Source organism: Algibacter sp. (assembly GCF_039977455.1).
In the GTDB taxonomy this organism is placed as follows: Bacteria; Bacteroidota; Bacteroidia; order Flavobacteriales; family Flavobacteriaceae; genus Algibacter_B.
In genome coordinates this window covers 57,672-115,342 of the sequence record NZ_JBDWDG010000028.1, presented here as the reverse complement: position 1 = coordinate 115,342, position 57,671 = coordinate 57,672, and the positions used below count along the sequence as shown (strand labels likewise).

Below are 57,671 nucleotides of genomic sequence, written 5' to 3'. Positions count from 1 at the left end.
TACCTGTAGATGCTCCAAAAAAGTAGTACCAATTATAGCGCTCAATAAAATCAGCACTTTCTAGGACTTCTGTTAACCCCTTTATATTGTTATACCCCTGTTCTACTGTAATATTTGGAGATCCCATATTTGGGTTCCCATAATTATATTCTGTAACCCATATTGGTAGGTCATAACGATCATGCAACCCCTTAAAACGCTCTAAAAAGGCTGATTTTGACCGACGTACGTAATCGTGAGCAGGAATAAAATCAACACGATAACCACGTTCAACACACCCGTCCATAAAATCCTTTATCCATGAACTTTCATTAAACGAATCGTTTGTAGAACTATATTGAATGTTTTCAACACCAGGAGCCCCAAGCCTAAGTCCCGATGCCAATAGTTTAGGATAGGCTTCTAGAGCTTGTTCTACAGTTAGGTTTGATTGACCTGAGTTATCCGGTTCATTGAAAGCCATAAGGTGATTTAAAGCCATATTCTGACCAATAGCCTCCATTTTTTCGATTGAAGTCCAGTTGTCTCCTTTACTCCAAGCCATTGGAACAAATTGCTCTGTTGGAGTACTATATTCTGAACCCTGACTATTGGATCCTAACCCCCAATCGTAATGCCAGGTAGCATTATAGTTATCTGACGTGGTCCATTTTACGTTTCCTAAACTTCCTTTTTTACCTACAGGATACCAAGGACTTACACGCATGAAAGAAATAGACGCTTGCAATTCATTCGGTAAATTAATTTCCAGAGCATGATCTTGAGCAATATATATTTTACTAAAACCTAGACCGTTTACATCTTCTGCAAAAGTAACCATGTATCCTTGCTCTAAGGTGAATGATACGGCCCAATCTTCATATTCACCTAAATCACCATTGTAATAACCACAATAAACTTCGTGTTCTGTACCTGTAAAGTTATAGTCGTTATATAATTTTAATACAGGGTCGTTTATTTTTGTTGCTACAAAATTTTCTTCAGCAGATTGAATAGCAGCGATAGCGTTATTAATTTCATTAGAAGTAGCCTCACAATTTTCTATGATTACATCAGCATCATTGATTTCTTGTTGAAAAGTATCTATAGAAGTTTGAGGGTATTGTCCATACTTATCTCCTACAACAGCAGAATTTATTACTTTTTTTGACGATTCTATAGCATTTGCTAATGAAACCCTAAGTTCACTAGATTCTGTAATCATTACATTATCAAGATGAACAGTTCCGTTATTACTATACATATAAAGTAGTTTCGTATCAATTTTCCCAAAGTCACTACTAGTTTCTAAAAAAGGAATGTTTTCTAAAGTTAATACTCCAGAATTGTAGAAGTCTACTGTTTGGTCTTCAAAGTCTATGTACATAGATAAAGCATAAGTAGTGTTCTTTACAAATTTAGCTGTACCAATAACCCCTGCTATATAACCAGAAGGGGATTCCCCTTCCATAGAGTTTGCATATTTAATATCGGAAGTACCTTTACCTAAAGCAATACTAGCAATAAACTTTCCTTCTGACGATACTAAATCTATTTGATAATTCATCGTATTACGACTTCCTTCAACCTCAAAAGATAGAGAAAGATCATTAGACACTGGTGTAAAAGATCTAAAAGCAGAAGGAGTATCATTTTGAAGGTTGAATTTTAATCTACCATCAACAACAGTAACTTTTCCAGAAGTATTATATTCAGTCCATTCACTAGGTATAGCACCATCGTTATCGAAAGTATCATTAACAATTGTTCCACAAGAATTGGTTTGAGCAAAAGTATAAAGCACAAAAAAAAGCGCTATTATGTTTAGCAGTTTAGTTTTCATAAATTTTAAATTAAGGTTGATTATTGAACAACAAACTTTATTGTCTCTGAAGTTTCACTTATTTTTATATTAAGGAAATAAGTTCCTTTTTGTAGCTTACTAGCATCAACATCTAAAGTCTTAAAATTAGTAACTGAGTCGGCTGAAAAATCCAATACTACTTGCCCTAAAAAGTTAATTACCTGTGCCTTTACTTTTTTTTTGTTACTACTATCTCCCAGTTCTATGTGCAAAAGCCCGCTTTTTTTTACCGGGTTAGGATACGCCTTTATTATGTGCTCGTTATCAATAGTTTTTGTACTTAAACTAGCTTCTTCCAATATTCCAGTTATAAAGGCTACCATTTCAATTAAAACATCTTCGTAAGCCGGTTTTCCTAAATTAAAAAAAGCATGTACTTCCCCAGGATAAATTACGGCCTCAGCACTACCTCCTTTATTATTTATAGCATCGGCAAACCTTATACTTTGATTATGAGATATGGTTGTATCTGCATCGCCATGCATCATAATTGTTGCAGGAGGATTTTCACTTAACTGAAAAATAGGCGAATTTTCTTCTTCACTTGGAATGTTTTGCTTGTACCAATTTCCTGCACCAAAATCTCCTGAATCGTTAACAAAGTCATAAATACCATTAAAGCCTATAAATCCTAATACATTAGGGAGTTGTTGAGAAGCTAATGCAGCCAAAGGTGTTCCTGCAGAGCCTCCACTAAAAAAGACCTTGGTCATATCAAAATTATATTCTTCTGCATGATCTAAAGCCCATTGATAGGCAGTAATAACATCTTCCATCGCTAATGAAAAGGTTCCACTAGACCCCGAACATCTATATGAAATACCTAAAGTGGCAATACCTAAATTTTCAGCTAAGTAATCGCCATGTGGAGAGTATGATGCGCTAGATGATTCCTGAGTACCTCCAGACCAACCACCTCCATGAACCCAAATGTGTACAGGAAACTTTTCTGTAGTGTTTTCATTTATAACAGGAGTGGTTAATTTTAAAGGTAATTTATGTCCTGTTATAGGGTAATCTACGGTGGCAATAGGCTCGTCTAATTCATAGTTTACATACTCATATATCTTATCTGATTCTACAATAAAATTATAAGTATCTCCTTTTGCCAAACCAACAAAAACACCATCAGTAGATTTAAGTCCGTCTTGTATTTTAACTGTAACTAATGCATTTGTTGGCCAATTTTCATCGGGTGAAAAAGTTAAAGTATTAGCAGGTGATAAATTCCATGTTCCACTAGCCTCAATGTCACTTTTATTAATAAATATTTTTGGGTAATCTGAACTATCATCAACATTTTGACTGAATGTAATTGTGATATCTCCATCTTGAGGAAGGCTTGTTCTTGTTAAAGGTAGCACTTCTGTAATTGAAAATGCTGACTTAACTAGGTCTGCATATTCCAAAGCCAATCTATCATATTGTTCTTGAAATTTTATTTCGTTAAGAGCTAAATCATACATCTCCAACTCTACAACTTCAGTATGGTTGTAGGTTTTGGCACCTGCTACTTCTTCGAAAATATTAAATTTTAGATTTTCACTAGAGTTAACATGCATGCTATTTGTAATTTGTCCTGTGGATATAACCGGAGAGCTACTATCAAAATATTTATAGTTACCAGAGGCATCCATAGTAAAGCCAAAAAAGAAATAGTCATCTGCAGGAATATCATTGGTACCTAGATTTACTCTAGTGTAATTAGGACGAGCGTAATCAAAACCAATTTTACCATCTTGTAATTTTACAAATCTAATTCCTTTAGAGTTAGAAAAACCACCACTCATATCGTAATTCCCCAATAAAGATGCTGGTTTGTCTGCTGTAGCGTTCTCCGCTTTTCCTACATAAAAAACACTGTAATTATTGTCAGAAATATGATTGCTACTCCCTTCCAGTTCTAAATAAGAACCTTCTTTATTAAAAAGAACCGTTGTTTTACCAGGATAGGTTTCTTGAGACTCTTCTGCTCCTAAATTTGTGTCGTTTTGTACAGCATCACCGTATCCATCAACTTGATTTTCCCATCGAATTACAGACCCTAAATTATCTGTCACAATTCCTTTTGCATTTTCTAATGATAAAACAAGACCACTATTTCTGGCTGCAATAAATATTTCTTGAGCATTTTCAAGATCTATCAAAGCTGTGTCTATGTCATCAGAAGGAGCATCACAATTATCTACTACAATATTTGCTTTGTCAATTTCTGCCTGAAAAGCATCAACACTAGATTGTGGATATTGATCATAGTCGTTACCTATAGATGCTGAATTGATTAAAGTTTCTGCATCAATGGTATTACTTGTTAGTTCTAAACGATTAGCATCACCACTTAACACGGAAATGTTATCAAAATAAAACTGCCCGTTGTTACTATACATATAAATTAGCTGAATGTCAATCTTGGCAATATCTTCTGCATCTTCTAAAAAAGGAATATCTGCAGCCATTAAAACATTATCATTATAAAATGATACTGTTTTAGATTCAAAATCAATTTCAGATCTAACATTGTATGTTGTGTTGGTAAAAAGACCTCCTGGTGGATCTCCAGCTAAGAAATCATTAGGAATGTTGTTTCTAAAAGTACTTGCATATTTTATAGAAGCAGTTTTTACTCCAACAGCAATACTAGACAAGTGTTTACCTGTAGAAGATAATAAGTGTATTTGACAATTAACTGAATTACGAGAAGCAGCTACATCAAAAGAAAAAGATGTGTTTTTAGTAATAGGTGTAAAAGTTCTATAAGCAGAAGGTTTTGTTGTGTTATGATTAAATTTTAGTCTACCGTTTTCTACAGTAACTCTTCCTTCTGTATTGTATTCTGTCCAACCGTTTGTAGTAATAGTTCCGCTATCAAACGTGTCGTTAATAATGTTCCCGCATGTTTCAGATTGGGCAAATGTGTTAAAAATAAAAAAGAATGTAATAAGGAATAGTAGTTTAGTTTTCATTGGTTATTTAGTTTAATTGTGCTTACGTTTTTTTAGTGCTAATGCCCTTGTGGTTAAAGGAAATTCTGAATGGTGAGTTCTAGCAGATTTTAAAAGGTTTAACATTTCCTTTAATTTTTCTGTTTCTTGCATAGCAAGATTATTAGTTTCCCGGATATCTACTGATAAATTATAGAGTTCTGGTTTTCCTTCGAGTTTCCATACTAACTTCCATTGGTCTTTTCGAATGGCTTGAATAGGTCCTTGTCTTTCATTAAATTCCCAATACAAAAAATCATGATTTTGTTGGTTTTCTTGATTTCCAAAAAGCTCTGGAACCAATGAAATACCGTTAATATTTTTGTTGGAAGGTAATATACCTGCCAATTCGCAAGCAGTTGGCAAAAAGTCCCAAAATGCAGAAATATGATTACTTATTGAATTAGGAGCAATTTTACCGGGATATTTAACTATAAATGGTACGCGAATACCACCTTCATATAAATCTCGCTTCCCTCCTTTTAAAGGCCCATTACTATTAAAAAACCGATCTCTACTTTCGTATTCTGGACCATTATCACTAGTAAAGAAAACAATAGTATTATCTTCTATCCCTAATGCTTTTAGCTTCTTAAAAAGACGTCCCATATCTCTATCCATCCTAGAAACCATACCTGCATAAGTTACATTACCTTCAAGGTCATTTTTATAGTGGCCATTTGTATTCATTTTACGTTTTGGCCATCCTAAATTTTCATATGGTTTTTTAGATGCTTCCGGTACTGTTAACTCTAAATGAGGTATAGTTAAGGCTAAATACATAAAAAACGGATTGTCCTTCTCTCGCTCTACATAGCTTAATGCTTCATTAATAAAAACATCATGGGTATACTCCCCTTGTTTTAGCGCATAGTTATTGCCTTTTAAAACAAAAGATTCATTATTACGATATAAAGTATCCCAATAGTAGTGATGAGCGTGTCTATGTTTTTTATAACCTAAGAAATAATCAAAACCATGTTCTGATGGCAAGTTTTGATTCGTTTCACCTTCAGAGAGCCCCCATTTACCAATAACAGCGGTTTTGTATCCTACTCTTTTTAATTCGGAAGCAACGGTTATTTCATTTCTATTAAGATTTACAGGATTACCACTTTGAGTCCAAACAGGATTTCCTCTAACACTAGCATGACCTTGATCGTACCCTGTTAATAAACTAGCGCGGGAAGGCATACAAACAGTAGAACCTGAATAATGATTTGTGAAAACCATGCCTTCTGCAGCCATTTTATCAATATTTGGAGTTCTTATTTTGGTTTGACCATAGCTGCCCAAATCGCCATAACCCAAATCATCTGCCATAATAAAAATGATATTTGGCTTTTTTACATGTTTATCAATAATGGTAGTCTTGCAACTAAAGAACGTTAATACAACAATTGCTACAAGGTTACAATATTTTTTAGGCATACTTAACTTTTGATTTATTGTTTTAGCTTTTCAAAAATTTGAATCAATTCCTTTAATTTTTCTGGATTTTCTTTAGTCAAATTATTTCTTTGCCCAACATCTTTTGTGATATTGAATAATTTATATTCTGATGAGACACCTAATTCTGTACCCACCTTTTTGTTTATTGACGGGCCTTTATAAGGCGGAATCAAAATCCAATCGCCACTTCGTAAAGCAGTACGAGAATTTGCTTCAATAATTAAATGATCACGCCCTACGTTAGATTTCCCTAACAAAGCATTTAACACCTCTTGGCTATCCGTTTTTTCGTTATCGACTCCAACAAGTTGGCCTATCGATTCTAGTAAGTCCATTTGACATACAATAGCATCAGAAACACCTGGCTTAATGTGATCTTTCCAAAACGTAATAAAAGGTACTCGTGTACCAGCTTCATACAAACTGTATTTGCCACCACGTAAACCGCCTTTAGGATCGTGATTTCCTAATTTTTCTACAGCATCGTCATAATAGCCATCATTTAAAACAGGACCGTTATCACTAGAAAAAACAATTAGCGTATTCTCCAAAACACCCTCTTCCTCTAAAGTCTTAATAAATTCACCTATACACCAATCTGCTTCTAAAATAACATCTCCTCTTGGGCCCATTCCAGATTTACCTACAAATCTAGGATGAGGGGTTCTTGGTACGTGAGGTTGTTGCATGGCATAATACAAGAAAAATGGATTATTCTTATGCTCTTTTATATAGTTTTGAGCCTTTTTTAAGAAGTGATCAGCCATATCTACATCAGACCATTTTGCTGCTTCACCACCTTTCATATAGCCAATTCTAGGAATTCCATTTACAATACTATTGTTGTGTCCGTGGTGCCATTTCATACTCACCATTTCGGGGTTAGATTTTGCAGTTGGCTCACCTTTAAAATTCTTTTTGTAATTAACTTCAATAGGATCACTCTTATCTAAGTTAACCACATCTCCATTTTCAATATATACTGTTGGAACTCGGTCTTGTGTAGCGGCTAAAATATATGCCTCATCAAAGCCGACTTCATTAGGTCCCGGTTTAATGGTTTCATTCCAATCCACAAATCCATTTCCCAAACCAAGATGCCATTTCCCTATAATAGCTGTTTGGTAATCTGCTTTTTTAAGCAGTTTTGGTAATGTTAGCTGATTAGGGTTTATTAATAATGGTGCATCTCCCTGTAGTATTCTAGCGTTTTTATTCTTCCAAGGATACATCCCTGTTAGCATCGCATAACGGCTAGGTGTGCAAGTGGCTGAAGATGCATAGCCATTGGTAAACTTTATTCCTCCGTTTGCTAAAGCGTCTATATTAGGGGTTTGCAATGCGGTAGCACCATAACAACTAAGGTCTCCATAACCTAGGTCGTCAAGATAAATAACAACAATGTTTGGATTCTGTTTGTTGACTATTCCGTAGTTTGTTTCCCTATTACCTTTGCAGTTAAAATTAAATAGTATGGCGGTTGTTATTGTGAATACAGTAAGTTTTATTTTTCTCATTTTTAATTAATAAGCTGTTTTCTTTTTTCTATTAGTTATTCTTATTTGTTCATAATATCCTTTAAGACAAGTGAATTTTATCTTTCTCCTTTAAAGTGTTTGTTTTGATCAAGCATTTAATAATCAAACCAATAAAGTGGCTGTTACAAATTTATATCTTAAACCGTATTTAAACTTCTCAATTGAGGGGGGTAAATGTTGCCTAATTACATGTAATCCATAAATTATGAGGTTTCATCAATGGAAATATCTTAAAAGAAAACATCTAGTATTTATACCAAATAAGTTTTTTGTTTAACCTTCATTTCCATACCATATAGTGCAAATACTTATAGTATAGTCCACTATTTGTATTAATAATCTAAGTATCAAAAAAGTTAAACATAGTAGCACTTTATTAGTTTACACTTTTTAAACATGGTAGAATGTAATTTAATTTTAGAAACTGCATTAACATGTCAATATTCCATTGCCATTAATTAATTTTTATTTTTTTTTGCAACATTTGTGGGGCATATTTGATAAACAAACTATCTAACAACTTAATATATTTGAATATCATTTATACCGCTTAATTAATAACATTTATTTTTAAATAATTACAAAACAAGCAACGACTAAACATTAAACTAACATGATAAACCGCCACTTTAATTTTAAAACCATACGTTCTACAAGTTTTATTCTCTTATTTACTTTAGGATGGGCATACACTTTGTTTGCTAATACAGAACCAAGTACTAAGAGGTTTAGTTTTAATGCTAATTGGAAGTTTATACAAGAAGATGTGCCAGGAGCAGAAAAGATTAGTTATAAGGATGCTTCTTGGAGAACATTAAACTTACCGCATGATTGGAGCATTGAAGGCGAGTATGACAAAGATAACCCAATGGCAGGGCAATGTGGTTATTTACCGGCAGGTTTTGGTTGGTACAGAAAAACCATTTCGGTACCTAAAGATTGGAAAGGTAAACACATTGAAATTGCCTTTGATGGTGTTTTTATGAACAGTACAGTTTGGGCTAATGGAAAAGAATTAGGCACTAGGCCTTATGGTTGGGTTTCATTTGCTTATGACATTAGTGAGGCCGTAGCAACCTCTGAAACCATCACGTTTGCTGTACGTGTAGATAATAACAAACAACCATCGGCACGCTGGTATACCGGTAGTGGGATTTACGCAAATACTTGGATTGATATTAAAAATAATACCCATGTAAAAAGAGATGGAATTTTTGTAAAAACAGAAGGAAACACAGTTTTTGTAGAAACAGAATTGTTTAATAAGGCAGAAGATTGCGAAAATGTAAAATTAATTACCACTATTGTTGATAGAAATGGAAACGAGGTTGCTACTTCAAAAGAAAAAAATAAACTCGAGCATGAAGCCTTGGTAAAAACAAAACTAGAGCTTAAAAACCCCAATTTATGGTCTGTTGAATCTCCATATTTATATACTTTAAAAACAGAATTAAAAGTAGGTAGAAAAACAGTAGATGTTGTCGAAACTAAATTTGGAGTTCGGGATATTGAGTGGAAAGCAGAAACCGGAATGTGGCTAAATGGCAAAAATGTAAAGCTACAAGGTGTTTGTAATCACCAAGATGCAGGAGCATTGGGAGCAGCTGTACCCTATAAAATATTACGTTTTAGAATTCAACAGCTAAAAAACATGGGGGTTAATGCTTTTAGAACAGCCCATAACCCACAAACACCTGATTTTTATGATATCTGCGATGAATTAGGTATGTTGGTAATGGATGAAATATTTGATGGATGGCATAAAAAAGCTAAAAATGATTATGGAGCACATCATTTTGACAAGTGGTGGAAAACAGATTTAACAGATTGGATTAAGAGAGATAGAAACCATCCATCAATTGTAATTTACAGTGTTGGTAACGAAACCCGAGGAGCAATCGCTAAAGATTTGGTAGCAGCTTGTAACCTTTTAGACCCTACACGCCCTGTAACATCTGGTCACTCTGGTTCGGATAACATGAATGTATTAGGTGTAAACGGAGGAAGCGAAAAGAAAGGGTTTATGGAAAACCTAGAAAAACACCAAAAAGGAAAAGTTTTTATAGGAACCGAAAACACACACACTTGGCAAGTTAGAGGCTATTACAGAACTAAAACCTGGTTTAGAGATGGTTTTCCAAATAAAAACCAAAGACCATATTTTATTGCAGATTTAACTAAGGAAGAAGTGTTTACTCATGATTGGATTGATCAAGATCAAAAAAAGAATAGAAAACAAATCTTTAACTCTAGTTATGATAACGCCACTGTTAGAGTATCCTCTCGTTTAAACATTGCGCAATTAAGAGATATTCCTGCTTATGCCGGTTCTTTCCGTTGGACGGGTCACGATTATATAGGAGAAGCCAGTTATGTTCATGGTGGTTGGCCTTTTAAAGCATTTATGGGCGGCGCTATAGATTTAGCAAATTTTGAAAAAGATTTATACTACTTATATCAAAGCCAATGGACTACAAAACCAATGGTGCATATATTACCACATTGGACGCACCCAAAAGTAGCTTTGGGGACAGAAATTCCAGTATGGGTATATTCAAATACTGATGAAGTTGAGTTGTTTTTTAACGGAACATCTTTAGGTAAACAAAAACCAGGAACCAATTGGGAGAACATGCAGTGCCAATGGATGGTAAAATGGCAACCAGGAACCTTAAAAGCCGTTGGTTATAATAATGGAAAGGTAGTTTCAGAAGAAGTGATTAAAACAGCAAACCACCCTTCAAACATTAAACTATCCATAGACGGAAAACCTTTAACTAACAAACCTAATGATATTGTTCAAGTTCGTGTAACCACTACAGATGAACTAGGAACTATGTATCCCTATGGAGAAAATAGAACATACTTTAATGTTATTGGCGCCGGTAAAATTAAAGCATTAGATAATGGAAGTCCTGTAGACGTAGAACAGCATGTTGGACCAAACCACAGAAAAGCATTTTATGGATTAACTCGTGCGTATATTACAAGCACAAAAGACTCAGGAGATATTAATTTATTAGCGAGTAGTATTTTAGGAGAAAAGAAATTAATTACTTCTAATAAAATAACCATCGATAACAAAATTATCAATTTAAGAGGTAATAAAATTAACCCACAAATAAAGGTTTATTACACAACTAACGGAGCAACACCAACTAAACAATCCACACTTTATAAAGCAAGTTTTGAAGTAAGTTTAGAGACTACCGTAAAAGCGCTAGTTGTAGTTGATGATAAACCAATTCAAATATTGGAAGAAAAATTTGGAATAAACGAAGGTTTTACTTGGAATGACACAATTGAAGAAAATAGAAAAATAGGAGAACAAGCAGAAGAAGCTACTTTAAAGCATGCCGTAATTTCATCAAAAGGAGAGAACTTTAACGGAAAAGGCTTTGTAATAATGACTACAAAACAATCTTCTATTTCTTGGTATCAAGAAAATGACGGAGGGGCAGGTAATTCAAATTTACACATCCGCTACAGTACAAAAACAAAAGAATCCAATGCTATTAAAATTATAGTTAATGGCAACGTAGTTGAAAATAAACTAAATTTAAAAAACACAGATAATCCAGGGAAATCTTGGAATACTATTGAGATTCCAATTAAAATAGATCGTGGTGCAAATACCGTAACCATTGAAAGTTTGGATAACGGCATATTTTATATAGATGAGATCGCATTTAATTAATTAAAAAAAGTTCCATCTACTCACGATTAAGTAAGTCAAACATTTCATTATAAAGACTATAGATTTGGATTAATTTCTTAAGATTTCTTTTAGAGTTATTGTTATAATTACAACAAAAAACAATATACACTTTCATTTTTAATTTTGAAATTTTATTAATTCAAAGAATCAAAAAAAAAAAACAAACCAAAACACTAAAAACCAACGCATTAAAACGTTTTGTTAACGTTTTAGTAACATTTTTACCCCTTTATTGAGAAAATAAAACCCTAAACATCTTTTATTTTCGTTCCAACTTTTAAAGGACAGTTTCCTTTAAGTTAAATAAAATTAACTAATTAAACTAAATTATGAAATTGAAAATTATTACCATTTTCTTATGTTGTTTTAGTCTTGGCTCAGTATGGTCTCAAAACATTACTGGAACAGTAAAAGATGAAACAGCAATGCCCTTACCAGGTGTTAATGTCATAGTAAAAGGCACTTCTGTTGGTTCTGTAACCGATTTTGATGGTGCTTTTTCTATTAAAGCAAAAAAAGGAGATATTTTACAACTCTCTTATATTGGCTACAAAAGCCAAGAAATTTTAATAGATAACCAAACTAATTTAAATGTTTTATTAATAGAAGATAAATCTGAGTTAGATGAAATTGTAATCGTTGGTTATGGTCAACAAAAAAAAGAAAGTGTTTTAGGTGCTATTGGTCAAGTAAAAGGAACAGACATATTAAAAACAGGTACTCCTAATGTAACTAATGCTTTAAGTGGTCTTTCACCAGGACTTACAATCGTTCAAGATTCGGGAGAACCTGGCGCTGATGATGGGGATATTTTTATCCGTGGTGTCGCAGACCCCCTAATATTGGTAGACGGTGTAGAGATTGTTGGTGGATTTGCTAATATTGACCCAAGAGATATAGAAAGTGTTAGTATTTTAAAAGATGGTTCTGCAACCGCTGTTTATGGAATTAGAGGAGCAAACGGAGTTATTATAATAACAACCAAACGTGGTAAAATAGGAAAACCTAAAGTAAGTTTATCAAGCCAATTTTCTGTAAAAACATACCCAGACAAATATAATTCTTTAAATGCTTATCAAGCCGAAAGTCTTCGTAATGTCGCTTTATATAATGATGTTGATTTTTCAAATGGATTTAGTTCAGAAGAAGATTTAAACCACTGGAGAGATGGTGATTTACCATATATTTATCCAGATACAGATTGGGTAGATTTTGCAACCGAAGATTATGCAACAAGTTATAATCAAACGGTTTCTGTTAGAGGTGGAACCGAATTCGTAAAATATTATGCTTCTGCTGGATATTTACAAGAAGGCGATATTACGGCTTCAAGACAATATTTTAATTACGACCCTGAGTTTAAATTTAAAAGATACTCATTTAGAGGTAATTTAGATTTTACTTTATCTAAAACCACACGACTAAAAACAAGTATTAGTAGCCGTATTGAAAATAGAAATAAATCTGGCACATCAGAAGACAACGATAAAAATGATTATTTAGGCTATTTCACTAATGCTCCAGGTACAATTGCTTATTACCCTGCAGAGGCCTTAGCTCTATACCCAGACCCATTTTATCCAGGATTAGAAGAGATAAGATTTCCTATATCATCTCAAATTGGTAACGATCTTGGTGGAGCCTCTAAATATTCTAACACTGTTTTTAATATAGATTTAGAACTACAACAAGATTTAGATTTTATTACGGAAGGCTTAACTGGTAGCGTTAAATACAACTATGTAAGTAATTATACAACTAAGCAAACAATTGGTTTTGATTCATCTCTTGAAGTAAGGTTAGATAGATATGATTTGTTACGCGACGGTACTTGGGATTCTTTTGAAGGTCCCGATTACGAGCGTCCTTTCGATTTTAATATAAATAATGAAGCAACAAGTGGCACCAATGAAATAACCTATTTTAAAACACAGCTTGATTACGGACGCACTTTTGGAAAACATAATGTAACAGGCTTGGTGCTTTTTAGCAGAAACAAGAGAATTAATGGTACCCAATTTCCTTTCTATAATGAAGATTATGTAAGCCGTTTTACTTACGATTTTGATTCAAAATATTTTCTAGAAATGGCAGGCGCATACAACGGTGATGAAACTTTTGCCGAAGGTCAACGTTTTAAATTTTTCCCATCTATTTCAGCCGGAATTAATTTAGCCAAATTAAAATTTGTAAGCGATAATATACCTGCGCTTAATAACTTTAAAATTAGAAGTTCTTATGGTGAAACTGGAACCAAGTCTGGTTTAAATGGCGCACGTTGGCAATACCTTAGTTTCTTAGATTATACAAGTGGCAATGTAGATACAAGAGCAAATCAAAGGTTCTTTTTTGGTGAAGGTCAAACTCAAGAAATTTCTGTTATTGAAATAGACCAATTAGGTAACCTAGAATTAACTTGGGCTACATCTATTAAAAAGAATATTGGAGTAGATTTCGGTTTTTTCAAAAACAAAATCTCAGGTAGTGTTGATTTCTTTAGAGAAGAGCGAGAAGACTTAATCTCTAGACCAACAAGTGCAACAATTCCAATATATTTTGGTTCTGTTGCTGCTTTACCATTTGCTAACTTAGGAGCTACAGACAGAAAAGGTTATGAACTATCCTTAACATACAAGAATAGAACACCAGGCGGGTTTTCATACTCCATAAATGGTTTTTATGGTTTTTATGAAAACCGTGTTACTCAAAGTGCTTCCGATGGTCCTGGAACACCAGCATATACAACAGTTGCAGGTAAACCTATTGGCACAACCGCACTATTACAGGCAGATGGTTATTTTCAAAATATTGATGAATTAGTTAATTACCCTACATATGCCGGCGATCCTGGATTAGGAGACCTCAGATATATCGATTACAATGCTAACGGTACTGTTATTGGTGACGACACAGAAGATATGGTAAGATTTGATTTACCAACAGCACCTAAACATAGTTATAGTTTAAGGTTAAATGCATCGTACAAAGCATGGTCTTTTAGTGCTTTAATTAATGGTATAGAGGGCCACAAAGGTCTTGCTAATTCTAGTCTATATTATTCATTACCCGGAACTGCAGCGGCAGGCCGTGTTGAACATTTAGATTATTGGACACCAGATAATCCAGATGCAGAATTTCCTGCGGTACATTTAGGTAGTTCCAATCCTAATTTACTTGTTGCTACTACAGATAGAGTTGTTGATCTAGATTATATAAAGCTTCGAAACATGAATGTAGGCTATAACTTTGATATGAGCGAAAGTAAAACTGGTATTAGCGCCTTAAAAGTTTATCTAAGCGGTAGTAATCTATGGACTATTTCCGATTTAGATTATGCAGATCCAGAAGGAAATAAACCAGGCGCTTACCCAGTATTAACAAGGTTCAATTTAGGTTTAGATATTACTTTTTAAAATTTAAGAATTATGAAAAATAAAAAATATTTATACGTTTTAACCATAGCTATTTTGTTTTTTAGTTGTGAAGAATATTTAGATGAGCAACAACAATTTGAAGCTCTAGATCAAAATGATGTTTTTTCAGATATACGTTTAGCTAGTGATTTTCTGGATGGTATTTATACACGAATGGTAACAGAAGTATCTGCAATTGGGGCTAATCCTGATATATTACCCGCAATGGTAATGTCTGATGAAGGATACCCGGGTAGAATGGACAGTAGTGTGCCTCAAACTTACGATGCTTATAAAAACTCGGATTATTTAGGATTAATGAATAGAAATCCTGTAATAAATGCATTTACATCACCTCAATTTGTTTCTAGATATACCGAATCTTGGAAGGGTATTAATACAGTAAATACATTTCTAGCAAATGTTGATAAAATTAATAACGGTACTGAGGAGGAAATTAATCGTTTAAAAGGACAGGCCTATTTACTTAGAGCATACTATTATCATTTAATGACTAAACGTCATGGAGGGCTTATCTATTTAAAAGAAAATTTAAATTTAAATGAGTCTTTGGATAGAGAAAGAGAAAGTTACGCAAGTAATTTAGCAGATATGATTGAAGATCTAGATATCGCTTTTGAATTGTTACCGGTAAGTTGGGAGTCTGAAAATGTAGGAAGGCCAACAAAAGGATTTGCTTTAGCATTAAAATCGAGAGCAACACTTTTTGCTGCTAGCCCTTTAGTAAATACAAGTAACGATCAACAAGCGTGGATCGATGCAGCTACAGCTGCTTCAGATTTAATCAATTATGCCAATGCTAACGGTTTATATCAATTAGCAGATGCATCAAATGCCATTAACATGGATGTTGACCATAATGGTGAAGACCTTTATGTTTCTGAGGCTGAAGAATTATTACCATACAGAAGTATTTTTAATGGCCCTGGACTATCTAAGGAAATTCCTAACGAAGTTATTTTTATGGAATCTATAGAGCGTACTTTTGGTGGTGGTAATTCTACAAATCCCTTACCCAGAATGTATTTAACAGTAGGCTTTGATATTGCTAAAGGAAATAACAAACCCATAAATGTTGGAGCAACTCCTAATATTGTTGCTAAATATGAAACTAAAAATGGTTTAGCTATTGAAGATGATCCTTCTTACAACCCGCAAGAGCCTTTTATAAACAGAGATCCTAGGTTTTACAATAACATATTGTTTGATGGTGTACCTTGGATACACACAACATCTGGAGCTACAAACCCTACAAATGTGGCAGATTTAGCTCGAATTAATGAAAATGGTAGTATAGGACTAGATATACATGACCCAGCAACACCTGCTAACAGATTATGGCAAGTTAAAAACCATACCGGATACCGCATAAAAAAATGGGTCCCAAATGGGTATTATTTAACAGGAGGCAGTAAAGGACAAACAGATTATTATGTTAACACAATTGTTTTTAGAATGGCCGAAGTGTATTTAAATTATGCTGAAGCTGTAAATGAAGCTTATGGACCAAGTGGAACTGCTCCTGGTGGTACATTAACAGCTCTTGATGCGGTTAACAAGATAAGAAACAGAGTGGGAATGCCAAACGTTAATGGCATGTATACGGGCTCTAAAGAACTTTTAAGAGAGCGTATTAGAAATGAACGTGCTGTAGAATTATGTTTTGAAGGCTTTAGATATGATGATATGAGAAGATGGAAAATTGCTCATTTAGATGAAAATAGAAAAGTAAATTTTCTATATATGCGTTGGCAAGGAGGAGAATCTGAAATTTACCCAACAGGTTTTAGTTATGAAGATGTAGAGCAAACAGATCTTGAAAAAACATTCACCGAAAAAAATTACTGGTGGCCAGTCCCAAGTTCTGAAACGGTATCAGCGCCTTCTTTTAAACAAACCGAAGGATGGTAAAATGCAATATATTTTCATAAATATATTCAAGACAAAATAAACTAAAAATTATAAAAAAAATAAAATGAAACTAACCATAACAGAAATCAAAGTTTTTATTTTCTGCTTACTTAATGTGCTAGTTATTAATGTTTGTGGTGCTCAAAACAACCCTACATTAAATGCTTTAGCTGTTCAGGATTCATTACACAAAAATAACGATGAAATTCTAACCACTCCTTTCGGAATTTTTAATTTAAGCGAAGCTACTGGACCTGTTTTTAGGATATCAGGAGATGTATTAAGACAAACACCTGGAGATCATGTTTATGATGCCTTAAGAGGAAGAGTTCCAGGATTAAGAGTAACAAAAACAAGTAACACGCCTGGTGCCAACGGGTATTCCATTAGTTTAAATGGTGGTTCGCCATCTATTTTGGTAGATGGTTACCCTGTAGGCTTAGAAGTCGATTTAAGGGAGGTTGAAGAGGTAATTGTCCTTACTGATGCTACCTTTAATTCTATTCTAGGAAATTTAGGAGATAATGGACTTATTTACATTGTAACCAAAGGTGGAAAAATGGGGAAGCCAACAGTTGAGGTTAATTATCAAAGCTCGTTAAATTCACCTACACGATTACCAAAACTATTATCTGCGTCGGAATACGCTAATGTAATAAACCAAGCTTCAAACAATGATGGCTTAGGAAATATTTATAGTGCCGAAGCTATAGCTGCATACAACAATGGTTCAGACCCTATAAGATTTCCTAATGTAAACCGTCAAGATGAATATCTAGATAAAACATCAAAATCTAATTACGCCTCTCTAAATATTTATGGAGGTCAAGATAATGTCTCGTACAGCGCTTTTGTTGCCTATTCAGACTGGGAAGGCCTTGAAAATGTTGATGAAGGCAATATAGATGGCAGAAACCTAACTTTTAGAACAAAAATAAATACTAAAGTGAGTGATTTAATTCAAGCTCGCGCTAGTATTTACGGTAAGTTTAGAGAAAATAAAAGGCCTGTAATTGGACCAGGCAGTATGTTTACTATAATGAATACTACTCCAGCAAACGCTTTCCCTTTAAAAGTAGGAGATACTGCTTATGTAGTGAGTAACCAATATACTTCTAACTTATTATCTGAATTGGAATCTGGAGGTATTTACACAGAATATGATGCCACCTTAGTTTTTAATATTGGTATAGATATAAACTTAAATAAATACATTCCAGGACTTACATATAGCACCAGTGGAATGATAAGAACGTCGAACGGTAAAGCCTTGTTTACTAATAATTCACCTGGATTGTATACTCTAGAAAATTTACAAGGTAGTAACGGTCAAGATTCTTTAGCGCTAAAAGTTCAAAACTTTGATGCAATAGATCTTGATGTAGGTAGAACTGGTGCAGATGCAGATATTCGTAAAACATTTTCTTACGGAGGGTATTTAAACTACGTTAAAAAAATGGATCAATCGAAGTTAAATATTAACTTAAATCACTTTCTATTCTATGAGCCTAACATTTATTCCTCGCAACCAGACAATCGTAACTTAACTTTTAATTTAAATACATCATACGCTTTAAAAGACAAGTATATGCTTTTCGCTAATTTAAATGCAAGTAGCAGTAGTAAATTTATTGGAAAAAATAGAACAAACTTTTTCCCTACAGCTGGTGTAGCATGGGTAGCGTCAAACGAAGATTTTCTTAAAAATAGTAAAACTATTGACTTTCTTAAATTTAGAGCTTCATATGGAGAAATAGGAACAGAATACACTGCTGAAACGTTTTATTACTTAAACACATGGAGTGGTGGTTTAAATAATAGTACTATCTATCTAGGTAATGCAAATACTACACAAGCAGAAGATTTTGGTTACAGGCTAGGCAATGTAGCTAACGAAGCTATAGATTGGGTTGTTTACGATCAATTTTTTGCTGGTGTACAACTTAATATGTTTAAAAAATTAAGGTTAGATATTAATTACTTTAATATCGATATAAATAACCAAGTTGTTAAAGCTAGTGCATTATTTGCAGATGCTTTGGGAGATGATGTCTTTTTACCTCAAATAAACTATACGAAAAGAAATAATCAAGGCTTTAACGCTAATATTATGCTTAACGATAATATTGGAGATTTTAAATATTACCTCGGTATAAATGCAGGTTATAATAAGATTACTGGAGAACAAATAGCCGAAATACCTTATCCTGATGAATATAGATTACAACAAGGAGACCCTGAAGATAATTTTATTGGTTACGTAAGTGATGGCTTATTCACAGCCGATAATATAGATAGTGCACTGCCTCAGTTTGGAGATGTAAAAATTGGCGATATAAAATACGTAGATCTAAATGAAGATAACGTAATTGATTCTAGAGATAGAAAAGCCGTTGGAAACACAACTCCAAGATTTAATTATGGAATAAATTTAGGTTTTGAGTACAAAAGATTCAATTTAGATGTTGTTGGAATGGGTGTTGGTGGTTATGATGTTAACTTATCTGGAAGTTCATACTATACCCATTATGGTTTAGGCAACTATTTCGCAAGTGTTAATAGCAACCTACCTAATGGTAATGTGAACCCAAGGCTAAGTACAACAAAAAGCATTAATAATTATGTGAATTCTGATTACTGGCTAGTAGACGGAAGCCACTTTAGAATTTCTAATTTAGAATTTGGATATACCTTACCAAAAAGCCTAATGGACAGAAGTTTATTTTCAAATGTAAAACTGTTTTTAAGAGGTAGTAATTTAGCTCTGTTTAGCAAGTTTGATGATTTAGATGTAGAAGATCTATCAGCTGGAGTTTTCGAATATCCTATGATGAAAAGTTTCGTCTTAGGTTTTTCTATGGATTTTTAATAAGTGAATAGCAAAAAAACAAAAAAGATGAAATTAACTAATAAAATATTAACAACTATTATCTTAGTATTAAGTATTACTGGGTGTAGTAGTTTCCTTGATGAGGAATTGCAGTATACGCATGAAGAAGAAGTTTTAGAATCTGGAATACGATCTAGAGGTATTCTTGATGATATATACACAGACTATTCATTTCGTTATTTTACAGATTTTGGAATTGAATATCTTACAGATAATGGAGTTTTAAACTCATCAGAAACAAATTTGGTAACCAATAATTGGGGACCAACAAATAACCCTTTAAGTTATGTTTGGCAACAATCATACAACAATATTAGAGTGGTTTATCAATATATAGAATTGGTTCATAATTCAGGTTTACCATATTTACCTTCAGAAGCAAGTGCAGACTTAAATGATGCAGTTATACAAAGGTATTATGGTGAGGCTCACTTTTTAAAAGCCTGGGCACAGTGGGAATTACTTAAAGTATTTGGAGGCCCTGGTGAAGATGGCACTATGCTTGGTTTCCCTATTATAGATGGTATTTTAGAAAATGAAGATTATGCGAGTATCAGTAGAAATACTTTTCAAGAATGTGTTGATCAAATTATGGCAGATTTAGATGTAGCCATAGAAAATCTTCCGCTTATTTACTCTGGAACCGAAAATATCGAAGCAGGCATCAATTTAGGAACTGCCGCCAATGAAACAGGAAGAGCAAGTGGTTTAGCTGCATATGCTCTAAAAGCAAAACTAGCGTTATTTGCTGCGAGTCCTGCTTTTAACCCAAATAATGACATTACAAAATGGGAGTTAGCTGCAACTTTAGCTAGTGAAGTTATAGAGCAAAACGGTGGTTTAAAATCATTACAAGCTTATGATTTTGATAGAGAAAACAACCCAGATCACATTTGGAGAATGCGTAATTCTAGACAAAACAATAGTCTTGAATTGCGCTTATACCCTCCTACTCTATACGGTCAAGGAGAAGTAAACCCTTCCCAAAACCTAATAGATGCCTTTCCAGACTCGAATGGATATCCTATAGATAATGCCTCAAGCGCTTACAATGAAGCTTCGCCTTACGCATCAAGAGACGATAGGTTTTATAAATTTATATTCTATAATGGAGATCGATGTTTTACTTCTGAAACTTGTTCAGATTACAACCCTATTGAAACATTTCAAGGCGGACAAGATAATTTTGGTGGTTTTATACCTAACGAAGGCACAAGAACCGGATATTATTTAAAAAAGTTTTTAAATAACTTAAATTTTGATCCATCTGAAGAAGATAGAGTAACGACCTTGCCTAAGGTTTATGTACAACTAGGTCTAACAGATATCTATTTAAGTTACGCCGAAGCTGCAAATGAGGCCTATGGACCAGAAATTATTCCTGCAGGCTTAAATTTTTCTGCCAAGGATGTTTTATCAAGAGTTCGAAGTAGAGCTGGAATTAATACAGATAATTACTTAAATGAAGTTTCTGCAAGTCAATCTGATTTTAGAGCGTTATTAAAAAATGAAAGACGTATAGAATTATGCTTTACAGGTGAAAGATTCCACGATTTAAGACGATGGAAGGATATAACCAATATAGAAGACCTTGAAGGTGTTCAAATTTCTAAAAACTCTGATGATACGTTTACATACAATACTATAGAAGTAGAGCGAAGAAGTTTTGAAACAAAAAATTATTATTTACCATTACCATACGATGAATTACAATTAAATAAGAATTTAGAACAAAACCAAGGCTGGTAAAATAACAAATATAAAAATTATGAAAAAAAATAAATTAAAATCTATATTCCAATCATTAGTACTTATACTGATGATTACATTAAGCGTCGCTTCATGTTCTTATGACGATTTTGTTGAAAATGAATTTGATTTCACTTCTGTGTATTTACCTCATTTACAAATTGATCGTACTTTTATAATGGGCGAAGGTATGCGCATTGGTGTTGGTGTTGTTTTAGGAGGAAGACTTTCTAATAATGAAGATGTAGAGGTAACATTTTCTTTACACGATACCATTGTAACCAATCAAGGGCTAGACGTACTGCCTTCCAATTATTATGAATTAATAGATGCAAATGGTAACCCAACAGATAACAAAATAATTATACCTGCAGGTAAAACACAAGGATTTGTTTACATAAAGGCAGATTCTATCAACTTTCTAGCAGATCCAGTATCTTTAGGTAATAATTACGGGTTAGGATTTAAATTAGATAACGTGGTAAAGGCAGATTCTATTTTATCAGGATTAAACTCTACAATGATCACTTTTACTTATATCAATCAATTATTTGGTGATTATGTACAGACAGGACAAGCCGTAAGAACAGGAACTATAGAAGATACATTTGTTTACCCAGGAGCTATTACAGATGTATTAGAGTTAAGAATGACATCTCCTAATACATTATCATGTAATGGTCTTGCCGATTTAAGAGGGGCAGATAAAAAAATGGATATCGAAATAGCTGCTGATAATTCAATTAGTATTTTAACAGCTACTGGAGGCATACCTGTAACAGATGATGGAGGCTCTTTCTATGATCCTTTAACAAGAGAAGTTACCCTTAACTATTCTTTCGAATTTAACGGAACAAGTTATGTAGCAACTGATGTGTTAGAGTTTAGAAATAGAATTGTAGATGGTGTAAATCAATTTGATTTATAGCAAATTACTAGTCATTTAAAAAAAGCCTCAATTAAAGTTCTTTTAATTGAGGCTTTTTTTATGTTCTTTTTCCATTTTATAAAATCTCAGCGTCTAAATAAATTTTAAAACTTTTCGCAGGCCGAAAATGTACCAAATAGATTTAAATGAACCATTTCAAAACACCTGATCTAATAGTAAATAACTAAAGCTAACAATCAAATAAAACTACTAATACTCCTTAAATAACGTTTAGTTAAATGACTAACCTAAAGGAATATTAAATTTTGCTTAATCAAGCTTATTTACAGTGTTCTTGTTTAACACTAAAATCAATTTAGGATTGCTTTATACTCATCATAATTTACAATTAAACGAAGAGGTATAGTTTAGCTTAGAAATATTTCAAAAATCCCCCTAACAAATCTTTTGCCTGGTAAAAACACAATATAAGTACGGACTTTATAAGATGATAAAAATTAATAGGTATTAGAAAGGTATACAGTAAAAAGAATCTCTTTAAAAGCATAAGTATAAACAATTAACCTAGTTAGTTCCTATTCAAATTAAAAATAGATATATAACTTCGAAAAGAAACCTAAACAAAAGCATTAAAAAAACCTCAGACTATTATTTAATCTGAGGTTTTTAAAAACAAAATCTATGAAAATCACTAAATTATCACCTACTATTTTATTGGAGTAATTTTATATGAATATTCTAAATTATTAGGCATTACTCTAAATTCTTTATGCGCTAAAGCTTTAGGGCTCCAACTATTATCTCCTCCTACCCCGGTTTGTAAATAATCGATATTTATATTTACAAAATCTCTTTTAGGAACATCTGTAGTATGTCGTTGCTTCTTTTCCTTTCCGGCATCAAAATCATCATTATACTGATGATGCGCGTTAAAACCAACCAACTGCTTACCTCCAATTTTAAATCCGTTACCCACGTTATTAGTAAATGCTACCCAACGCACATCTGACCTATGTCCGTTTTCCTGTGGTCGTATATATGGAAAATATAACTCATCTACAGTTGCATTATAGTTCCCTACAAATGCCCCTGTATTTCTATCATTATAATTTTCATGAGGCCCTCTTCCAAACCATTCTACATTTTGGTATTCGTTTTTTACAATAAAATTATTTCCAAACCTAGGTAAATGCGGCAGCTTATTATCAAGATTATTCAATTGGTTAGTGACCTTAATTTCACCCGAAGGTAATATGTTATAATCAACAATTATTGTTCCTTGTACTGATGGCAACTCATAACGAGTTTTAATATGAACTTCTCCATTTACTTTTGAAATATTTGAAGTAGATATGTCTTTAGAATTATTAAATAAATTAACTTTTTGTAATTTTTGATTTTCTGTGGCATCATACCACACTTCTAACTTTTTTGGAGACTTTGCACCAAAATCATTATCTGTAATAGGACGCCAAAAGTTTGGTGTAATTCCTTCAACTAGAATATTACCTTCTCCATAATCTAAACCTACTAATTTACCTGTATTAGTATCTAATTTCAAACTAAAATTATCATTTGAAAATGTTGTAATATTATTTTCAGAATCAACCATAATTTCGGCATTTGTAGCAGCTACCTCTGTCGTTAAAATAGGTTTTGATAATTGAAATTGCTCTGATGCTACAGCATGATTAATTGGTAATAAATCTGTTTTGTTTTTATTTAATGCATAAATATTTAAATGATATTCCGAAGACCTATTATTTAATTTTGGTAAATTAATTTTTACTTTTTTAGAATCATAAGGAGCTATGTCTATAGTAGGTAAATCTCCTTTTGCAATTTCTTTACCATTTTCTAATAATACCCATGAAAAATTATACTCGTTTAAGTTCGTGAAATCATAAATATTCTTTATTTCAATTTCACCATTCCTCAAATTGGAAGGCTTAAACTTTATATACTGATACACTTTCTTTACTTCATATAAAGCAGGATGCGCTGTTCTATCTGGGTTTACAACACCATTTAAACAAAAGTTAGCATCATCTCTATAGGCATCTGCTCCTAAATCTCCACCGTAGGCCCAGAATTCTTCTCCTTCTTCGTTTTTTGTTAAAATACCTTGGTCAACCCAATCCCAGATAAATCCACCTTGCATGATGTCGTATTTTTCAATAACATCCCAATATTTTTGAAAGTTACCCGTACTATTCCCCATGGCATGAGCATATTCACATTGAATTAATGGTCTGTCGGGAGTATTTTCAGCATAATTAATCATCTTTTCAATGGTCCAATACATTGGTGCTTGAATGTCTGTATTTGCGTAATTAGTTGCCCCTTCATATTGTGTTGGCCTAGTAGTATCGTTATCTTTTAACCATTTATAGGTTGCAAAAAAGTTTTGTCCATTACCGGCTTCATTACCTAACGACCATGTTACTATAGATGGGAAGTTTTTATCGCGCTCAAACATTCTAATGGTTCTATCTAAGTGCGCACCTTTCCATTCTGGTGCATAAGCAGGATGTATTTTTTGTGCTTTCTTATTTTTATCTAAACCTTGATTTGTAGCTCCTAAACCATGAGACTCAATATTTGCTTCGTCCACAACATAAAAACCATATTTGTCGCACATTCTATAAAAATGAGGATCTTTAGGATAGTGGCTACAGCGTATAGCGTTTAAGTTATTTTGTTTCATAACCTCTAAATCTTTAAAAGTAAGGGCTTCGGACACCACATGCCCTTCTGTATCACTATGATCGTGTAGGTTTGCTCCCTTAAGAAGTACTGGTTTTCCGTTAACTAAAAACTGACTGTTTTCAATTTTAATGTTTCTAAAACCTACCTTAATGGAAGTCGCTTCAATAGAATTTCCTTTTTCATCTTTTAAATGAACAAGTAATTGGTATAAATTTGGTTTTTCTGCATTCCAAGTTTTTACATCTTTTATAACTTTATTAAAATCTAGAATGTTTCTGCCTGCTTTTAAGTTTATATCTTTAGACTCTACATAAACAACTTGGCCATCATCGAATAATTTAACTTCAACAGTATTTTTAACCTCGTTTTTTGTGTTATTATCAAGTTTTAATTTTGCATTAAAAACGCCATCTTTATAATTATTTTCTAAATCTGATACGACTCTAAAATCCCTGAGTGTTATTTTATTAGAAGCATATACATAAACATCACGTTCAATTCCGCTTATTCTCCAAAAATCTTGATCTTCCATATAACTTGCATCCGACCAACGAAGTACCTGTACAGACACATTATTTTTACCTGTTTTTACAACATCGGTAATATTAAATTCGGCCGCAGTTTTACTACCTTCATTATACCCCACTTTTTGCCCATTAACCCAAACATACATGGCACCACTTACACCAGCAAAATGAAGGTATACATCTTTACCATCCCAATCCTCTGATATTTCAAAATCTCTTTTATAACTACCTACATTATTTATATTATGAGGAATATATGGTGGATTTGTTGGAAAGGCATAAATTCTATTTACATAAATAGGAACGCCATACCCCTTCATTTCCCAGTTAGAAGGTACACTAATAGTATCCCAACCTTTTAAACTAAAGTCATTTTTATAAAAATCTACAGGACGTGCATTTACACTATCTGCAAAATAAAAATTCCAAGTACCGGTTAAAGACTGATACATTTCAGAATTTTTCCAGGTTTCATTTTGCAAGGCCGCCTTTGTTGATGCATATTTATAAAAAGATGCTGTAGGTTCTTCTCTATTAATCTGAAAAATTTCTGGATTTTCCCATTCAGGATTCTCCCATTTTTCAGCAGAGTATATCGGTCTCTGGTTAGAATTATTACAAGATAAAACTAAAAGATAAATTGTTAGAAGTAAAAAATGTTTGTTCATTAATTTGTTTATTTTGTTTAATAATTATGGCTTCTTTAGCTAAAAAAGAAAAATTACAATATTCATCAAAATTATAATATATAAAGAAAACTGTATTATCATAAATGGGGTTAAAATGTTGCATAATTATTGGATATATAAAAAATTGTCATGGCCAATCTTGAAATTTATAACTTTACTCCAACAAAATAGAAGTTTTAATGAGACCTTATGATATAAAATCCACTAAAGGACTATAAAGTGCTTAAAACTAACACCTCTTGTTACTTCCTATAAATACAATAAAATTTCAATTCCGGATAGCCCCTCGTTCTCTTCAAGGAATTACTTAAATTCCACCAAAAGCATAAAAACATTATGTTTATATGCTTTTAACATTTTATTAATTACCAAACGACAGGAAACATATACAAAGAAAAAGAAGCTAATTCGGGGGTACTTATACCCCACTTCAACTACCTGGAAAAAACTAAAAAAACCTATAAATAAAAAAGTAATACGCCTTTATATTTGCTTTAATTTTGAAATTTGAAAGAGAAATATCATGAATCCAAGCGTTTACAAAAAATGGCTCATCCTTATGGCGCTTAGCAAAATCTATCGTTTTATAAAGTGTGGAATCTACTTGCATTTGATGTAGTCTACTTGCTATATTAAAAGCTCCATATTCATCATAGCCATATTCTAAAGGCGTTGGTGCATCTACAACATGTATATTAGTAAAATGCCATTTGCCATAATGGGCCGTGGCATACCCTGCTTTTTAAGCATACGAGGCAACATCATCATATTTAATTAAACCATTAGGCGTACCAAACCACAGAAAACCATAATTATCTTGAGCAATGGCGTAGATAGTATTTTGATTAAACCCTTCTTTATTGGAAAACCTATTGAAATTTTGAGCATTAGCTAAAAACAAAGTAGATGAACATAGCAGTAATAATTTTATGAAGAATAGAGTTGCTATTAGCCTTTTTATCATGCTTATTAAATGAAGTTTAAAAAAAAGTAAATTACCAAAAAAATATTTATTAGCAAATATTATAAGAACTAGTTATGTTTTATTCTTCCTAAGTGATTTTATTTTAAAGCCAACACGCTTTATAGCTGTGCTATTACCAAAAACAGGACGAATCTCGTGGTTCTACTTAAGCTCGCCCCCATGACATTTGAATAGTTCCTTATGCTACGCTATTAAAATTCTTGTAAAAACACTTTAAAAATAAAAACCCTTTAAACATGATGGTTAAAGGGTTTAAACTTATATATTAATATTCAAAATGTATTTTCCCTTAAATCAGTGCCAATACATCCATCATAAAATCAAAACATATTAATTTTTATGAACGCTTAGCGTTCGGTAACCATAAAAAGCAATAAAACAAAAACATATAAACGGTAAAACGAATGATATATTAACAGCAGCGTAAGAACCAATAGTTTTCATATCGATAATTGAGCCTTGTAATATTGGCATTAATGCACCACCAACAATAGCCATAACTAAACCTGCGGCTCCTAAAGCCGAATCTTCTTCACTTAATCCATTTAAAGCTATACCATAAATAGTTGGAAACATTAAGGACATAAATGCCGATGTGGTCACTAATAAATAAAGCCCCATCATACCTTCTATTAAAATAACGCCCGAAATAGTAATCATTGCACAAACAGCAAAAATGGTAAGAAGCTTTTTAGAATTAACATATTTCATTAAAAAGGTGCTAATAAATCTACTTAATAAGAAAATAGACATGGCCAGTATATTATAATTTTGTGCGGTAGCTTTGGAAATACCTAGATTGTCGGCATATTGAATTATAAAAGTCCAACACATAATTTGAGCAGCTACATAAAATAATTGTGCTAATACCCCTTCTCTATATTTTCCGTTTTTAAAGAGTCTACTAAAAGAGTCTGCAGCAGAACCTTGACTTTGGGATTTATCGCGTTTAGGCATTTTTGAAATGGCAATAACAACAAACATAGCTATAACAACAACACCAAGAATAACATACGGATTTCTTATTATTGCTAAATCGTGAGTTCTTATTATAGCTTTTTTTGCTTCCTCTAGCGTAGTAAAAATAAGCGCTCCCATTTCATTTCTTTTATCAGAATCTAAAGCTGTAAGTATAAACTTTGATGCTACAAACATGCCGAATAAAGAACCTATAGGATTAAATGCCTGAGCTAAATTTAAACGTCTAGTAGCGGTACGTTCATCGCCCATGGATAAAATATACGGGTTTGCCGTTGTTTCTAAAAATGCCAATCCGAAGGTTAAGATGTACAACGACCCTAAAAAGAATCCAAACACCTCAAATTGAGCTGCTGGGTAAAATAACAATGCCCCAAAAGCATATAAAGCTAGACCTAAAAGAATACCCTTTTTGTAACTATACTTTCTTACAAAAAGCGCTGCCGGAATTGCCATTGTAGCATAACCTCCGTAAAACGCAAATTGAACTAATGCTGCTTTAGCTGTAGATATTTCCATTACGGTACCAAAGGCAGCAACCATAGGGTTTGTAATATCGTTTGCAAACCCCCATAAGGCAAATAATGAAGTGATTAATATAAAGGGAATTAAAAACTCTTTAGAAACAACTGGAACTCTTTCGGAATTATTCATAATATTTTTTAAGGTTATCTATTTGAAAACTAATGTAAAAAATAAAGCGCATTATTAATATCTAAAACAACTTAATATTATAATACGCTTTAATGCTACTAACATTAATTAAAAAAACTATCTATATTGTGCGTAAATCACTTTAGTTTGTAAATACTCTTCCATTCCATGTTTACCATCTGCACCACCTAAACCAGATTTTTTCCAACCTGCATGAAACCCTTGAATGGCTTCAAAATGCTCTCTATTCACATAGGTTTCTCCAAATTCTAATTGATCGCAAGCATGCATTACTTTATTAAAATTTTCAGAGAAAATAGATGATGTTAAACCAAATTCGCTATCGTTAGACATAGCAATAGCCTCATCTAGAGTACCAAATTTCATTACTGGTAAAACAGGGCCAAAAACTTCTTCTTGTACAATTTGCATTTCCTGCTTTACATTTGTTAGTAAGGTTGGTTGGTAAAAATAACCTTTTTCAAAATTAGTTGAAGGCCCGCCACCTACAAGAACTTCGGCTCCTTCTTTTTTAGCATACTCAACCATTTCTGCTACTTTATCAAATTGATCCTTAGATACCATACTACTCATGTCTGGATTGTTAGAAGAAAAGGCATCTTCTACTTTTACTTCACTCATTTTCGTAGTCACTTTATCCATGAATTCATCAAAAATAGAATCTTCAACATAAACACGCTCTGCACAATTACAAACCTGACCGCTAAAAATAACCCGTGAGGAAACCACAGCATTTACAGCTAAATCCATATTGGCATCAGCACAAACAATAGCTGGTGCCTTCCCTCCTAATTCTAAAGATACTTTTGTTAAATTAGGAGATGCTGCTTCCATAACCTTCTGTCCTGCAAACACACTCCCTGTTAAGCTTATAATACCAGTAATTGGACTTGAGGTAAGTGCATTTCCAACCACAGGACCAGAACCACAAACTACATTTAGAACGCCTGCTGGTAAACCTATATTTTCAATGAGTTTTGTAAATTCTAAAATCGTATTAGGTGCGATACAACTTGGTTTAACAACACATGTATTTCCTGTAACCAATGATGGTGCAATTTTTCGGGCAGCAACAAAAAACGGAAAGTTCCATGGGCAAATACCCACAGCTACACCAATAGGTGCTTTATGTAAAAATATATGTTCTTTTTTACGATCACTTTGAATAATTTCTCCTTCTATTCTTCTGGCCCATCCTGCATTATAATCGTAATAATCTGCAGTAACATCTATTTCAACTTGAGCTAAACCTATTACCTTTGCCTGCTCTTTTGCCAATGTTTCTGCTAAAAACACTCGGTTTTCACGAATTACATCAGCCATTTTATGTAGATATCCAGCTCTTTCAATGGCTGTTAACGATTTCCAAGCATGTTGTGCACCTTGCGCAGCATCCAATGCTAAATTAGCATCTGTAACTGAGCCTTTAGGAATAAGAGATAAAACCTCTTCAGTACACGGGTTTAAAACTTCTGTCATCTCCGAAGATGTAGATTTTACAAACCTCCCATTAATGTATTGATTAAATTCTTTCATAATTTAGTTTTTATTAAGTTTTAGTTAGTTTACTTATCAGTTAAAAAAGTTGCAGATTGCTAAATAGTGGCTTTCTTAACTTTAAACACCACTAATTATAAGACTAGTTATAATTATGGCCTGAGTACAAAAATAGGTTAGGATGTTTAAAAAAAATTTATCCATAATAATCTACTTTATGTATAATTTAAACATAACCCATTTTACAAACACATTATTTTTGCAATTATGCATAGCTACACCGCTACAAAGCATGACCTTACTAAGCTTTTAAATAAAAAACAGAACGATAGTTTATAAAACCTAGATGTAAGAAATAAATTTAAGTATATCTACCTGATTTATAAACTGCTGGACTAATACCCGTAATAGACTTAAATACCCTTGAAAAATGATAACGGTCTGAAAACCCTAAATTAAAAGAAACACTTTCTATACTTTCATTTGAATGTTCAAATAGCTCACAGGCCTTGGCTATTTTTCTATTTTGAATAAAGCTATGTAGGGTGATATGCATTTCCTCTTTAAACAATCTTGCAAACGAATTGGGAGCCATATTTACAAGTGAAGCTAATTCTGAGTTACTTAATTTTTCTCCAACACTTCGCTCTATATATCGATGTACCGTTAACACACGTGGATCTATATTTATGGTTTGCCATAACTGCGGCCCAATATTAGAAAGAACCTCTTGTATAAAGGACTGTAATTTTAAATTGAAAGTTAACTTAAAATCATAGTTTTCTAATCTTAACCTATCAGTAATATAAACCAACCTTTCTTTGAGATGGTCTGTAAGTTCAATTTTAAAAATTCCAGGAAACACATTGTCAAACGGCGTGCCCAATTTGAAATGTGTAAAAAAATGGATTAACGACTTGTCTTCATAATCTGCTTCTTTATGTAATTGTGTCAAATTTTTACCAGAAACATGTATACCAGAATTATGTTTATGGTTTTTTAAAAAACGTGTAGAAAAGGATGTAAAAGGAGATATTATATAAAGGTAATTAGGATCCATTTTATAAACCTCTTCTTGAAGCTTTAACTCCCCTCCTTCATTTTTATTCCAATATATTCTCCAAAAAGGAAATACCATATCATGACAATCCCACAAATCCAAGTACCAATACCTACAACATAACAACTTCAATTTTACGTCTATAAACTGCTGGTTATTAACAGATGGGTCTCCAGAACCAAATTCTTTGACAAATTTCATTTTTAGGTCGAATGTTTGAATTATACACAAATATACAAATTTTGAATATCGAAATTCCTCTAAAGCCCCATTAACTTTGCATCAGTTATAAATCTATAATAAACAAAATTATGAGCGCTATAAAACTTCCAATTGAAGTACAAAAAGAATTAAGTAAAGTATCAGAAGTCGCTGGTTATCTGTGGCAACGTGAATGGGCAGAACGAAATGCAGGAAACATTTCTATGAATTTAACTTCATACTTTTCTAAAGAAGACGTACAAGGTATAGGAACCGAAGTACCATTTGATTTTCCAAAGGGAGCTGCAGGATTTGTTATATACATAACTGGTACAGGTTGCTACCTAAGAGATTTAGTAAATAAACTTGAAGAAGTTTCTTGTATTCTATATATAAATGAAGACGCCACGGCATATTCAATTATTTGGGGTGGTAAACGTGAAAATTTTGGACCAACATGTGAGTTGATTTCACACTCAAGTATTCATCTTTTTAATTCCATTCATAATCCAGAAAATTTAGCGGTTGTACACACACATCCTTTAGAGTTAATCTGCATGAGTCATCATGAATTGTTCGATAACGAAGAAGAATTAAACAGACAAATATGGATGATGTGCCCTGAGGTAAAAGTTTTTGTACCTAAAGGTATTCACTGTACACCTTATGCCTTATCAAGCACAGAATCTTTAGCAAAAGTAACCATAGACGCTTTTAAAACAAGAAATGTTTCACTTTGGGAAAAGCACGGAGCAACAGCTACAGCTCCCGATGTAATGAAAGCTTGGGACTTTTTGGATGTGGCCAATAAAGGCGCTAAAATGTTAATGATGTGTTGGGCTGCGGGCTTTAAACCAGCAGGTCTTTCTAACGACCAATTAACTGAATTAGAGCAATTCACATAAAATTAAACAGCTAAAAAAAACTAAAACTTATATTATGAATAGATTAATAGGAAGATTACCAAAAATAGGCATTCGTCCAGTAATTGATGGTCGTGAACTTGGTGTAAGAGAATCATTGGAAGACCAATGTATGGATATGGCTAAAGCCGCAGCCAAATTAATAGAAGACAATTTAAGGTTCCCTAGTGGCGAACAAGTTGAATGCGTAATTGCAGACACTACCATTGGCGGTGTTGCAGATGCCGCAGCTTGTGCCGATAAATTTAAAAGAGAAGGTGTAGAAGTATCTTTAACCGTAACTCCGTGTTGGTGCTATGGTACAGAAGTTATGGATACCGACCCATTAATGCCTAAAGCCGTTTGGGGTTTTAACGGAACAGAACGACCTGGAGCCGTGTATTTAGCAGCAGCCTTAGCTGGATATTCACAAAAAGGATTACCTGCATTTGGTATTTACGGAAGAGAAGTACAAGATGCTGGAGATATGAGCATCCCAAAAGATGTTGAAGAAAAATTACTTCGTTTTGCAAAAGCTGGATTAGCGGTTGCTCAAATGAATGGTAAATCTTATTTATCAATAGGATACAGTTCTATGGGAATTGCAGGTTCTATGGTGGATGTTAACTTCTTGCAAGACTATTTTGGTGTTCGTGCTGAATTTGTTGAGTCTATAGAGTTATTGCGTAGAATGGATGAAGGTATTTATGATAAAGAGGAATACAACAAAGCATTAGCGTGGACCAAAGCAAACTGTAAAGAAGGTAAGGATTATAACAGTCCTGAAGCTCAAAAATCAGCTGAAGTTAAAGAACAAGAATGGGAAAAAGTTATTAAAATGACATTAATTTGTCGTGATTTAATGATTGGAAACCCAAAACTAAAAGCCTTAGGTTTTGGTGAAGAATCTAAAGGAAGAAACGCTATTATGGGTGGTTTCCAAGGGCAACGCCAATGGACAGATTACCAACCAAATGCCGATTTTACAGAGTCTATATTAAACTCATCTTTCGACTGGAACGGTATTCGTCAAGCTTATGTTTTTGCTACAGAAAACGATTGTTTAAACGCCGTTTCTATGCTATTTGGTCATTTATTAACTAATAAAGCTCAAATATTCTCTGATGTTAGAACGTATTGGAGCCCAGAATCTGTAGAGCGCGTAACCGGGAAAAAATTAACTGGTATTGCTAAAGATGGTATTATTCATTTAATCAATTCTGGTTCTACAACACTAGATGCAACAGCACAACAAACTGATGCTGATGGGAATCCTACAATGAAACCGTATTGGGATATTTCTGAAGAAGAAGCTCAAAAGTGTTTGGACCATACAAAATGGCCAGCAGCCATTGGCGAATATTTTAGAGGTGGTGGTTTTTCTTCTCAATTTAAAACTAAAGGTACTATGCCTTTAACCATGTGCAGAATTAATCTTGTTAAAGGCATTGGCCCTGTATTACAAATTGTTGAAGGTTGGAGCGTAGAATTACCAGAAGATATTCATACTGTTTTAGACGAAAGAACAAACCCAACATGGCCTACAACATGGTTTGTACCAAGAGTTACAGGAAAAGGATTCTTTAAAGATGCCTATTCTGTAATGGCTAAATGGGGAGCAAACCACGGTGCTATTTCTCACGGACATATTGGTGCCGATTTAATTTCATTAGCATCATTATTAAGAATTCCTGTGAATATGCATAATGTAGCTGACGATGATGTTTTCCGTCCTAGCGCATGGTCTGCCTTTGGAGAAAATCTAGAATCTGCAGATTATAAAGCTTGTGCTACTTATGGCCCGCTTTACGGGTTTAAATAAAATTTAAAGCATATTATAAAATTGAATTCCCGATACATGATTGGAGTTCGTTCTGTTATAGATCTCTAAATTCTTTTTATAATAATTTGATAAGCTTTTCCCCTTTCGAGGGCTTCTAAAACTCCAAAGGGGAAAGCTTTTTATTCCATAAATTTCTAAAAAATGAAAAAAGTTATCGCTGTTTTTGATATTGGTAAAACCAATAAAAAGATATTTTTATTTGATGAAGGTTTTAATGTTGTTTACACAAACTCAATACGATTTGAAGAAGTTGAAGATGATGATAATGACCCATGTGATGATATAGAATCTATTGAAACTTGGATTCAAACTGAAATTAAAACCATTCAAGACCAAAACGATTACACTATTAAAGCCATAAACTTTTCAACGCATGGCGCCTCTTTAGTGTATTTAGATAAGGATGGCAATAGAATAACACCGCTTTACAATTATTTAAAGCCTTTAGAAATTGATTTCACCCCGTTATATAACACTAATGGTGGTGTTGAAGAGTTTTCAAGAAAAACAGCATCTCCAGCCTATGGTATGTTAAATTCAGGATTACAAATGTATTGGTTAAAACATAGCAAACCACATTTCTGGAATAAGGTTGATGCCATTTTACACTACCCACAATATTTAAGCTATTTATTTTCCAAAAAACAGACTTCAGATTTCACTTCGGTTGGAGCACACACAGCCATTTGGAACTATGATGCTATGCAATATCACGATTGGTTAACTGATGAAGGGATACATTTACCTGAACCAAAACCAGGAAAAAATGCAACTTTATCCGTAGTTAACGGTCAAGAAATCTATATTGGCAAAGGCTTACACGATAGTTCTTCATCTATAATTCCTTTATTGGAAAGTCATCAAAACTCAAATAGCGAATTTGTTTTACTGTCTACCGGAACTTGGATTATCTGCATGAATCCTTTCAGTAAAGAAACATTAACAGCAAATCAATTAAAAAATGATTGCCTATGTTTTATGACACCAGACAAAAAACAAATAAAATCATCAATGCAATTTTTAGGGCGTGTGCACGAGGTTAATGCCATAGCATTAAGCAAGCATTTTAATGTGGGCAAAAGTCACTTTTTAGAACTCACTTTAAATAAAACCCTTTGTGCTAATATACTTGCCGAATCGAAAGCTACTTTTTTTCCTAACGAGATTGCATCGGACTTTATTGGCGATTTAGATCAACTAAATAATTTTGAAAGCTACGAACATGCTTATTACCAATTAATTTTTGAAATAAGCCAACGTGTTCATCAAGGTATTAAGCGCATCTTAGATTCAGAAAATAATTTAAAAGACGTTTATATTTCCGGAGGTTTTAATAGAAATGACATTTTTGTTGAATACTTAACCCAAATGATGCCTAAGCAAAACATACAGTTCCCTACGGGGAAAAACGCAAGTGCTTTAGGTGCCGCAATGCTAATGAAAGATTATTTTAACCAATAGTAATAAACACATTTAAATTTTATGAGTAAAATTAAAACACTAGGCGAATTTATTATTGAAAACCAATCTTCATTCCCGTATTCTACTGGCGAATTATCCAAACTATTGAACAGTTTAAGGCTAGCTGCTAAAATGGTTAACCATGAAGTTAATAAAGCCGGATTAGTAGATATTATTGGTGGTGCCGGCGATGTTAACGTGCAAGGAGAAGATCAACAAAAATTAGATGTTTTTGCAAACGACAAATTTATTCAGGCCATAACAAACAGAGACATAGCATGTGGTATTGTATCAGAAGAAGTAGATGATTTTATTGCTATAAATGGAAGTGACGAATCTAATAATGGGAAGTATGTTGTATTAATGGATCCTCTAGACGGTTCTTCAAATATTGATGTTAATGCATCCGTGGGAACTATTTTTTCAATTTTTAGAAGAATTACTCCGGTTGGCACTCCTGTACAACTTGAAGATTTTTTACAACCTGGTAAAGACCAAGTTGCTGCCGGATATGTAATTTACGGCACATCAACGATGTTGGTATATTCCACCGGCGATGGTGTTAACGGTTTCACTTTAAACCCTGCTATAGGGTCGTTTTACCTGTCTCATCCCGATATTAAAATCCCTAAAACGGGTAACATCTATTCAGTAAATGAAGGTAACTACACGCATTTTCCGCAAGGCGTAAAAAAATATATTAAATATTGCCAACAGGAAGAAGACGATCGTCCTTACACTTCAAGATACATAGGATCCTTAGTTTCAGATTTTCATAGAAACATGATAAAAGGCGGCATTTATTTGTATCCAAATAGCACAAAAAACAAGGAAGGTAAATTACGTTTACTTTACGAAGCCAACCCAATCGCCTACCTTGCTGAACAAGCTGGAGGAAAAGCCATTAGCTCTAATCAAAGAATTTTAGAAATTATACCATCGGATATTCACCAACGTATTCCTTTTTTCTGTGGCAGCACAGAAATGATTGAAAAATTAGAATCATTTTTAAAAGATTAATTAATCTCAATTTTTATCTTTGATGCATTCTGATTAATATTTAATAAAAATCAAGTTTTATGACTAGAATGCTAAAACATATCAAACCAATTTTAAGTATTATTTTGATTTGTTTTAGTTTATCTGGGTCATTTGTATTAAATGCTCAAAATTTTGAAAGATTTTCAAATAAAGAAGGGTTTAATCAAAACACCATAAATACAATAACGCAAGACGGCTATGGTTTTTTATGGTTTGGTACGCCTAATGGCCTAATTAAATATGACGGCTACGACTTTGAGACTTATACCACACAAAGCAAAAGCGATGGTCATATTATTAGTAACCACATTACGCATTTATATAATGATGAAAATGGGTTATTATGGATCGCTACCAATCAAGGTGTAAATGTGTACGTACCTTGGCTAGAAAAATTTCATACTGTACCAATTCCTTCAAAATTAAATATTAGCCATATTAACTCTGGTCCTAATGGCGCTATTTGGTTTTCGGGAGAAAAAAAATTGTTTGCTTGCGTTGTTGACGATGTTATTAATGGTGTTTTTAAGGTGTCAAGCGATTTTTTAGATGCTCACACCAACAATGCTACCATAAATCAATTTAGCTTTACAGATAATAACTCATTATTATTAGCCACTTCAAATAGCCTAAAAGAAGCTTATTTCAATAAAGACTCTATAGATTTAGGCTCTAAAATTGAAAAAATAATTGATTTTAAAAATTTTAACAAGTTAAACATCACTTCCATAGAAAGTATAAAAAACATGTTATGGATAGGTACTCATGATGGTTTATACAAAACAAGTTTTGAAAATAGTAGAATCCATATTATTCGAAAATATAATTTTAGTAAAACAAAAGCTCAACCCAATTTTATCCCTAAAATAAACACCATTTTTGAAGATAACAACGGTGTTATGTGGGTTGGTACAAGAGAATCTGGTCTTTTAAAATATGTAGAACTTGAAGATGAATTTATAAGTTACACCTACGACTCGAAAAACGATCTTGGTATAAGCAGTAATCTTATTAACACCATTTTTCAGGATAATTATAATGTTTTATGGATTGGAACCGGACAAGGCGGTATTAATAAATTGGACATTGCTCAAAAGCAATTTATTAACTATTCAAAAAACCCTTATGACAAACATTCAATAAACGATAATTTAATCACTTCCGTTTTAGAAGATAAGAAAGGTAAATTGTGGGTTTCTACGTTTAACAAGGATTTATTTAGAAGTACTGAAACCATTAATGACACAACCGTAAACAACATTAAGTTTAAAAATTTATTAAATCAATTTAGCACTAATGGAGATTCTGATATAATAAGGCATATTTATGAAGACCAAAAGGGGTATATCTGGTTCGGTACAGATTCAAACATTATGGTTTACAACCCTTTAAACAATAGCTTTAAAAATGTTACTTTAAAACAAAACGGGAAAACCATACCAAAACAATTATACCGCATCATCCTCCAAATAGATGAAAATCATTTACTTTTTGCAGGCAACCAAATTACAGTTATAAAAAACCCTTGGACCACCATAAAAAATGAAATACATCCTAAAATAGAAGTTAAAACCATTTTAGACTTAAGGCCTCGTAATGTTTATCAAGCCATTATAAAAGACAAAAACCAAAAACTATGGTTTGGCACTAGCAAAGGATTATTATATGGAACTTTTGATGGGGAAAAAATTAATATTGAGAACCAAATTTCTGATGAAGGAAATAATGAATTGAAATTAAGTTATTCTAGTGTTTTTACACTACATGAAGATCCTAAAGGAAATATTTGGGCAGGAACATTTGGAGGCGGATTAAATAAAATAAGTTTAGATAGTAATGGATTTCCTATTAAAATAGACTATTTCAGGAAAAACGATATTTTACCAGATGATGCCATTTATGGCATTTTGCCAGAAGATGATACAACCCTTTGGATTAGTACAGATATGGGATTGGTTAAATTTAAAACCGACACTAATAACGTAGATGGTTTTGATGTAAGAGATGGTTTAGCGCAAAACAATTTTAGACAAGGCACATCATTTAAAGGGGCGTCTGGTTATTATTATTTTGGAGGATTAAATGGTTTAACACTTTTTAAACCAGAAAACATTCAATTAAACACCACACCACCAAAAATAATTATCACCTCCTTACTTGTAAATAATAAAGTAATAAAAATTGGAGAAAAGCTTGACGCCCATGTTATTCTAGAAAAGTCCATTTCTGAAACAGAAAGCATTTCTATTAGCCAAAACGAACAAACCATTGCTTTTCAATTGGTAGCAGAACACACCTCTACCCCATCAAAAAACAAACTAGCATACAAACTAGAAGGGTTTAATGACACATGGATTGAAGAAAACAACGGAAAAACCACGGTAACGTATACCAACCTTTCGGCAGGCGATTATGTGTTTCAGGTAAAAGCCTCAAACGGCGATGGTGTTTGGAGCTCAGATATAAAAAGTTTAGAATTAGTTATTTTACCGCCTTGGTACCAAACATGGTGGAGTTTTTTACTTTTTGTTATAATAAGCTTATTAATAGGTGTTGGTATTATTATATATTTTGTACAGCATGAAAAGCTAAAACAACGCTTAAAGTACGAACAACTAGACAAAGAACGATTAGATACCATAAACCAAGGTAAATTTAGATATTTCACCAATATATCTCATGAATTCCGAACACCTTTAACCTTAATTGCTGGCCCTTTAGAGCATATTATTTCAACTAATAAAGACGATGGCAACACAAAATATTTAGCCATAATTCAAAAAAACACAAAACGTCTGTTAAGTTTAGTAGACCAACTGATAACCTTTAGAAAAGCTGAACAAGGTTACATAGACTTAAATTTTAGCAGAAATACTTTAGGCGGTTTTATATACCCAACTACAGAAGCATTTGAAAATTATGCCACCGAGAAAAACATAAATTTCTTTTACAAAGTTAATTCGCCTAATGAAGACATTGTAATTGATACTGAAAAGGTGGAACGAATTCTTTTCAATTTATTATCCAACGCTTTTAAGAATACGCCTGCAAACGGTAGTATTAGCATTGAATCTGATATCATCCATGATAATGGCACAAAAATGATTCAAATTGATGTTATTGATAATGGTAAAGGCATACCAGCAGAAGATTTAGATAATATTTTTGAACGTTTTTACCAATTAGGAAACAATGAAAATACCGTTAGTGGCGGTGGTATAGGTTTGGCATTTTGTAAATCGCTAATTAATTTACTCGAAGGCGATATTTCTGTAAAAAGTGAACCTTTTGTAGAAACCAGATTTACTATTTTAATACCTACCGGTAATATTGAAGATTATAACAACATTGAAGTAAACACCAATACTAAATCATTTATTAAAGATTGGGTGCCGTTATCTACCGAGTATAAAAACGAAACTTTAAACGAAACTTTAAATATAGAATTAAAGGAACACCACATTTTAATAGTTGAAGATGAAGAAGATGTGCAAAACTTTTTAACCAGTACCCTTTCTAAAAATTATAATATAACCATAGCAAATAACGGAGTAGAAGGCTTAGAAAAATTAAAACTAAGCGAACCAACTCTTGTTATTAGTGATGTTATGATGCCAGAAATGGATGGTTTTGTTTTTTGCGAAAAAATTAAATCCAATCCTGAAACCTGTCATATCCCTGTGTTACTGTTAACTGCATTAGGCGATAATGAAGATGTTATTAAAGGGTTAGAATTTGGAGCAGACGAATATGTAAGCAAGCCTTTTTCAATAAAAGTATTAGAATTGCGCGTTAAAAAACTTATTGAAAACCATATAAGAATAAAAGAGTATTTCAAAAAGAACAGTACCCTTCCAAAAAAAGGTATCGAATTATCCACGCGAGATAAAGCATTTTTAAGTGATATTATTAAAGTTATAGAAGAAAATATTTCCGATTCTAATTTTGGGGTTGAAGAGTTATCAGTAAAAATGAATTTAAGTGCATCTCATTTTTACAGACGACTAAAACAGCTTACGGGCCAAATTCCAAATGCGTATTTAAGAAACTTTAGGCTACAACGCGCCGCAGAATTGTTGAATAAAAATGATGGTGCCAATGTTACCGAAGTTATGTACCAAATAGGTATTGAATCTAACTCTTATTTTTCTACTTCGTTTAAAAAACTGCATGGCGTTTCGCCTTCTGAGTATTTAAAAAACTCCAATTCAAAAAAATAAAACAGTATAAAACACACCGATTTGTAAGAAATCGCATTGCAGTATTTAAAAAAGAAATAAGCTTCTGTAAAGCACATTTCGCAAGGCATTGCAGGTATTTACTCAATGTCATTACCTAGACTTTACTATAAAAAAGCAGGAAAAAGCAAAGCTTTGACCGATTTAAGCAACCACAAAAACCTAATCTATTTTAAATTTGTTTCCATAATTAATCTATAACTATTTATATTATGAAAAAACAATTACTTTTTACAGCAACTTTACTGTTTGCTTCAATTTTTACTTTCGCACAAAACACCTGGTATGACGTTGATGGTGGGGTAACTGACGTTTCAATAACTGCTGCAGGAAGTTGCTCAGATTGTACAATATCAACTGTAGCCAATCCCGATGCTGGCGATACAGCAAATGCTACAAATGTAACTTTACTGGAGTTGGCTGCTGCCAGTCCTGGTGAGGCTTCTAACAGAGGTTTTATTGTTAACTTCCCTTCAGGCCTAGGTATTGATGATGCAGATGTAAATGGATTAACTGTAACATTGCGAATGTACTTAAATAGTTTCGACAATTATTCTAACTTTGATAATGCTGAACGTTTTAGATTTTATTTGGCTTCTTCTAGTGGTATGACTTCTACCCAAGAACAAATTAATTTTAAAACAGAGGATACAGGAGTTTGGAAAGATTATACATTTACTTACAATGCCACTGGTACCGGATTTATAGATTCAGCTGAGATTAGACTGATTGGCCAAGCATCAAGATTCACGAACTTAGATAACGGATTAAAAATTTATATTGATACTATTACAGCTACTTTACCTTTAAGTTCAGACTCTAGTTTATCTACAAACAACATTGATTCACAGGTGGCTACCATTAAAGCTTATCCTAACCCTGTAACAAACAGTTTTCAATTAAATTCTGATAAAACTATTGAAAACGTTAAATTATACAATATTACTGGTCGTTTATTAAAAACGTTTAAAGCAGAAGCTAATTATGACATTAGTGATTTAGCAACAGGTATTTACATTGCAAATATCAAGACACAATCTGGTTCTAAAACTTTAAAGATTGTAAAAAAATAAGGATGATATTTTTACTTTACGGAGCTTTCTAAAAGTTACCGACTTTAGTAAACAAATAACATTAAAGATACCAAAGGCAGCAATTTAAAATTGCTGCCTTTTTTATTTTATATAAAGTATTTTACAGTGTTAAATAAACAAACGCTTTAGCAAACTACCTAAACTCAAGAATTGCTTTGGTATTCCCTCTTTTATGTTGTTTTAACCCTTAGAACTTTCAGCATTCCTATTTACATCGCATATACAGCAACAAAAGAAGCCATAGAAACCAAAAACACAATGATCTTGTATCCTTAGCCATTTAATAAATAATAAAAACTAACCCATATTGACCAAATGGTGGAATAAAGCAAATATAAAATCGATTTCCGACAACGATTAAATTTGAAAGTTTGTTACTTCGTAGCATAACAATAATTTAAAACTATAAAAATGAAAAAAAGTTTATTAACCCTCGTATTAGGATTATTAATTAGTGTAACTGCTATGGCACAATCTAAAAATGAAGCACGTGCAATAAAAACCACTAATAACAAAATAGAACAAATTGAAAAAACGATTGAATTAACCGATTCTGAAAAAGAAACGTTTATTGAATTAAATAAAGCTTATGTCATAAAACATTTTGAATTAAGAGATTTAAAAGAAAGCGATCCAGATACATTTAAATCAGGTGTTAAAGCAAACAAAGCAGATTTCACAAAGAAATTAAATGCTGCCCTTGGAAAAGAAAGAGCTACTGAAATAATAAAAGCTAGCAAAAAGAAGAAGAAAAACAAGAAAGGCAAAAAAAACAAGAACAAATAATACATTAATGTATTGAAGTACTTAAACCTTTGCTAAATGCATTAACACATTGATGTTAATGCATTTGTTTTTTTCTAATAACATTACAAACCGTTTTGTATGCTTACGATAAATAAAATCCAACACCATGAATTTTAAAAATCATCTATTTATAACCCTTACATGTAGTATTGCCATTGTTGCAAATGCTCAAAATCGATCTAATTATAAAGATTTAAACGATCAAAGACCAGAACCCAATGTCGTACTTTTACTTACAGACGATTTGGGTTGGCAAGATGTTACATGCTATGATATAGACGAGCCATCGCCATACGAAACACCAAACCTAGATGCTTTTGCTAAAAAAGGCGTTCAATTTTGGCAAGCCTACTCGCCTGCTCCAACTTGTGCTCCAAGTAGATGTGCCATAATGAGTGGCACACATCCTGCTAGAGCTCAAAAAACACATGTTGTAGGTGGTGCGCCTCCTACGGTTCATGCTAATAAGGACACCCAACGTATAATGGACCCTTGGTATAGCGGACGTATGCCAGCGAACGAAACGACTTTAGCACGCGTATTACAACAAGAAGGATATACTACAGGACATACCGGGAAATGGCATATGGCTATAAACCACTTTGCTTTTCCGCAACCTGAAGATCAAGGTTTTGATATTACAACTGCCGATCGTGGTGCAACAAGTCCGCAAAAACCACATCGATTAACAAATTTTGCAACCACCAATGCTTCAGACCCTTATCGTTTAGATGAAAACGGTTTTCCTTATCATCAAAACAGTCAAGACGCACTAAACTTCTTAAAAGAAAACAAACAAGATCCATTCTTCTTGTATTACGCCACGTTTTTAGTTCACGCACCTATACACACCAGAAGTAAACCTTTATTAGAAAAATATTGCGAAAAGTTAGGTGTGCCTTTTCCAACAGATCCTCATCATTGGGACGTAGAAGGTCAAAACAACCCGTATTACTGTGCTATGGTAGAAATGCTTGATTATTATGTAGGAAAGGTTTTTAACTATTTAGAAACGACTGATGATCCACGTTGGCCGGGACATAAATTAAGCGAAAATACTTATGTTATTTTTACCTCTGACAACGGCGGTATGGAAAAAGCCCATGGCGATATTGTAACCGATAACTATCCGTTAGATAAAGGAAAAATAAATGCTAAAGAAGGAGGTACAAGAGTACCGTTATTTATCTCAGGGCCTGGAATAAAAAAAGCGGTACATTCTGATGTAGTTGTAAACGGACTTGATTTTTATCCTACCATTCTATCTTTATTGGATATTGATAAACCTAAAAACAAACATTTAGATGGTGCTGATTTATCTAATTTGTTATTAAACGATCCTACAAACCCAAAATTGGTAACCAATAAAGACGGAAACGAAAGAACCACCATGATGTGGCATTTTCCGCATGCGTCATACCAAAGCACCTTACGTATTGGCGATTATAAACTTATTAGAAATTACGACTATAAAAACAATCCTAGCACCCCAGAATTTGAGCTTTATAAATTATATGATTCCAATAATAAATCCGTGAAACGTGTAGATATTGAAGAAGCTAATAACCTTGCCGCTATTGATCCTAAAAGAACTAAGGATATGAATACCCAACTTACAACGATTCTAACAGAAATGAGCGCCAGTTACCCGTCATACAACCCAAATTACAAAGGCGATATGGGACATAAGGAAATAGTTCCAACGGTATTATCTGAATCTAAAAAGAACAACCAAGTTACTTTTAAATACAAAGAAAACGGAGCCAAAGTGGTTAAAGCCCATTTAATTTACACAACCAACGGCGGACACAGATATGAAGAATGGTTTAGAACGGATGCTGAAATTAATTCTGACGCTACAATAACTGCTACCTTACCTTTGGGAACAACACAATATTTAATTAACGTAATTGATGAACATAATTTTTTGGTAAGCTATCCTGAGATGCCTTCTAAAAAAACACTTCAAAAAACAAAAGCGAAGTACTCTAAGTTTGCTTTATCTAATGAATAATTTAGGTAAGGAATAAACAAGAATAAATACAAAATATGTAATTAAAAAAAACGTTTTTATTGTTAAAGTTATACTTGAAACTAAGCATAAACAAACTATTCATTTTGTAAAAAGCAAAACAGGACTATAATATTTACTTTAAAAACGTGGTTAACCCATAAATAATTTAACCTAATGGAGTAATAATTTACATAAATTTTAAGATAGTGTCCTTTTTATGACAAGTTAAAATTAATGTATTATATGTTTGTTTATTCGAATCGAGCACAATTAAATATCTTAAGTTGTTCCCGCTTGTTTTTATGTAAACTTTCAATCCTACCGTATTCATGTTTAATGTGATTTACATACTGATACGGTTTTAATATTCTACTACACAAATTTCTACAACCTTTTCTTTTTATAAAAAAAAGTTAAGGTGAATTCTGAGCTAAAATATTCCCTTTTATTTTTTTTATTTTTTCAAGTTAGTGCAACTTCAACTTTAGTTACATAAGTGATTTGAGCTAATAGAGCAAAAAATAGGTTGATATGGACAACCCGACACATGTTTTTTTAACCAATTTTAGAAGATATTAACCAACTAAATTAAAATCAATGAAAACACTTAGGAATTTTTACTCAAAAAATTTGATGTGGATGGTAACAAAATTCATCTTTGTTGCCAGTCTATTACAAGTAACCCTATCATTTGCTCAGCAACCTGCAGATTGGATGTCTGGTAAATTTGGAGTAAGTTGGCGAATGCCTGCTGGAGATGGCCCTGAAGTCCATTCTTACGATGCAGATTCAACGATTACACAATTGGCTACAATTCCAGACCTTACGTACGTTATTATAAATATAACACGCGGAGCTGATGGTTTGAGATATGTAGCACCTCATTCAATCCTAGACACTTTGTGCCCAGGATCTACACCCACAGGTAGGGATTTGTTTCTTGAAATGGCAGTACCCCTTAAACAGGCAGGCTATAAAGTAATGGTTTATATGGCTACGGAGGGGCCAGCTAAGTTAAAACACGGCCCTACAAAAGCATTTGATTATAACTCCACTACAGGAATTTCACCTAATGTTGAAGCGTGGAAAAACTATGTATTGAATGATTTATATCCTGGAGGGTCTGAAACTGATGATGAAAAATTCAAAAATGCATATGCTAATATTATTGTAAATGAATATGCTGAAAGATACGGTACACTAATTGATGGCTGGTGGTTTGATCATGCTACATATGGAAATATTCCATTATTGGATTCCGTTGTAAAATCACATAATCCTGATGCTATTGTTGCTTACAATAAAGGACAAAAAATACCATTAATAAATAATAATCCCCCTTATGAAAATTACACATTTGGTCATCCTACACCTGTAAAAACAGCAGTAGCTAGTGATGATAGAAATCTTCCAATGGTAACCTCTGTGGAAAGTACTCCTGATGGTTATCTTGAAAACAGTAATAGCTATTCACTTGGTCACCTATATATGCCAGTACAGGAAGTATGGAATGCTGGATCTGTAATATGGCCATTAGCCAAAGCGATCGATTGGAAATCTAGAGTTTTAGCGGCAAAAGGTGCTTGGACATGGAATGTTGGAACTAATAAGAAGGTTACAGGAACTTGGTCGACTTTAGATGATGCTGCCATCGCTTTTATAAAAGATGTGGTAGCAGGTATATTTATAAAGGTTACATCCATTGATGTAATTGGTCAAGGAAATATTTCTACTGTAGACTCAGGAAGCACATTACAAATGGAGGCTTCAATCCTTCCTACCAATGCCTTGGATCAGTCTGTTACATGGTCAGTCACCAACGAGACTGGATCGGCCACGATAGATTCAAATGGGTTATTAAGTGGATTGACTGCAGGTACGGTTTTGGTTATTGCAACGGCTAATGATGGTTCTGGAGTATCAGGACAAAAGCAAATTACAGTTAATTCTACTTCTGGAGTTTCCCCCATTGCCCAATATCGTTTCGAAAATACAGCTAATGACAGTGCAGGAACAAACCATGGGACATTAAATGGCGGTGTTTCTTTCTCAAGTAGTATATTCAAAGAAGGTAGTTATTCTCTAAGCCTTGACGGGCAAAATGATTTTGTTGACCTAACAGCACATGTTAACAATTTTCCGCAAGGTGGAACTGCGCGAACCATCACAGGTTGGTTTAATGGAACGTCGGGTTCAATCTTCACTTATGGAAAAACTTCGACAGGTGAGCGGGTAACGATAAAAGCAACTCCATCGGAAGTTTCAGTCTCATTAAGTGGGCATAAATGGGGTAATGACAATTTATCACTCTCTTCAGGATGGCACCATGTGGCAGTTGTTTTACCAAATATTACCAATGTCCAATCTGATGAGTTTTTACTGTACATTGATGGAAGCCTGATAAATTCGAGTTCACTGGCAGGATCACCAAAAACAGTGAATACAGGTAATACCTATGCTAAGATTGGAGCTAATTATCTTGGGGAGATAGATGATATAAGAATTTATGATATTGACTTAAGTGAGGCGGAAATCCAAACAGTGATGAATGAAGCTGGAGGAACGTCAGCGAAGTCGGCTTCTGTGAAATCTGATAATTCAAATACAATGGATCTTAAAACGAGCCTATCTTCAAGTAACATCAAGTTATATCCCAACCCTTCAAACGGATTAGTGACATTAACCTATCCATCACCGGCTGGCCGGAAGTTGCTAATAAGACTCAGTGATCAGTTTGGAAAATTAGTCTTAAATAAATATATTAGTTTAGATGAAAATCAAAATAATTTCCAATTGGACTTGGGTAGTACAAGAAATCTTAGTGATGGTTTATATATACTTCAAATTGAAGGAATAGAAGGCCAAAGTAAGGTTATAAAGAAAATCGTTATCAAAAACTAAGATATAAATCTTGATAGATATTAACATATATATCAAGCGAATTTCAAGTATAAAAAAGAAAGGTTGATCATATCTCACTTTTGAAAATGAATCTTTAATCAAAATGATTGGTCACCCTTTTTTTTAAGCCTTGTTTTATTAGGCTCTTTAAAAGTTTATTAAAACTAGTTTTAATAAACTTTTTTTTGTTGAAAACATTACAAAAGCAATATTGGTCTTATTAAATCCTCAATAACATACATGGGGCAAACGTAAAAATAGTCACGTTTTAAATGTGAATTTTGTGGTTATTTTTGTCCTTATAAAAGGCATCAGTAAGTATAAATAGGCAATTCATTGTATTTAAAAATCAGTAATTGGCAAAAAAACTATCAATTTTGTTTCAAAAGAATGACTTCTGTATTGTTATTTACATTAAAACAGCGGACATACATATAAAAAATAGTTCAAAACTGTTAACCCAACAAATTCAAGTGCTATCATATCGATTACGTTACCCATAACTTTTTAGTAAGCTATCCTGAGATGCCTTCTAAAAAAACACTTCAAAAACAAAAGCAAAGTACTCTAAGTTTGCTATACCCAAATATTAATTATTTAAGTAAAAAAAGCTTAAAAACTTCGATTTTAGATGACTTTACGACCATTTTACATGATTTTCTTTAATTTTTTGTTGATTTGAGCACGTTAAAATCAATAAGTTTGCTTATTTTTAAGTAACTCATTAATAAAACAAAAATTATGAAAAAACAATTACTTTTTACAGCAACCTTACTTTTTGCTGCTATTTTTACTTACGCACAAAATACTTGGTATGATTTTGATGGTGGGGTGACTGACGTTTCAATAACTACTGCAACAAATTGTACGGACTGTACAATTTCAACTGTAGCCAATCCTGATGCTGGTGATACAGCAAATGCTACAAATGTAACTTTACTGGAGTTGGCTGCTGCCAGTCCTGGCGAGGCTTCTAACAGAGGTTTTATTATTAATTTCCCTACTGGCAAAGGTATTAATGATGCAGATGTAAATGGATTAACTGTTACCTTACGAATATACTTAAATAGTTTCGACAATTATTCTAACTTTGATAATGCTGAACGTTTTAGATTTTATTTGGCTTCTTCTAGTGGTATGACTTCTACCCAAGAACAAATTAATTTTGTTTCAGGAGATACTGGCGTTTGGAAAGATTATACATTTACTTACAATGCCACTGCTACCGGATTTATAGATTCAGCTGAGATTAGACTGATTGGCCAAGCAGCAAGATTCACGAACTTGGATAACGGATTAAAAATTTATATTGATACTATTACAGCTACTTTACCTTTAACTTCAGACACTAGTTTATCTACAAATGAAATTAATTCACAAGAAGCAAAAATTTCTACTTATCCTAACCCTGTAGTAAACAGTTTTCAAATAAATTCTAGTGTAAACGTTGAAAATGTGAAATTATACAATATTACTGGTCGTTTGTTAAAAACATTTACAGCAAAATCTAATTACGATATTAATGATTTGGCAACAGGAATTTACATTGCCAATATCAAAACCGATTCAGGTTCAAAAACCTTAAAGATTGTAAAAAAATAATCTATCATTACTTACATTATAAAAAAAGTTCCTTAGTTTAATTAAAAACTAAGGAACTTTTTTGTTTTATCCACAACGCCACATAAGGGGCGTTTAAAAAAAATGGAACTTACTTTTTAACGAAAGCTACCTTATTCCTTTAATAACTTTAAACTTGTTTTACTGCCATCTTTAAACATAACTTGTAATACATACAAACCTGTTTTTAGATTTGATATATCTATATCTTTATGCTGATTAGTAAATTCGTATGCCTTTGAACCATATAAATTATACAATACTCCAGATTCTACAGCTTTACTTAGACTAAAAGTTCCTTTAACCGGGTTAGGATATAACTTAAGATCTTGCGCCTTATCTTTCACATCATCAACCCCTAAAAATTCTGCAACATGAAATGTAAGATCATAAACCCTAAATCTTGGAGTTAACCCATCAGGACTAGTATTACTAAGCGCGGTCGTTATAATTTCTAATTCTTGACTGGCATTTGTAAATGTTATAGGTTCTACAAAATCAAATTCAACATCGTCTGCAGTACGTGTACTTGTATAATTAAAGGTTTGTGTATTATCTCCTATAGTTACATCAAATTCTACAACATCAGCCTCTTGAGATCTAATTCCAAATGTAATTTTACTAACCACCACAGATTTTCCAGTCGTAGATTTTACAAGAAACCTAGCTCCATCGCCGCCACCTGCTGTTCTCATTTGTAGATAGCTACCACCACCATTTATGGTTGTATTACCAATTAATTCAGAATGGTCAGTACCAGGATTAAACAATTGCTCTGTATCGGTATCATTAAGGGTTATCTGTGTAATAGAAATTATTTCAACCTCTTCTGATAACACTAAGAAATTGTTTTCATCAATCATATTAAAAACAATTGCAATAGCTGTTTCTGGAACATCTGCTGTTATTACATTACCATTTATAGTCGTTGCTAAAGATTCGAACCATTCCTCTTTAGCCCCCTCTTCTTTATAAAGTAACGTTGCTGTACTAATAGTGGCTTTACCAGAAGTGTTTTCAATAATGGCTGTAGCCACATTAGTATCTTGGTTATAAGATGCTGATGTTACTGCAGGAACAAGATCTTGATTTGGCAGTGGCCCATCAGCTTCAGCGTAATCGGGATTCCACGTTGGATACTTAGCATTATTATCTAATAAAAACGTTTCTAAGGCAGCTATCATATCGTTTTTTATATCTACAGGCATTGTACTTATAACGTCTATAGATTCCTCAATATCAACAAAATTATCACCTCCATTATACAACTGGTAAGCTTCGTAAGCACCGTCTACATATCTTTTATATAATTTATAGTTCCCTCTTCTTATTGCCGATTTAGATTTACCATCCTCAGCGTTAGGGTAATGCCAAAATAAATCCGTTCTTTCAGCACCGTTATTATCCTCAACTATAGTAGCTTCTCCTTTTAATAGAGGGCTTAAATCAACTCCATCAAAATCGTCAAATATAGTATTGGCTACAGTAGTTCCTGTTAAGGATAAAATGGTAGGAAAAAAATCTAAACCATTAACAACATTATCAAATTCATTTACTGGAATATTAGGACCTGTTACTACTAAAGGCACACGAATACCTCCTTCTTTTGAACTTGTTTTACCTAAATCTAAAGGAAAATTATCTGCAACTATTTCATCTCCATCATTTTCGGAAGCGCCATTGTCAGATGAAAATATAATATATGTGGTTTCAAATAATTTTTTCCCTGGATTTCTTGGGTCGTCTGTGGCTTTTAAATAATCTACTACTTTACCTAAACTCCAATCTAAAGTTCCAATCATGGCTCCATAATATGGATTTGTTTGGCCTCCAGTGGTAATATCCGTATCTGAAGTGGGAACCGGAATACCTAATTTTTCACAGTAATAGCTTAACAACGCTAAATCTCTAGTTTGAATAGGTGTATGAACTAACCAGGTAGCCATATATAAGAAAAACGGCTCCGACTTGTTAGCTTCCATAAATGCCAACGCTTCTTCTGTTACAGAATCAAGTGGTCTTCCATCTGCATCAATCCTATATGGGTCATCTGCAGCATCAGTGGCATAACCTTCCCATCTGTTCCCCATGTTTTGATGCATACCTCTACTTGTAAATTGAGAATCGAAACCTTGATGTATAGCTTCAGGGAATCCGTTGGCACCTTCTACATGCCACTTTCCAACGTGTGACGAAACATATCCAGCATCACTAAGTGCCTCAGCAATTGTAAATTCGTCAACATCTAATCTTAACGGGTAATAAGGCCCTATTAATTTATTATGAGCTTGAGCTTTTTTAAGGCCAGGTAAAGCCCCTCCAGACACCTGGGTTACTTCTGTTTTAACAGGGTGCCTACCACTTAACATAGCAGCTCTTGATGGTGCACAAGTAGGTGCAGGAGAATACGCTTGTGAAAATTTAGCGCCTTCTGCAGCTAAACTTTCCATATTTGGCGTTTCCCAAAGCACAGGTTCTCCAACATTATTCAAATTGGTATCTTGCCAACCTAAATCATCTGCATAAAATATTACAATATTTGGCTTAACAAGATCTTGCCCATATATCTGTGGTAAAAAATATAAACTAAATAAAAAAAGTAATGTAGTGTTTCTCATCGTGGTATTATTTTGAACAAAGATAGAATTTATGAAGAGCTTAGTTTTGCTGATTTCAACCAAAAATTTATTTATAAAGGTCATTAACATAAATAGCACATAGTATTTTACTTTCTGTATTTAACTAAATTTATAAGAGTATTGAACTATGTTAGATATAACGCCTAGGTTAAAAAAAAAGGTACACCACTTTTGGCAACCTATCCAATAAACTTTTTTCGATTAATTTAAACTCCAGTTTAGCATGTTTAACTACAGGTTATTTAGAAACTACTATTTTTTGAGTAATGCTAAGATTATTACCATTAAAAAGGTTTACAAAATAAAGCCCCGATTTTAATGAAGACAAATTTAATTGTGTTGACGAAGTCCCATTATCCCATACTTTTTTTATGACTATAGTTCCCAAAACGTTTACAACGGTTATGTAATTTACATCGGTAGTTTTTCTAGAAATTGTTAACTCATTAACGACAGGATTAGGATAAAATTTAACTTGTAATGTATTGGTAAAAGCAGTCGTAGATAATGTAGACTCACCAACAAGATAGGCGCCTTCAGGTCTTTCATAAGGTGCATAATCCGGAACAGGATTAGACAAAAGTCTATCATTTATAGCTTTCATAATAGCCAATTCTTCAGCCATCATATAGCCCTTACCGCTACCAATATCATCTATAGTTGTTGCAAATGTAACACCGGCTTTTGCATCCACAAGGTTTTTAGCAAACCTGTAGGCATCTTCAGTACCAAACATTAAGTTTGCTGAAGACACATGCCATTTATCTCGCATTGGAAACCAAGCATGTTTTAATACGGTATTTCCTTTATAGATGGACCAAGGATTTTCTACCATTGCTGGTATTGTAAACTCTTCATAAGCCCAAGAATTTGGTGGTGCTCCTTGTCCTAATGGCGTTACATGTCCACTTGTAAAGTCCTGATAGCTATTAACGCCTTCAAAACTTACAATTTTGTAATCAGTTGCATCTTCATCGTTAATACCGTCGGAATCTACTTTTATAAATTCATCATTTTCATCTGTAAAATAAGCTCCATTTGGAGATGCTGAAATTACACATCCAGGGTCTGCATCTCTAATCATTTGAACAAAATCTTCTATATGACCATCATCGTCTAGTTCTGCAGTGGTATCTAACCAATAACCATCGGCATAATCTTTAATTTTAAGTATAAACCCTTCAATTAAATCTCTGTAGGCTAAGTATTCATCTCCACCAAAATTATTGGTATAATAATTAATCCAAGCCGCTTCAATATCTGCGCCATCATCTATGGCTCTGTCTAAATAATTGGTAGAGATATACAAAATTACTTTTTTGCCAGAGTCTTTAAATTTTTGCATCACATCATAAATAATAGCTTCATTAGCTGCACTAGGTACTAGGGCTTCATGTATATCTACAACAACGTTCACATTAGCGTTTTCCCTTAGTGTAAAATAATGTGAATGCGCAAAGTAAGACAAGTTTGTAATAATATGTCCTGTAGCAGGAAGCTCGTCCACAACTTGTTGAGCACCAGCAGGGAGGTTATAACCTCCAGCAACTTCAGAGTCCAATCGTTCTCCGCCATAAACAGGAAAGGTAACACCCCAAGAACCTGATAACCACGCTGCTGTTTGTTGAGCTACTTCTACTTGTTGTTCTGATGTTCCTTTAATAGTATCAATATAATAGGTCGCTGCAGGTTCGGAAATACTGCCGGTTGCAAAACCAATTTTAATTTGATCATAACCATTGGCATTTATGATCTCCTCTGGAATATCAGTTCCATTAAAATCAAACGTAAAAGACTCCCATGCTTGTCCAACTGTAAAATTTAACTGTTTATAGGTCTGTGGTCCTCCTTTAGAATTAACAAAATACACTCTAAGTTTTGAGTTGTTTTTAGTTAACAACTCCGTAGCCAAATCGATATAGGCTTTAATGGTTACCGTATAACCCGAAAAATCATTTACAGGTCTGTATAAATCGAATTGTAAAAAAGACTTTAAGCCTTCATCTCGGTTAAATTTAGAAACAATGGCATTTGTATTAACCCCTGAATTATTAGGGTTTGTAACATCTGTAAAAAAAGATCCTGCTGTTGTACTTTCAAATTCTATTTGGTATGTATTTGTTTCATTTTCATACCATAGAAACTGGGCATTGGAAACTTGAAAGAATGAAAATAAAAATAAGAAAAGATGTAAAGATTTATTCATTTTTAATAAGTTAGCTTCTAAATTTTAAACCAAAGATACATAGTTAATAGGGAATCGTGTTTCTTTAAACAGTCAAATACTTGCTCTAAAACATCATTTGTAATTAACTAATCTAAAATTATTTAATTCTTAAAAGGGTCTTTTATCATCAATAATATAAAGTGTGTAATTGTAACGTGTGGGGATGTTTGTTTTAAACATATAAAAAAAGTTCTTAGTTAAATATTTAACTAAGAACTTTTTTTCATGTAATCTTATTATACGAATAACCTATTGTTTTTTAAGAAAACGCAAAGTCTTTTTTGTTCCCCCTCTAATTGTGCATAAAACATATACAAACTTGTTAATGAACTTAAAACACTAAACAGCGTATATGCTTTATTTTTTTACAGCTATACTCTAATTGTTATCATAGTAGCTGAATTAATTTGTCTAGACAACTTCTTAAATATTTTCTATATTGTTAGATAATAATTTTAAAGCATTACTTTCCAATGACTTTTAATCTATAAGTTAGAAGTAATCGTATCAATATAAAATTCAAGACCATTATCTAGATTTGTAAATTTATTACCTATTAGTCTAATTTCTCCACTAATTATATCTGATGTTAGGGCACCACCTGTAGGTGTTCCTGTAAAATCAAATTCCATAGTATGCCATCCAGCTTCGTTTGATTCAACAAAATTACCTTGTACTTGTTGTTCATTAACTCCATCACTTAAATAGAATCTAATACGCTTATTACTATCAAAATTACTAATATCATTGTAACTAGGCCAGTACATGCGTACGGTTACTATTAAATTAGCATAATCGGCTAGTGTAACACCCTCTCCGTCTTTGAAATCAAAATCAAGACTTTTGTTTCCACTACCAGAAGCAGAACCTATAGTCCATTTTGTTACATTCGTAGCTTCTGCATCTGCAGTATCAGGGTTTGCCACTGTTGCTACAGAACAGTCTGTACAAGCGGTTGATACTGTTAAATTTGTAATTGAATTGTCTACATCAAGCCATGTGTTTAGTGTAGGTTCAGGTGCAATACCATCTTTATTAATAGTTACTTTTGATAACCTAAAAATAGGATTTGTTGTATTACCTTCAGTTAACATCTGATCTAGTGTAATAGTAACCGTAAGCGTTGTGCCTGAAACAAGTGAAATAGTTGATGCAAATTCAAAATCGAGAGCTGGAGCACTACCACCATCAACAGTTGATGTCGCTTCATAAGAAAAAGGTGTGTCTGGATAACCTGTAACAGAAACTGTACCTGTAACGCTACCTTTTGCTCTTTTTGCTAATTCTAAATTTAAAGTAGCTTCAATTGCAGTAGCTGAATTTGTAGTTAAGTCAAAAGTAAAAACTGCAGTGGCACCATCATCACTAGGATCTTCAGTAGCAACACCTATAAAATTTTTGTTTTCTACAAGTATACCTGTACCTCCCACGGCTATAACATTAGTATTAAGATCATCTGTATCTTCTATTCCTACATTGAATGTTTGACTATTCTCTCCTGTTTCATTAAATGATATTTTTGGGTTAAATGTGTATACAACATCACTGAAATAAATTCTATCGTATCCTGTTAATTCAACGCCACTATTATTAACAACCTTAACTTCTACTAAAAAACTTTCAACGTCTAATAGTGCTTTCTCATCTAATCTAAGTTTTGTCGCTGAAATTTTATACTCTAAATTATTGTTTTCAGTTGCTGTAATAGATGGTATAATAACATTATCTAAATCACTTGCATTTTCTCCTTCACTAGGTTCTGTTTTAGGAGGTGTATACGGAACTCCTATTTCATCTACAAAACGAACGGATGTAGATTGGTAATCTCCAGATTGAATGGTTACTGTAATTTCATTATCAATAGATTGAGTATCATTGTCAATTGTAAAATTCGTGAATTGATTAGGAATTTCAGGAGACTCGTATTTATTATCTATATCCGTTGAACAGGATATGCTTAATAGTAGTACTAGAATAGCTGAAATATACTTGATTGTTTTCATAAAGTTTAAATTAGTATTAATGTTTTATCAAATATCTTGTAATTATAGGAAAAGACAATTCTTTATTCGGTCAAATGCTTGCTCTTTTTTTGCATTGGTAATATTTAGTAGTTAAATAGCCCATTAAATCATTTAGAAGGCTTTTTTGGACTTCTCGAGTTTTTAATTAAAAATTATAGCACAAAAAAAACAAAATTTAAAAAAGAAGCCCATAAACCTTGCTTAAAACGGCATTTGTGGTTAACTAATTTAATACTTAAAGTAGATTTATCTCTATTTTAAATTTTCTTATTCCGAAAAAGGCACTTCATTTAATATCATTAATTTGAAGCTTCCATCATCCTGTTGCTCAACCATCCAAATACTAGTATTTGTTATTTACCGAAAGTGATTTACAGGTTTTTTCAGGAATTGAAATGTTAATTTTATTTAAAGTCAATTAGTCTCCAGACCTATGTTATTACTACTTTTTCAATTTAATGATTAGATTTCTTCTTCTTAGAATTTTTATTATTAGAGTTCTTCTTTTTAGCCCTATTCTTGTTTTCACTTTTCCATAAAATGATTTTATCTACATCATTTTTAGAAAATTCGCCTTTAGTACTTCTTCCTGTTTTAATGTCTAACTCTAGTTGCGTTAAAAGTCTTTCTGCAATTTCTGGATGTGATTCATATAAGTTATTAGTTTCGGCAGGATCCATTTCTAAATTATATAATTGTGCTTTAGGCATGTCTCGAGATTCGTTTTCTCTTGGAGTTGACCATCCACCAGAACCTTGGGCTAATAACAATTTCCAATTATCTAATCGATACCCAAAATGACCAGAAATTGAATGGTGTATCACGCCTGCTCTAGTACTTTTTATTTTTTTACCTTTTAATGCTGGTAAAAAACTCACACTGTCTTCCCCACTTTCGCTAGGAAGGTCCTCATTAGTAATATCTGAAAACGTTGCAAACATATCTGTTAAACAAATTAGTTCGTTACTTACCGTACCAGCTTTTACCATACTAGGCCATTTTACAATAAAAGGAATGCGATGTCCGCCGTCCCATAAATCTGATTTTGAACCACGATATCCAGCGCTTACAATATGTCCGTATTTCTCTAAATTAGGAATATCTGCCGCTTTAGACGTACCATTATCACTACTA

The 57,671-nt window shown here is 33.1% G+C and carries 29 protein-coding genes (2 of these 29 cut by a window edge); 16 read left to right on the top strand and 13 right to left on the bottom strand.

Annotation, left to right across the window (positions count from 1 at the left end):
* The 4 genes in view from ABJM36_RS13540 to ABJM36_RS13525 are tightly spaced (at most 20 nt apart) and all read right to left on the bottom strand, a layout consistent with a single transcriptional unit that may run on beyond the window.
* Positions 1 to 1,822, bottom strand: partial view of a glycosyl hydrolase gene (locus tag ABJM36_RS13540; protein WP_348452033.1) — the 5' portion only. 371 nt of this gene lie to the left of the window's left edge; 1,822 of the gene's 2,193 nt are visible here — the first part of the coding sequence; it begins with the start codon at positions 1,820 to 1,822; the stop codon falls past the left edge of the window.
* A 20-nt stretch (positions 1,823 to 1,842) separates the two neighbouring features.
* A complete protein-coding gene (locus ABJM36_RS13535) occupies positions 1,843 to 4,806 on the bottom strand; it encodes an alpha/beta hydrolase fold domain-containing protein (RefSeq protein WP_348452032.1) in 2,964 nt (987 codons plus the stop codon).
* 12 nt (positions 4,807 to 4,818) lie between these two features.
* Positions 4,819 to 6,255 (bottom strand): arylsulfatase, encoded by a 1,437-nt coding sequence (locus ABJM36_RS13530; protein WP_348452031.1) that lies wholly within the window; start codon positions 6,253 to 6,255, stop codon positions 4,819 to 4,821.
* 14 nt (positions 6,256 to 6,269) lie between these two features.
* Positions 6,270 to 7,793 carry an arylsulfatase gene (locus ABJM36_RS13525; protein WP_348452030.1) on the bottom strand — a complete coding sequence of 508 codons (1,524 nt, stop codon included), beginning with the start codon at positions 7,791 to 7,793 and terminating at the stop codon, positions 6,270 to 6,272.
* Positions 7,794 to 8,427: 634 nt separating this feature from the next.
* Between ABJM36_RS13525 and ABJM36_RS13520 the strand changes: the two genes are divergently transcribed.
* The 6 genes from ABJM36_RS13520 to ABJM36_RS13495 all read left to right on the top strand — a co-directional run bounded on the left by ABJM36_RS13520 (position 8,428) and on the right by ABJM36_RS13495 (position 22,444).
* On the top strand, positions 8,428 to 11,511 hold the full coding sequence (locus ABJM36_RS13520) for a glycoside hydrolase family 2 TIM barrel-domain containing protein (protein WP_348452029.1): 3,084 nt from the start codon (positions 8,428 to 8,430) through the stop codon (positions 11,509 to 11,511).
* Positions 11,512 to 11,861: 350 nt separating this feature from the next.
* Positions 11,862 to 14,945 carry a TonB-dependent receptor gene (locus tag ABJM36_RS13515; protein ID WP_348452028.1) on the top strand — a complete coding sequence of 1,028 codons (3,084 nt, stop codon included), beginning with the start codon at positions 11,862 to 11,864 and terminating at the stop codon, positions 14,943 to 14,945.
* 12 nt (positions 14,946 to 14,957) lie between these two features.
* Entirely contained in the window at positions 14,958 to 16,877 is a 1,920-nt protein-coding gene (locus ABJM36_RS13510; protein WP_348452027.1) for a RagB/SusD family nutrient uptake outer membrane protein, read from the top strand.
* Between the two features lie 64 nt (positions 16,878 to 16,941).
* On the top strand, positions 16,942 to 19,746 hold the full coding sequence (locus tag ABJM36_RS13505; RefSeq protein WP_348452026.1) for a SusC/RagA family TonB-linked outer membrane protein: 2,805 nt from the start codon (positions 16,942 to 16,944) through the stop codon (positions 19,744 to 19,746).
* A gap of 27 nt (positions 19,747 to 19,773) precedes the next feature.
* Positions 19,774 to 21,516: a RagB/SusD family nutrient uptake outer membrane protein gene (locus ABJM36_RS13500; protein WP_348452025.1), complete on the top strand. Its 1,743-nt coding sequence runs from the start codon at positions 19,774 to 19,776 to the stop codon at positions 21,514 to 21,516.
* A 19-nt stretch (positions 21,517 to 21,535) separates the two neighbouring features.
* Positions 21,536 to 22,444 (top strand): DUF1735 domain-containing protein, encoded by a 909-nt coding sequence (locus tag ABJM36_RS13495; RefSeq protein ID WP_348452024.1) that lies wholly within the window; start codon positions 21,536 to 21,538, stop codon positions 22,442 to 22,444.
* Positions 22,445 to 23,111: 667 nt separating this feature from the next.
* On the opposite strand, the gene ABJM36_RS13490 is transcribed toward ABJM36_RS13495, so the two are convergent.
* The 5 genes from ABJM36_RS13490 to ABJM36_RS13470 all read right to left on the bottom strand — a co-directional run bounded on the left by ABJM36_RS13490 (position 23,112) and on the right by ABJM36_RS13470 (position 31,726).
* Positions 23,112 to 26,309 carry a glycoside hydrolase family 2 TIM barrel-domain containing protein gene (locus ABJM36_RS13490; protein ID WP_348452023.1) on the bottom strand — a complete coding sequence of 1,066 codons (3,198 nt, stop codon included), beginning with the start codon at positions 26,307 to 26,309 and terminating at the stop codon, positions 23,112 to 23,114.
* 763 nt (positions 26,310 to 27,072) lie between these two features.
* Positions 27,073 to 27,294 (bottom strand): two-component regulator propeller domain-containing protein, encoded by a 222-nt coding sequence (locus ABJM36_RS13485; protein WP_348452022.1) that lies wholly within the window; start codon positions 27,292 to 27,294, stop codon positions 27,073 to 27,075.
* Between the two features lie 351 nt (positions 27,295 to 27,645).
* Positions 27,646 to 28,947, bottom strand: a complete 1,302-nt coding sequence (gene fucP / locus ABJM36_RS13480) for an L-fucose:H+ symporter permease (protein WP_348452021.1) — start codon at positions 28,945 to 28,947, stop codon at positions 27,646 to 27,648.
* 117 nt (positions 28,948 to 29,064) lie between these two features.
* On the bottom strand, positions 29,065 to 30,504 hold the full coding sequence (gene aldA / locus ABJM36_RS13475) for an aldehyde dehydrogenase (RefSeq protein ID WP_348452020.1): 1,440 nt from the start codon (positions 30,502 to 30,504) through the stop codon (positions 29,065 to 29,067).
* Between the two features lie 322 nt (positions 30,505 to 30,826).
* Entirely contained in the window at positions 30,827 to 31,726 is a 900-nt protein-coding gene (locus tag ABJM36_RS13470) for an AraC family transcriptional regulator (RefSeq protein ID WP_348452019.1), read from the bottom strand.
* A gap of 110 nt (positions 31,727 to 31,836) precedes the next feature.
* Between ABJM36_RS13470 and rhaD the strand changes: the two genes are divergently transcribed.
* The 10 genes from rhaD to ABJM36_RS13420 all read left to right on the top strand — a co-directional run bounded on the left by rhaD (position 31,837) and on the right by ABJM36_RS13420 (position 49,629).
* Positions 31,837 to 32,631: a rhamnulose-1-phosphate aldolase gene (gene rhaD, locus ABJM36_RS13465; RefSeq protein ID WP_348452018.1), complete on the top strand. Its 795-nt coding sequence runs from the start codon at positions 31,837 to 31,839 to the stop codon at positions 32,629 to 32,631.
* Between the two features lie 34 nt (positions 32,632 to 32,665).
* Complete coding sequence (locus ABJM36_RS13460; RefSeq protein ID WP_348452017.1) at positions 32,666 to 34,450, top strand: L-fucose isomerase; 1,785 nt, start codon at positions 32,666 to 32,668, stop codon at positions 34,448 to 34,450.
* Between the two features lie 162 nt (positions 34,451 to 34,612).
* The gene (locus ABJM36_RS13455) at positions 34,613 to 35,932 is read left to right on the top strand and encodes an FGGY family carbohydrate kinase (RefSeq protein WP_348452016.1); all 1,320 of its coding nucleotides are present in this window, start codon (positions 34,613 to 34,615) and stop codon (positions 35,930 to 35,932) included.
* Positions 35,933 to 35,953: 21 nt separating this feature from the next.
* Complete coding sequence (gene fbp / locus ABJM36_RS13450) at positions 35,954 to 36,952, top strand: class 1 fructose-bisphosphatase (RefSeq protein WP_348452015.1); 999 nt, start codon at positions 35,954 to 35,956, stop codon at positions 36,950 to 36,952.
* A gap of 59 nt (positions 36,953 to 37,011) precedes the next feature.
* A complete protein-coding gene (locus ABJM36_RS13445; protein ID WP_348452014.1) occupies positions 37,012 to 41,193 on the top strand; it encodes a two-component regulator propeller domain-containing protein in 4,182 nt (1,393 codons plus the stop codon).
* 230 nt (positions 41,194 to 41,423) lie between these two features.
* Positions 41,424 to 42,284: a T9SS type A sorting domain-containing protein gene (locus ABJM36_RS13440; RefSeq protein ID WP_348452013.1), complete on the top strand. Its 861-nt coding sequence runs from the start codon at positions 41,424 to 41,426 to the stop codon at positions 42,282 to 42,284.
* 432 nt (positions 42,285 to 42,716) lie between these two features.
* A complete protein-coding gene (locus ABJM36_RS13435) occupies positions 42,717 to 43,091 on the top strand; it encodes a hypothetical protein (RefSeq protein ID WP_348452012.1) in 375 nt (124 codons plus the stop codon).
* 127 nt (positions 43,092 to 43,218) lie between these two features.
* Entirely contained in the window at positions 43,219 to 45,126 is a 1,908-nt protein-coding gene (locus ABJM36_RS13430; protein WP_348452011.1) for a sulfatase, read from the top strand.
* A gap of 597 nt (positions 45,127 to 45,723) precedes the next feature.
* Entirely contained in the window at positions 45,724 to 48,027 is a 2,304-nt protein-coding gene (locus ABJM36_RS13425) for an Ig-like domain-containing protein (protein WP_348452010.1), read from the top strand.
* A 741-nt stretch (positions 48,028 to 48,768) separates the two neighbouring features.
* Entirely contained in the window at positions 48,769 to 49,629 is an 861-nt protein-coding gene (locus ABJM36_RS13420; protein ID WP_348452009.1) for a T9SS type A sorting domain-containing protein, read from the top strand.
* 131 nt (positions 49,630 to 49,760) lie between these two features.
* On the opposite strand, the gene ABJM36_RS13415 is transcribed toward ABJM36_RS13420, so the two are convergent.
* The 4 genes from ABJM36_RS13415 to ABJM36_RS13400 all read right to left on the bottom strand — a co-directional run.
* A complete protein-coding gene (locus ABJM36_RS13415) occupies positions 49,761 to 52,265 on the bottom strand; it encodes a sulfatase-like hydrolase/transferase (RefSeq protein ID WP_348452008.1) in 2,505 nt (834 codons plus the stop codon).
* A 259-nt stretch (positions 52,266 to 52,524) separates the two neighbouring features.
* Complete coding sequence (locus ABJM36_RS13410; protein ID WP_348452007.1) at positions 52,525 to 54,492, bottom strand: T9SS type A sorting domain-containing protein; 1,968 nt, start codon at positions 54,490 to 54,492, stop codon at positions 52,525 to 52,527.
* A 506-nt stretch (positions 54,493 to 54,998) separates the two neighbouring features.
* Positions 54,999 to 56,516: a hypothetical protein gene (locus tag ABJM36_RS13405; protein ID WP_348452006.1), complete on the bottom strand. Its 1,518-nt coding sequence runs from the start codon at positions 56,514 to 56,516 to the stop codon at positions 54,999 to 55,001.
* Between the two features lie 476 nt (positions 56,517 to 56,992).
* Positions 56,993 to 57,671, bottom strand: partial view of an arylsulfatase gene (locus ABJM36_RS13400; protein ID WP_348452005.1) — the 3' portion only. Its footprint extends 866 nt past the window's final position; only the last 679 of its 1,545 coding nucleotides appear in the window; its start codon lies off the right edge, out of view — the gene reads right to left on this strand; its stop codon occupies positions 56,993 to 56,995.

Excerpts from the sequence above, each read along its gene's own strand:
- ABJM36_RS13535 (WP_348452032.1), bottom strand. The coding sequence starts at position 4,806 with ATGAAAACTAAACTACTATTCCTTATTACATTCTTTTTTATTTTTAAC.
- ABJM36_RS13530 (WP_348452031.1), bottom strand. The coding sequence starts at position 6,255 with ATGCCTAAAAAATATTGTAACCTTGTAGCAATTGTTGTATTAACGTTC.
- ABJM36_RS13525 (WP_348452030.1), bottom strand. The coding sequence starts at position 7,793 with ATGAGAAAAATAAAACTTACTGTATTCACAATAACAACCGCCATACTA.
- ABJM36_RS13520 (WP_348452029.1), top strand. The coding sequence starts at position 8,428 with ATGATAAACCGCCACTTTAATTTTAAAACCATACGTTCTACAAGTTTT.
- ABJM36_RS13515 (WP_348452028.1), top strand. The coding sequence starts at position 11,862 with ATGAAATTGAAAATTATTACCATTTTCTTATGTTGTTTTAGTCTTGGC.
- ABJM36_RS13510 (WP_348452027.1), top strand. The coding sequence starts at position 14,958 with ATGAAAAATAAAAAATATTTATACGTTTTAACCATAGCTATTTTGTTT.
- ABJM36_RS13505 (WP_348452026.1), top strand. The coding sequence starts at position 16,942 with ATGAAACTAACCATAACAGAAATCAAAGTTTTTATTTTCTGCTTACTT.
- ABJM36_RS13500 (WP_348452025.1), top strand. The coding sequence starts at position 19,774 with ATGAAATTAACTAATAAAATATTAACAACTATTATCTTAGTATTAAGT.
- ABJM36_RS13495 (WP_348452024.1), top strand. The coding sequence starts at position 21,536 with ATGAAAAAAAATAAATTAAAATCTATATTCCAATCATTAGTACTTATA.
- ABJM36_RS13490 (WP_348452023.1), bottom strand. The coding sequence starts at position 26,309 with ATGAACAAACATTTTTTACTTCTAACAATTTATCTTTTAGTTTTATCT.
- ABJM36_RS13485 (WP_348452022.1), bottom strand. The coding sequence starts at position 27,294 with ATGATAAAAAGGCTAATAGCAACTCTATTCTTCATAAAATTATTACTG.
- fucP (WP_348452021.1), bottom strand. The coding sequence starts at position 28,947 with ATGAATAATTCCGAAAGAGTTCCAGTTGTTTCTAAAGAGTTTTTAATT.
- aldA (WP_348452020.1), bottom strand. The coding sequence starts at position 30,504 with ATGAAAGAATTTAATCAATACATTAATGGGAGGTTTGTAAAATCTACA.
- ABJM36_RS13470 (WP_348452019.1), bottom strand. The coding sequence starts at position 31,726 with ATGAAATTTGTCAAAGAATTTGGTTCTGGAGACCCATCTGTTAATAAC.
- rhaD (WP_348452018.1), top strand. The coding sequence starts at position 31,837 with ATGAGCGCTATAAAACTTCCAATTGAAGTACAAAAAGAATTAAGTAAA.
- ABJM36_RS13460 (WP_348452017.1), top strand. The coding sequence starts at position 32,666 with ATGAATAGATTAATAGGAAGATTACCAAAAATAGGCATTCGTCCAGTA.
- ABJM36_RS13455 (WP_348452016.1), top strand. The coding sequence starts at position 34,613 with ATGAAAAAAGTTATCGCTGTTTTTGATATTGGTAAAACCAATAAAAAG.
- fbp (WP_348452015.1), top strand. The coding sequence starts at position 35,954 with ATGAGTAAAATTAAAACACTAGGCGAATTTATTATTGAAAACCAATCT.
- ABJM36_RS13445 (WP_348452014.1), top strand. The coding sequence starts at position 37,012 with ATGACTAGAATGCTAAAACATATCAAACCAATTTTAAGTATTATTTTG.
- ABJM36_RS13440 (WP_348452013.1), top strand. The coding sequence starts at position 41,424 with ATGAAAAAACAATTACTTTTTACAGCAACTTTACTGTTTGCTTCAATT.
- ABJM36_RS13435 (WP_348452012.1), top strand. The coding sequence starts at position 42,717 with ATGAAAAAAAGTTTATTAACCCTCGTATTAGGATTATTAATTAGTGTA.
- ABJM36_RS13430 (WP_348452011.1), top strand. The coding sequence starts at position 43,219 with ATGAATTTTAAAAATCATCTATTTATAACCCTTACATGTAGTATTGCC.
- ABJM36_RS13425 (WP_348452010.1), top strand. The coding sequence starts at position 45,724 with ATGAAAACACTTAGGAATTTTTACTCAAAAAATTTGATGTGGATGGTA.
- ABJM36_RS13420 (WP_348452009.1), top strand. The coding sequence starts at position 48,769 with ATGAAAAAACAATTACTTTTTACAGCAACCTTACTTTTTGCTGCTATT.
- ABJM36_RS13415 (WP_348452008.1), bottom strand. The coding sequence starts at position 52,265 with ATGAGAAACACTACATTACTTTTTTTATTTAGTTTATATTTTTTACCA.
- ABJM36_RS13410 (WP_348452007.1), bottom strand. The coding sequence starts at position 54,492 with ATGAATAAATCTTTACATCTTTTCTTATTTTTATTTTCATTCTTTCAA.
- ABJM36_RS13405 (WP_348452006.1), bottom strand. The coding sequence starts at position 56,516 with ATGAAAACAATCAAGTATATTTCAGCTATTCTAGTACTACTATTAAGC.